The following is a 57671-nucleotide window of genomic DNA, read 5'->3' on the forward strand; positions in this document are numbered from 1 at the left end:
GACCTGTACAAATTACTGTTACACGAAAGACAAGCGATGCCATGTGTTTTCAACATTTCTGAAAAATGTACGAGAAATTAATCTTCTTTCTCAGGAACAACTTTGTTTAGAACTTAGAAAGCATAGCAGTATGTTTTATAATTTAGATTCTATTACTGTAAGTAGATGGGAACGAGGTGTCAATATTCCCTCTCTTGCAAAACAAGCTGAAATCGTTGAATTATATGACAATGAATTAATTTGTATTTATGCATGTGACCAGCAATTCCTTCAAGAGTCGACTCATTTAATAAAATCTAATTCTAAACAACAAAAGTCAATCCACCCTTACTACAGGAATGATGAATATCATATACAAACTATCGATGTTAAAGATGATAGTTTCTATCTCGTATTGAAAATGATCCTACGATATGAGGGAAATCCTACTTTAATGTTAAACCCACCATTAGAGGAATTTGACAGCCTAAACGATTTAAAAATTTCAGTGGCAACTGCGTTTAATGGCCAAATTGTTGGGCATAGCCTTTTTCTTACAACAACTGAAAATGTGCTAACGGAGATAATAGATACAAGTAGAGACTTAAGAACAGTTATAAGTAGTAGTAATAATAATGAGCATGATGCAATGCTGGTGTTTTCATCTTCAGGTGCAACCAAACAAGTTGAGAATAGCATAATGTCGACCTACCTTAATCATTTCTCACAGCAGAGGAAAATGCGTTACCTATGCTTTTATACATGCGATAGCAATTTAGTAAAGACGTTAAATTCTGCAAAATTAAAGACATACAGACTTACAAAGGTAAAGTGTCAGGAAAAAGTCGTCAACATAAGATCGTATTTATTAAAGAGATCAGAGTTAATGGCTAATCGATTTTTATTAAAGTTGGCAATAATCACACCAAAGCAACTAGGTTGCCTATTAGGAGCAAACACAAAGGAACAGGTTCATGAATGTACTCATAGTCGATAACTGCAAATACGCGAGGAGAACAACAAGAGCAAAGTTCTCTGAAGTTTTTAGGGAATTAGACGTAGAGTTTGAAAACGCTGAAAACAGCAAATCAGCTATTAGTTCGCTAGATAATACAAAAAGAATAGGTTTATCCAAAGTAAACCTGCTAATTATAGATGTGAACATCATTATCGAAGATAAGTTTACTCTGATGAACTATATGGTTAGGGTTGAGGACTATTTTACGCCATTCATTATTATTGGCTCTGCTGATAATTGGTTTTTTGAGTTTGTTGGAGATGTCGCTTCAAACCTAAAATTGAATCTTGTAGGAACAATCAAAAGCCCTTTAACGTATGTCGAAATTTATAATGTTGTCACAAATGAATTTTGTAAACTTAGTACAAATAAACCAGTTCCATTTCTAGAGTCTATTTACGGCACTACATGTATAAAAGAAAATCTTAACATGAAAAAACTATGCCTCTACTACCAACCGAAAGTCGATATTAAGACAAAAAAAATCGTCGGTTTCGAAGTTCTTTCCAGAATTAATACAAATAACAATCAAACCCTATATCCTGATGACTTCATCCCTTTCTTAGAGAAAGAAAAGCAAAGCTATAAGCTAACAAAATGCGTTTTTGAAAAAGCACTAGAACACTGGGAAAGTGAACCTGTTCTGAAAGATTACAATCTATCTATTAACATAAGTGCAGATGATCTACGCCGAGAAGATTTTATTATGGATATCGTTAATCAGTTTGAAAAGCATAGAGATATTGATATCACATTTGAACTAACAGAGTATGCTCCAATAGAAAATGAATTTCTAACCGATGAATCAATCAAGAAAGTTATTGCTTCTGGGATTCGATTTTCTCTAGATGATTTTGGTAAAAGTTACTCGAGTTTAAAGCGGTTAGATTCCATTCCCTTTGATGAAATTAAAATAGATAAAACGTTCGTTTCCGACATGGATGTGAATCATCAACATCAAGTAATTGTGGAAGCTATAATCGAACTTGGAAGTAAATTGAATATAAAGGTTACTGCAGAGGGAGTCGAAACTTATCTTATTTTAGATATGTTATATAATATGAACTGCCAGTATGTGCAAGGGTACTATTATAGTGCACCATTATCAGCATCAGAATTATTAGATTGGATTGAAAATTACAATAAAAACTTCCAATAAAATGCTACAACATTACTGCTAATTAAACGTGAATATAGTGAGTACAATCCAAAATCAAGGGGACAGCTTTATCCGTACACTCACCATCAGCTAGCAATAGACAGCCCGTCATGTTTGAAATTATACGTTGTTAATAATTCACCTATCTTTGAGGATCCACGACTCTACTCACTTTGAAATTTCGACCATTCTACTATGGTAAATAGTATGTGCTCCTGTAAACTCATAACATACTGACTTGTAGGATAAGTTCATGAGCCAACGCACTCTTCATACCCTCTTCAAACCTAAATCAGTTGCCATTATTGGCGCCTCAAATAAACCCAAACGAGCCGGTAATGTCTTGATGAAGAACTTGCTATCTGGTGGTTTCTCGGGGCCTATCATGCCGGTGACCCCAAAATATGAAGCGGTAATGGGGGTGTTAGCTTATCCCAACATTCAGGCTCTACCACTTACTCCCGATCTTGCCATTATCTGCACCGCCGCTAATAGCGTACCCTCAATTATTGAAACCTTGGCCCAGTTTGGCTGTAAGGTCGCCATCGTCATGGCCTCAGGTATGGCCGATGAATTTAACGAGGAAGGTGTCAGCCTGTTAAGTCAGATGCAGCAATTTGCCGATAGGTATGGCATGCGGATTTTGGGCCCCAATAGTTTGGGGATGATATTGCCAAACCTAGGCTTAAACGCCAGCCTTGCTCACACCAGTGCCCTGCCAGGCAAGATTGCATTCGTATCGCAATCAGCGGCTATTTGCACCACGGTACTAGACTGGGCAAATAACAAAGGCATTGGTTTCTCCTCTTTTATCTCTCTCGGTGATGCCAACGATATTAACTTTGATGAGCTTTTGGATTATTTAGGTAGAGATTCCAAAACCGATGCTATTTTGCTCTATATCGACTCGATTAACGAAAAGCGCCACTTCCTGTCTGCGGCGCGGGCGGCGTCACGTAATAAACCCATATTAGTGATTAAGTCTGGTCGAAGTATTGAGGGCGGTAACGCAGCTCAGCTACACACTGGTGGCGTGTCTGGAAACGATGCTGTTTATGAAGCCGCCTTCAGACGTGCTGGTATGCTTAGGGTTAACGATCTTATCGAGCTCTTTGCCGCAGTAGAAACCTTAGCCCACTCACGGCCTTTGCAAGGCGAGCGTCTTGGGATCATCAGTAATGGTGGTGGCCCTGCAGTTTTGGCATTGGATGAACTTATTTTAGGCGGAGGCAAATTACCATCACTGTCCCCCGAGATCTACCAGCGTATGGATGCATTACTTCCTAAAAGCTGGTCTCGCCAGAACCCGATTGATATCGGAGGTGATTCAGATGCAAACCGTTATGCCAAATCTCTTGAGATCTTAATGGACAGTGACGATCTCGATGCGATCTTAATCTTGCACTCACCCTCAGCGTTAGGTGAAAGTGTCGGGGTAGCCGAAGCCATTGCCGATACTATTGCTAAGCACCCCAATCGGCACAAAATCAATATTCTTACCAACTGGAGCGGCGAAGACTCAGCCTATGAGGCGCGTAAGCATTTCTCAAAGTCTCGTATTCCGACCTATCGCACACCAGAGGGTGCCGTGGGTGCATTTATGCATATGGTTGAATACCGTCGTAACCAAAAATTACTGCAAGAGGTACCGCAATCTATTCCAGTTAATATTCCAGCCGATTCCGCATTGGCCCGAGAAAAGTTACAACAGGCTTTAGCTCAGGGTAAAACTGTTTTAGAAACCCATGAATCACGCGCTATTTTAAATGCCTATGGGCTCAACACTATCGATACCTGGTTTGCCACCACGGCTAAGCAAGCCGTTGAGCTTGCCAAGCACGCTGGTTACCCTATAGCGTTAAAGCTGCAGTCTCCTGATATTCACTACAAATCTGATATACAAGGCGTAATGCTTAATTTGACGTCTGACTTAGAAGTAGAACATGCCGCAAAAGCCATGATTGAAAGAGTGATGTCGGTTAATCCTGATGCACGAATTGAAGGGCTAATTGTTCAAAAAATGGCGCTCACCGCTGGGGCTCAGGAGATACGTGTCGCTGTGGCTAACGATCCTGTGTTTGGTCCGGCAATTTTGCTAGGTGAAGGCGGCTCTGAATGGGAACCGACTAAAGATGCGGTTGTTGCGCTTCCCCCTCTTAATATGACGCTGGCACGTTATATGGTGATCCAAGCGCTAAAAACTCAAAAACTCAGAGATAGGCATTTGCCACTTGGGTTAAATATGCATGCCCTATGTGTCATGCTTACCCAGATCTCACACTTGATTATTGACTGCCCAGAAATCGCCAGCCTCGACTTAAACCCCGTGCTCTGCGCTGGCGAACAGATCACGCTACTCGATGTCAATATTGGTCTGCACCAAGAGCCCGTTGATAATGCGTCAAGGTTAGCAATCTCCCCTTACCCGAAAGAACTCGAGGAGGTTGTTACCCTTAAGAATGGCAATAAGGTTATGCTTCGCCCCATTTTGCCTGAAGATGAACCTAAGCATCTGGCCTTTGACAATTCTCTTTCAGATGAAGATAGGTATAAGCGCTATTTTGGGGTCCGCTCTAAGATGACCCATGAGGAAATGGCGGTATTGACTCAAATTGATTACGCCAGAGAAATGGCCTTTATCGCAACTGCAATTGATGAGGACGGGGAAGAAACGACTTTAGGAGCCATACGAGCCTCTATCGATCCTGATAATACTGAGGCTGAATTTGCCATGGCTGTACGTAGTAATTACCAAGGCCAAGGTTTAGGAAAGCTGTTACTTGAAAAACTCGTTAAGTATTACAAACAAAACGATACCTTAGTACTGACTGGCTTCACCATGTTTGAAAATCGCAATATGGCAAGCCTAGCAAAGCGTTTGGGCTTTAGCGTGACCTTTGATATGGAAGATCGGCTGATTAACATGCATATGGACTTAAAAGCCGATTAACCTTATTAAAGCGAATATACAAGCCATTATCATATGCTGTTAATGGCTTTTTTACGTTTTTGAGCAACTAAAATTGTTTAGCTATGGTCGCTCTATATCTGCGTTTCAGCGGTTCTTTCACCAATAACACAATTACGCCCTGATGACTTAGCTCGATATAGGGCTTCATCTGCACGAATAAAGTAACTGTCCTTATCATCAGTAGGCTTTAATGAGGCCACGCCTACCGACACAGTGACATTTCCAAGGGGTAATTTCTTCTCTTTGCCTATGGTTAAATTACGACCGGCTATCTTGGCTCTAATATTCTCGGCAACTTTATGGGCATCTTGATGAGAAGTATTAGGTAGCAAGATCACAAATTCTTCTCCGCCATATCGAGCCACAAAATCATCCCCCTTCACGGCACTTTTAAGTGCCTGAGCCACATAGGCGAGCACCTTATCACCGATTAAATGGCCGTGAACATCATTAAATTTTTTAAAGTAATCGATATCAACAACCAACAAACTACTTTCAATGTTCGAAAGATTGAAACTATCGATGTGGCTTATCACTTCTTTGTCAAATGCTCGGCGATTATTCAGTGACGTGAGCTGGTCTGTCATCACTACAGAACGAAGTTCGACCATCTCTGTTTTTAGCGCATCTACCTCTTCACTCATGCTGGTAAGGCTCTTGTCCATCTCACTATTCGCGCTAATGATCTCATCGAGCTCAGAGGTGATACCGTTGACTAAATCCTGTAATACAGCAGGTTCTGGCTCGCCCTTAAGAGCCGAGTCAAATTCCGTTAGTGACTCAGAAAAGCGCGATGTCCCCTTACTTATGCTCGCTATCTTTGCCAATAAACTATTGATAAGGACTTGAGTTTCTATTTGTACATTTTCGATAACTTCAGGAGAGTGGACTTGGATATAATTCTTATGGAGGTCTTCACTGATAGTTGGAGTGAAGGCAAGATTATTAGCTAATAAGCCATCTATCGCACGCTTTAGATCGAGATTGATCCCCTTATAGTATTCATACCAAACGGCGTAATTCTCAGGGGTGACAGGAATATTTAATTCTGACATTTTAGGTACAGCGTGGCGCAGTATTTTTGCCGACAGCTCTGTTTCAGACAAATGTTGTGCCATATCCATAAATTGAAGCCTCTCGTTCGATATCCATAACTATCAATACATTAAACAAAAAAAAGGGTCTTGCCACCCTCTTTTTCAAAAAAATTACATATTCATAACCATTTATGTTCTACACCCCAAAAATATGTCTGTACTAGAACGATAAATATTGGTTTTCACATTCATTAAGCCAAGCAAGCTATCGAACAGGTTATCATGAGAAAAACCGCCTTTAGCGGCTTCTTGATTTAAGCAAGTTAAATCCAGGCGGTTTTGCTTAGCAAAACCTTTAGAAATCCAAGCTAACAAAGGCACCTTAGTTTGCTCACCTGGCGCAAATGAATACGGCGTACCATGGAGGTACATACCGCTTTCTCCTAATGACTCGCCGTGATCTGAAATATAAAGCATTGCGGTATCAAATTGCTCACTCTCGCCCTCTAACTCTTTCACCACCTGAGACACAATATAATCTGTGTACAAAATCGTATTGTCATAAGTGTTAACTAGCTGCTGATGAGTACAGTTTTGGATATCACTTCTTTGGCAGTCAGGCACAAAGCGGCGGTGTTGCTCAGGGTAACGTAGATAATATGTAGGTCCATGGGAGCCAATGATATGCAGTACTATCAGGGTATCTTTAGCTTCGATAGTTTTAAGCCGTTTATCCAGCTCATTTATCAAGACCTGATCATAACAAAATTCACCATTGCATAGCTTGGCATCGCTATTATGGTCGATAACCACATGCTCTATGTTCTGACAAACCCCTTTACAGCCACTGTCATTATCGAGCCATTGAAGTTGAATGCCCGCATGATCTAATACATCGATAATATTATCTTGTGCCAGTGCTCTATGAGGATCGTAATTTTTATGATCCATTCTTGAAAACATACACGGTAGAGAGACTGCGGTTGCAGTGCCACATGAATGTGTATCTTGAAACGCAATTAAACCTTGATTTTTAGTATGCTCGTTAGTCGCTCTATCATACCCGTAGTACTGATAATTAGCCGCTCTGGCCGTTTCTCCGACCACTAGCACCACTAAATTCGGTTTAGCTTTAGGCTTATCTTTAAGATTAGCTTTAGCTGTTGTATTTATTGCATCTAACCCCAAATGTTTATATTTAAGCGGCTTTTGCAGGTAGTTCACATCAATATATTTGATAGTAGAACCAATAAAGTAAGTGGGAATAATATAACGCTTAATGATGTCGTTATTACGTCCAAAAGAGACGTAGTTTTGATAATAAAACATGCCTATCAGCACTATGCCCGCGAGCATAGTCAGCATAAACAAGGCCTTATGCAGCATCTCCTTGCTAAAAGCTTTGTACTGGATATTGGCTTTATATATCAGTAAGGAAGGGATAACTCCCGTCACAAGGAAATTGAGGACTGATGCCCAATTAAGGTAGGTCGCCGCTTCTGATTGATTACTCTGAACAGTGTTTTCGATCATGCCGTAGTCAAAAACGACTCCATATTGTAATGCGGCAAAAAACACACTCGATGAAAGCAAAGTCAGTAAGATAAAGAATGGCTTGGTCAGGTACTTGAAACTAAAAACACTGAATAAAAAAGACAACGCAAACAGCAAAAACAGAGGCATAGTCGCAATAAATACCATGTTCACATCGGCTTGTTTATCTACACCCTGCTTGATGATTTGAAAAAGCGGAATATTAAGTACAAATACATAATAAATCGCAAGAATGAATGTGAATTGATTACTCGTTAAGCTTTTAAGACGTGATAACACTGGTTTTCTCACTCAGTTCGGTGCTTATTTTTAGCTCAATAAGCTGACTAACTAGCCGTGGCAATTTAAAGCCTTATCGTTGTATCACAACACAAAGACTAAAATGCTGCTAGGAGGATAGAACATACATTTTCGCAAAAAATGTATCACTTGTAACGTTAAATAAACGGTCCCAAGCAAGAGTGACTAATTAGACAGCGATATTGAAAAGTTACTGATTTTAAAGTTTGAACATCAGGGATTTTACATGGCTAAGAAGGCTGTGCCTCTAGCCATGAAGAACAGTGTTAATAAAATAAATTACGTTATAAGTTAAAGGCATACTTAATCATTAACCTGAAGAAAAGCGGTACTAGAACTCTTGATTAATTCGTTCGAAAAAGTCTAGTAACTGCGTACGTTCCGTTTCGGTAAATTTGGCGGTAAGGTCTTGGGTTAGTTGAATATGTAGCTTATCATGCTCTTCAAACATCAATTGCCCACTCTCGGTAAGCTCCACCAAAATGGAGCGCCTATCACTAGCATGAGGTGTACGAATAACTAATCCAGCATCAACCATTTTATCGACTTGGACCGTCAATGTACCAGTCGTAATTCCAATCTTTTGCGCTAACTCTTTCATTCTCATAGGACCATTTAGCCCCAAAATTTCAACGGTATGCACCAGAGGTAAGCTAAACCCTTTATCTTTTACAACCGCCATTTCCCAAGACGACAACTTCTCGTAAAACTCGATCATCGCATGATGTAAATTATCGTCTTGGTTTGTCATTAAATAAGTTCCTAATTAGTATTAGTTTATTGTGCCTGAGTAACAGGATTAACTTCAATAGTGATATGAGACAAGCGCTCAAAATCTGCTAGTTTCGCCCTAAAATAATCAGCATTGCTAGTGCTTTCAGCACACAGGACCATACTAGCAGCATAGTGATTAGCACTTATCTTCCACACATGGAGATCAAGTAACTGTGCTTCTTCTTTCTCTAATGTCTGCTTTATCTTATCAAGGTAGGCCTGATCGATACTCGCATCCAATAATATTGGCCCTGTTTGTTTGAGTAATCCCCATGCCCATCGACTTATGATCAGCGCTCCGACAATCCCCATAACAGGATCCAGCCAATTAAGACCAAAGTATTTACCCATCAATAAGGCGCCAATGGCTAATAATGATGTTAAGGCGTCAGCCAGCACATGAAAATATGCGGCACGTAAATTATGATCGTGACCATGATGCTGGTTATCTTGGCGACTGTGCTGGTGTTCATGGTTCTGGTGGCTGTGACTATCGGAATGCTGGTTAGTATGATCGTGGCTGTGACTGTGTGAATGATCATGACTGTGTTCGTGACCGTGCGAATGGCTATGATGATCTTTTAATAGAAAAACACTCACCACATTAACCACAAGACCAATAATCGCCACTAGAATGGCCTGATTGAAATAGATCTCATGAGGGTTAAAGATTCTGACACTCGACTCAGCCAACATGATAAGTGCGACTAATCCCAAGGCGATAGCACTGGTATACCCTCCGAGTACGCTCACCTTGCCAGTTCCATACGAAAACTCTGGCGAATTTGCATGTTTTCGTGCATAGCGGTAGGCGAACAAGGTAATCATGAAAGCCGCTGCGTGGGTTCCCATATGCCAGCCATCAGCTAATAATGCCATTGAACCATAAATGGTACCGGCAATGATCTCTGCCAGCATAGTCACTATCGTAAGTACTAAGACGTAGGCGGTATTACGCTCTCCAGCACTATTCTGAGTCGAAAACTTCTGTTTATCTACACAATGAATTGCAGCCTGTTCACCATCGTTCATAAATTACGCCCTTGAATATTTTGTCTTAACATCTAGCCATAATCTCTTAGCTATCGTTCATTTCTGACTTATCGCTTCTATTAAAAGCCTGTCCGAACAGCTCAATTTCGATGACAAACAAGGAAATCAAACTGACCAACAAGGTTTGAGCTACTAATTAATCGTGAAACGAGTATTTTGACAATCAAACTAAGTTTGCGCTTTTAGGAGACGTAAAACAAGAGTTGGGACTATTTATATGATCTTGCACTATACCGTTAAACATAAATGATGCGTTGTTAATAAGCTTAAACCTAGGTAAAGGCGAACTTTATGCAAACCTCGCAGTCATATTTGGATAGCAATCATTGGGGCTGTAACAGCAGGCTGAGTATTTTTTTGTTTTTTTAACCCTTTTTGAAAACGACCCCGTTTATAGAGGTATTGAACACAGACAATACCTTTTTATATTGGAGATTTTATGACTTTATTTAATGCTGGTAACACACGTTTTGCAGCTACACTTTTAACTTCTTCTTTGATTCTTTCTGCCTTTTCATTCAATGCAAGTGCAACTAGCCCTGCTCACCCATCAGGATTAAATCAAAATATGATCAATGCACAAATGTTTACTACGGCAGATTATAGTTCGACCAAAGAGACTAAAATGTACCCAGCGCCAAAGGAAGGCCAAGTACAGCACATCTTAACCTTGCCAAAGCTGGACAATGAAGCCGACTATATGGTTGAGATCCAGATAGGCCAGACAAAGATGGTTGACTGTAACAAGCACGGTTTGTCTGGCGGACTTAAACAGCAAACGGTTAAAGGCTGGGGTTATAACTACTATCAAGTTGACAGCATTAGCGAAGGTCCAAGCACCATGATGGCTTGCTTTGATGAAGCAAAAACAGAGAAGTTCCTGCCTATCCGTGATGATCTGATGCTTAAATACGACAGTCGTTTACCTAAGGTATTTTATCTACCAGAAAACACACAAATACGTTACCGTGTTTGGAAAGTCGAATCTGCATTTAGCTATTCTGGTAATACAACAAAATAGCAGTAAGTAGTTATTTTTAAATAAAAAAAGCTACCTTAAGGTAGCTTTTTTTATGACTATTAGCGGCTTTTATCCATTAAGATTTAAGCGCACCAATCGCTTCTTTACACAGAGCGGTAATACGCTCCCAATCGCCCTGTTCCATCGCATCTGTTGGCGCAATCCAGCTGCCACCAATACAGTCAACATTCTTAAGCGCTAAGTAATCTTTATAGCTACTTGGAGTAATGCCGCCAGTTGGACAGAAACGAATATTAGCAAGTGGGCCAGAAAATGCCTTCAGTGCATTTACGCCACCTGATGCTTCAGCAGGGAAAAACTTAAAATTGGTGTATCCCAGTGCCATGCCTTTCATCACTTCTGAAATGCTCGCAACACCAGGGATCAACGGAGTGTTACCCGCCATTGCAGCTTCAAGCAGCTCAGTTGTAGCACCTGGGGTGATAACAAACTGAGCACCCGCAGAAATCGCCTGCTCTAACTGTGCTTTATTCAAAATAGTACCCGCGCCCACTAAGGCCTCTGGCACTTCTTGAGCAATCTTAGTGATGGCTTCTAAAGCACAATCTGTACGTAGTGTTACCTCTAAAACTGAGATCCCACCAGCGACTAGCGCCTTAGCAAGTGGCACAGCATGTTCAATCTTATTGATCACCATGACAGGAACAATAGGGCTGCGTTTAAAAATATCTTGCGGCTGTATTAACCAGTTATTCTCAAGCATTGCGTTACTCTTCCTTAAACTTTAATAGTGTTCATCAATAGCACTAGTGCTTCGCGCACCAGTTTCTGGACTGCTTAGGCTAGCGCGCAGTGCACCAAAAAGCTCTCGTCCCATTCCATAACTTGTTTTTTGCAAATCGACTTTTTCGGTAACTCTTGAATTGAGTTCAGTTTCATCGACTAGTAGAGACAGTTCACCTGTTGTTGCATTGACTCTGACTAGATCACCATTATGGATCTTAGCGATTAGACCGCCATCTAAAGCCTCTGGCGTTAAATGAATAGCTGCAGGCACTTTACCCGACGCGCCAGACATACGACCATCGGTCAGTAGCGCGACCTTAAAGCCTCTATCTTGTAACGTACCAAGGATTGGTGTGAGCTTATGTAACTCTGGCATGCCAATGGCTTTAGGACCTTGTCCCTTAACCACGACAACACAGTCTTTATCGAGATCGCCCGCTTTAAAGATAGCTTCAAGCTTATTCTGATCGTCAATCACTACCGCTGGAGCTTCAACAACTCGATGTTGCTCAGCCACCGCCGACACTTTAATCACCGCGCGGCCCAGATTACCTTTCAGCAATTTAAGTCCACCGTTACTTTGGAACGGCGTATTAAGTCCTGTTAGCACTTCAGAGTCTAAGCTGGTCTTTGGACCATCAACCCAAGTTAATTCGCCATTGCGAATTTGTGGCTCTTGGGTATAACGCTTAAGACCAAAACCTGCCACTGTATCGACATCTTCGTGAAGTAAACCACCATCTAGCAGTTCTTTTATCAAGTACGCCATACCACCAGCAGCGTGGAAGTGGTTAATATCTGCATGGCCATTTGGATACACACGTGCAAGTAGCGGCACTGCATCTGAAAGTTCAGAGAAATCATCCCAGTTCACGATAATGCCTGCAGCGCGAGCAGCAGCAACAATATGCATAGTCAGGTTAGTTGAACCACCTGTTGCCAATAGCGCAACAATGCCGTTAACCACTGACTTTTCAGATACCACTTTACCGATTGGCGTGTATTGAGTGCCCATTTCGGTTAAACGGCAAACCTGCTTAGCGGCAGTCTTGCTCAATACATCACGTAGCGGATCATCTGGGTTGACAAAAGATGATCCAGGTAGCTGAAGTCCCATCACCTCAAGCATCAACTGGTTACTGTTAGCTGTACCGTAGAAAGTACAGGTTCCCGCACTATGATAAGACTTAGACTCAGCATCTAATAACGCCGCTCTATCGATTTCACCTTGGGCATACTTTTGGCGAATACGTGCCTTTTCCTTATTAGGAATACCCGACTTCATCGGTCCAGCTGGCACAAATAACATAGGTAGGTGACCAAAGCTCAGTGCACCAATCAACAGACCCGGTACAATCTTGTCGCAAATACCTAGCAGTAAAGCACCGTCGAACATGTTATGTGATAAACCAACCGCGGTGCCCATGGCAATGACTTCACGGCTTAATAAGCTAAGCTCCATGCCAGGCTGACCTTGAGTCACGCCATCACACATAGCCGGTACACCACCTGCAACTTGGGCAACGCTACCCACTTCATTACAAGCTTGCTTCAACATATCTGGATACTCACCATATGGTTGATGAGCAGATAACATGTCATTAAAAGAGGTGATAATACCGATATTAGCTTTGTTTAACTGCTTTATGTCGGACTTGTCACTTGGGTTACAAGCTGCAAATCCGTGAGCTAAGTTACCGCAACTCAGTGCGCTACGGTGAACACCTTTATTTTTAGCATCATCGAGCGCCGCTAAATACTTAGCGCGAGAATCTTTGCTTCGTTCAATAATTCTGTCAGTAACAGATTGTACAACGCTGTGCATAATTACTCCTTAAGCGCTCCAGTAAACATCAACAGGTGTTTTGTGCTGTTCGAGTACTGCTCGAATTGGCATTTCACGCGTGTCTTCGCTTGCTAGTGCTTGTCGGTAAACATCAAGTTTTTGTTCACCAACGATATGTAGATAGATTTGGCGACTGGCTAATATTGCTGACTTTGACAAAGAAATCCGTGAATGCGGTGCATTACCGGGTGTAACAGCAACACACAGATCAGACGTCGTTAATGCATTATCAAGTTCAGCTTCTGCAGCGCAAGGGAACCATGAACAAGTATGTCCATCATTTCCCATACCTAATACGACAACGTCGAAAGGCTTAGGAAAGCTTGCTAACTGCTCAGTTGCCATGGCGCAGCCTTCTTTTGGCGAAGAATACATATTCTTCAAGCCACGAAATTTTGCACTGGCAGCTCTATTTTTAAGTAGGTTGTTTCTTACCAAACGCTCATTGGAATCGCCGTGTTCAGGACTGACCCAACGCTCATCGGCAAGAGTGATAAATACATCACTCCAGTCGATAGCTTTCTTGCTAAGTAACTCAAACAATTTAAGCGGAGTTGAGCCACCAGAAACAATCAGACTTGCCTTACCACGTGCATCAACAGCTTCTTGCAGTTGATTAGCAATACGCTCGGCAAGTTGCGCTTCTAACGCCTCTTTGTTATCGAATGATTTGAAAACAGTTTCTTTAATCATTATCTCCCCTTACTCGTCCCAAGAACGACCATCTTTAGTAATAAGTGCAACAGAGGCGACTGGGCCCCACGTGCCTGCTGGATAAGGTTTTGGCTTTTCGTCTGTTTCTTCCCACGCTTGAATAATGCCATCAACCCAGCTCCAGGCTTGCTCAACTTCATCTCGGCGTACAAACAATGCCTGGTTACCTAGCATGGCTTCGAGCAATAAACGCTCATATGCATCGGCAATACGCTCGTTCTTAAAGGTCTCAGAGAAACTTAAATCGAGCTTAGTGGTTTGTAGACGCTGCTTTTCACCCAGACCTGGCACCTTATTCAACATCTGAATTTCAACCCCTTCATGAGGCTGCAATCTAATTGTCAGTTTATTTGGTGGCAGGTTACGGTAATTAGAGCTGTATAAGTTATGTGGTGGGTTCTTAAAGTAAACCACAATTTCAGAGCTCTTAAACGGCATACGCTTGCCACTACGTAAGTAGAATGGCACGCCAGCCCAGCGCCAGTTATCGATGTCGACTCTTAGTGCAACAAAGGTCTCAGCATTTGACTGAACATTTGCGCCCTCTTCTTCTAGGTAGCCAGGAACCGGGGCACCTTTTAAGAAACCAGAGCTATATTGACCACGAACCGTGTTCTCATAGATGTTGTCGGCATTAATAGGTCGCAGTGACTTAAGTACTTTAACTTTTTCGTCGCGAATATTGTCTGCATCTAAGTTAACAGGAGGATCCATTGCTACAAGCGTTAACACCTGTAGTAAATGGTTTTGGATCATGTCGCGCATCTGGCCCGCTTTGTCGAAATAGCCCCAACGGCCTTCGATACCCACTTCTTCAGCAACTGTTAGCTGTACATGGTCGATCGTTCGGTTATCCCATTTGGATGCAAATAACGAGTTAGCAAAACGCAGCGCAAGCAGGTTTTGTACTGTCTCTTTACCTAAGTAATGGTCGATACGATAAACTTGGTTTTCTTCGAAGTAGGCTGAGACTTGGTCGTTAATGATGCGAGAGCTTGCGAGATCGGAACCAATTGGCTTTTCTAGAACGACGCGAGAGTCAGGGAAAATAAGGTTTTGTTCGTGTAGACAACGACAGATGTCGCCGAAAATAGCGGGAGGAGTGGCGAAATAACTCACCATGACGCGTTTTTCGGGTTCGAGAATATCGTGGAAAGCTTGATAGCCATCAGACTCTGTGAAGTTAGTGCCAACATAATGACAACGGTCTAAGAAACGGTTCACCGTGTCTTCACAAAGATCGTCTTTTACAAAGGTCGTTAAGGCGTTTACCACCAGCTCGCGGTATTCTTCTTGACTGAATTCATCCTTTGCGACGCCGAGAATTTTAGTATCGACATTCAGCAAATTGGCTTTATCGAGTTGGTATAAAGAAGGAAGTAACTTACGCTTTGCAAGATCTCCCTTGGTACCAAATAGAACAAAATCACAAGCTTTGGCTTTAGGTGTCGTAATGCCCATCGCTTCAAAATCTCCTTTTGACACTGTGCCTCATCATTTTTGATGAGAATTCACACGTTTGTTGTAATATAACAACAGAAATAGCTAATTGCATCTAAATTTTATAATAAACTTCAAGTTAGCTTATTAGGTATGTTACGCCATAATCTGGTATGCTTTCGTGATAAAATTACTAAAAATTATCGCGTTTGTAACTGTTGTCATTATAAATTAATGTTGGCCTTAGCGCTCTGTAATTAACGGTAACTAGACGTCAAATAATAAGCTTCAACTAAATATAATAAAACTACATTACTATTGAGTGGACGTACGCATATGAATACCCTCGAAAAGGTGCAGAAAAGCCTTACACATTTTAGTAAATCTGAACGTAAAGTTGCAGAAGTTATTTTGTCTTCGCCGCAAACCGCGATTCACTCAAGTATCGCAACATTGGCGAAAATGGCTGATGTGAGTGAACCCACAGTTAATCGTTTCTGTCGGCGCCTTGATACCAAGGGCTTTCCCGACTTTAAGCTCCACTTGGCGCAAAGCCTAGCCAATGGTACGCCATACGTTAGCCGTCACGTGGAAGAAGATGATAGTCCGGATTCATATACTACAAAGATTTTTGAATCTTCTATGGCATCTCTCGATACCGCTAGACAAAGTATCGACACTGCTGCCATCAACAAGGCTGTAGACATTTTAACTCAAGCTAAGAAAATCTCTTTCTTTGGCTTAGGTGCCTCTGCTTCTGTTGCACACGATGCTCAGAATAAATTCTTCCGCTTTAATGTGCCAGTCATCAGTTTCGATGATGTGCTTATGCAGCGCATGAGCTGTATCAACAGCAATGAAGGTGATGTTGTCGTGCTGATTTCTCATACAGGCCGCACTAAATCACTTATCGATATCGCAAAACTTGCCCGTGAAAATGGCGCAGCAGTTATTGGTATTACTGCCAGACATTCACCACTATCAACGGTTTGTACACTTCCAGTCACAATGGAAGTACCTGAAGATACCGATATGTATTTACCTATGGCTTCACGTTTAGCACAATTAGTTATAATTGATGTGCTAGCCACAGGATTTACCCTCAGACGAGGTCCTCGTTTCCGCGAGAATTTGAAGCGAGTGAAGGAAGTGTTAAAAGAATCAAGAATAGACAAAGATCCAGTTCTGTAACTGACTTTCGACATGATTTTAGGCAGTTCAGCCTAAGCTGAATTGCCCACTTTCAATGATATGTTGGAATAGGTCACAAAATTAAAAACTTGAGTTAGATCATTTTGTTCGTAATTTTACTACAAGTATGGGTATTGTCTGTTAATATAGGGTCAGAATTATTTAAAACTTAACGGAGTATGTCATGTTCCGCAGAACCAAAATTGTAACAACTTTGGGTCCAGCCACAGACCGTGATGACAACTTACGCCGCATTATTGCTGCCGGTGCTAACGTTGTTCGCTTAAACTTCTCTCACGGTGCACCAGAAGATCATAAGAAACGCGCAGACGATACACGAGCGATTGCAAAAGAGCTCGGTGTTCATGTTGCCGTTTTAGGCGATCTACAGGGTCCTAAAATCCGTATTTCAACTTTTAAAGACAACAGAAAGGTTATGTTAGTGCTTGGTCAAGCCTATACCCTTGATGGCGATCTAGCGAAAGGTGAAGGCGATGAGAACCAAGTCGGTATCGATTATAAAGAGTTACCTCAAGACGTGAGTCTTGGTGATATCTTAATGCTCGATGACGGCCGCGTTCAACTTCGTGTTGAGAGCGTTGAAGGTAACAAGGTACATACCATAGTTACTGTTGCCGGTCCTTTATCAAACAATAAAGGCATCAACAAGCAAGGCGGTGGACTGTCTGCGGCTGCTCTAACAGAAAAAGACAAGCAAGACATCATCACCGCAGCTGCGATTAAAGTTGATTACCTTGCAGTCTCTTTCCCTAGAAGCGGTGCCGATCTTAACTACGCTCGCGATTTAGCACGTCAAGCTGGTAGTAATGCGTTAATCGTATCTAAAGTTGAGCGCGCTGAAGCCGTTGCAACTGACGAAGCGATGGACGATGTCATTATGGCATCTGATGCAGTTATGGTTGCTCGTGGTGATCTCGGTGTTGAAATTGGCGATCCAGCTCTTGTTGCAGTGCAAAAGAGACTGATTAGCCGTTCACGTCAATTGAATAAGCCTGTTATTACAGCTACTCAAATGATGGAATCGATGATCTCTAGCCCAATGCCAACTCGTGCAGAGGTTATGGACGTTGCAAACGCTGTACTTGATGGTACTGATGCAGTAATGCTAAGCGCCGAAACAGCAGCGGGTGACTTCCCAGAAGAAACCGTTAAGGCAATGGCTGAAGTTTGTTTAGGTGCCGAGTCTCATCCAAGTGTGCAAGTTTCTAAGCACAGATTGGATCAGCAGTTCACCACTATTGAAGAAACTATTGCATTATCGACCATGTACGCAGCAAACCACCTAGAAGGTATCAAGGCTATTATCGCCCTTACTGAATCAGGTGCTACGCCGCAGATGATGTCTCGTATCAGCTCTGCACTGCCAATTTTTGCCTTATCACGTCATGAGTCAACTCTGGCTAAAATGGCACTTTACCGCGGTGTTCAGCCTGTTTACTTTGACTCAACTGCACATGCTCCAGAAGCGGTTGCTCAAAGAGCACTAGAAACCCTATCTCAAGCTGGCTACCTTGAAAAAGGCGACATGGCGATGATGACTAAGGGTGATGCAATGGAAACCGTTGGCGGTACTAACACCAGCAAGGTTGTTGTTGTAGGGTAAGTTCCCTTCTCTATTCTGGCATACCACTCTAAGGTATGACTGCAATAAATAAAAAGCTACTATTTGTTAATAGTAGCTTTTTTTATACTCATCATATGAAAGCGCTACATTTCGATACGTTTATTAGATAGATCTATGGCGCTATTGCTTATATCTTAGTCACATAGAAAACACTACGTCATAGATATAATAGCAACAAGGAAATGTTGAACAATGAAACGGAAGTTACTGGTTATCTCATGCGTCGCGATAAGCATCCTCGGTGGCTATTATGTTTATAGCAATGATAAAAATGAGAAAAACCAGCTAAAAGGTGTCACGCACAACAGTAACTCTTCTACTATCAGTAATCAAATAACGGCCCAACAACAAACAATCAAATCGCCAGCTATTAATAAAAACTTTCAGAAAACTAGATTACAGCAACTTACTTTTGCGCACGCTCAATGCCAACAAAGGAGCTATGACTTCAACGAATATGTTGATGAAGTCCACATCGGAGTTAATGCCGCACTAGAGAAAGAGCTGAAGCAAGGTAAAACAGATCGCGAACTACTGGCTTATGAGGCGCAATATCAAACATTCTACGATAGTTACCAAGACTTGCTGATTGAAGCGAAAATCAATATCGAGAAACATAAATATTCAATTACCCAATCAGTGTCGATTTTAAATGAGTGGAGTGGTATGTCGGTCATTGAAGGGTTTAGTGCTGACACACTGAATGAACTGGTCTCAGCGCTTCAACCACTAGAAAATGAAAATCACGGATTTGGTGTGAATATATCCTTAGCGCAAGATATAAATAAAGAAGATATCTATGCCCTACTTGATAATAATGACAACTTTTCTACTTATTTAGAATCTCCGCTTGCTATAGGCAGCAGTCTCATTTTATCACCATCAATTCTATTCATATTAAGTGCAGAGAACCTTAATATCGAAGAATACGAGCAAGCAGTTGCCTTACGCACATTTACCGTCAATGACGTGGCAATCGCGCTCAACAACAATATGGAAACTGAGTATTTAATTCCCTTGCTCAAACAAACAAAATCTTTAGGGGATATGCCTATCTTGGCACAGGAACGTTTTAAGCGTTACAACAATCTTGCCGATATTGCAGCCGCTAATTTTAATGTTGATGCCTTAGAGTTCCTAAACAAATATGGTGTAAACCCTATTAATGAGCCAGGTATATTAACAGCAATGGACATAGCCATATTGAATTTGCCACGTAACGATGCCGAGTACAATAAACTCAACCCCGATACCAATAAGATCCTCGACACACCGAGCTACCTAAAAGCTGAAGGTTATAAAGCCCACGGGAAAATTGAACAGCTTAACAATTTGACGGTCACTTATTTTAAAGCCCCAAAAAATGCACGCACTAATAGCCACAGTATTTCTAACCCTAAGTTTAAATCACTTCTTAAAAGCATCCCGCTTATGGATAACAGCTTTAATGTTAAACAGCGTAAAGCCGATGATTCCGTTATCTCACTTGCCATTACTGATTCAAAAAACAAGCAAATAGCATTGAAACGAAAGTCTGAGCAATGCGCATCAGTAAAGCAGCAATTACTTGCCGAGCAAAGCTTTGAAGGAAGAGATAAGGCCTACGACATCATTGATGAGATAAAACAAAATCCAATTGATGTTAAGCAGCGATTGCATCAAATAGACCCGGTTCTTGTTGGTCTTTGGCAAGAGCTTGAGTTTAGCTATAACCGAGCACCATTGGAGTCGGACCCGAGTGATAAATTCGACCGCTTATTAGCAGAAGGAAACGCTGCACAAGCGGTAGAATATTGTGCGCAAATTCCACTAACACAGACACAAACAGATGCCCTTTTTCATTATATGCTTCACAGCAATATTGAATTTCTGTCAGCATGGAGTGTAAGAGTTTCTCCTCAAATGCCATCAAACTTACTTTCACTTAAAGGGCTACCTGTAGATAAGTGGCAAGACTTATTACATCAAGGTTTTGATTTTTCGATAATCGATCTGGTGGGAAATGATACTTACATCGCAGCGGCTTTAAATTCTCCACAAGCTATCCAGTTTTTAGTCGAAAATAATTTTAAACTTGACACGGATAAATATGGATTAGACGCTCTTGATACACTGCTAGAGCTTAGCTATGAAAACGGCCAGTTACATGAGAGTTTACCAAAACTAATCTCGCTTTATCCCAAGTTCCGTTCCAGTCATTACGCGAGAGTGACAAGAATAAAGAAATTCTACCCTGAAGAATATCAACATCTCATCTCGATAAATAAAGCCCTTACCCCCATGGCAGGAACAGAGCTGAACAAGTTTAGAAGACGATACTTTTAAAAACCTTTAACCTGATCAGCAATTGCAAAATGCTGTATATAGCGAATAAATAGACGAGTCGATTAGCCGCCAATTGCAATCAATATAAAGGGTAGCATCTTTAAATGACAAAAAAGCCGCCTTACTCTGTACTCATTGAAGTACAACATAAGGCGGCATTTTGTTAAATACTCATCAATATTGATTGAAACGCACGGGGTCTATTCGATCTGTTACAGCGTTTCAAACTCATCAACATTAATCGCTGCAAGCCTCAACGCATCAGCCTTGACTAATTGTTGGTGCTCTTGCTCAGAGATTAATGAGATCTCCAGTGCAGCGTCAAACAATGCCACTGCTGGCAACTTCTTCGGTAAGCAGCCCTCTTTCTGCGCTTGCTTAAGCTTCTTATACAGCCCTTTGCATTCATGTTTAGCTATGAAGGCATTTTCAACTTCAGCTATACCACTTGGATCACCGTCAAAACTTGGACACAAGAAGGTTAACCGTTCGCGGGCAGGACCAGGCTTATTCATCGAATTTGCCAAATCAATTGATAGCTTATCACTAGCATCTTTGAATCGATTCCCAAGCGGGAAGATTAATGCACGTAACAGCAATGCAACTGGGCGATTAGGGAAATTTCGAATCGCTTCATCTAACGCTTTAGCCGCTAAGTGTAAACGGGTAGCCATAACGTGGCGTACCGCTGGTAAATCATCAAACTGACGACCATTATCTTCAAAAAGCTTTAAGGTTGCAGAACCAAGATAAAGCTGACTTAGCACATCACCCATACGTGCGCTTAGCATCTCTTTACGCTTTAAATCGCCGCCTAGAATAAGCATTGAAACGTCTGTCATTAAGGCCAAACCTGCAGATAAGCGCGTCATATCTTTGTAATATTGCTTAGTTTCACCGCTTACTGGTGATTGAGCAAAACGGCTACCAGTCAAAGCATTGCCCAGCGCACTAAAGGCATTACGAGTCGCGTAGCCAATATGGCCAAGCAGCAAATCGTCAAATCGCTCAAGACCTTCACTGGTGTCTTCCATTCCAGCCGCTTCCATCTCAGCCAGCACATAAGGATGACAACGTGTTGCCCCTTGACCAAAGATCATCAAGCTTCTGGTCAGAATGTTTGCCCCCTCCACCGTAATAGAGATTGGCAGCGCCATATAACCATGGCCTAAATAGTTTTTAGGCCCCAGCTGAATACCTTTACCGGACTGGATATCCATCGCATCATCAATCACCTTACGACCAAGTTCAGTCATGTGATATTTAGCAATCGCAGTCACAACAGACGGCTTAACCTTTAAGTCGATACCAGTGGTCGTCAAACGTCTTGCTGCTTCAAGTTGATAGGTATTAGCAATCACACGGGCTAGCGCTTCTTGTACCCCTTCGAATTGACCAATATCCAAACCAAACTGCTGACGCACAGCGCTGTACGCAGTGGTTGTTTTAGTGGCCATATGTCCAGAGGCTGTTGATAAAGCGGGTAGTGAAATGCCACGACCTGCCGACAAACACTCAACTAACATTCTCCAGCCACGACCCGCATATTGAGGGCCGCCGATGATCCAATCCAATGGAATAAACACATCTTTACCACGAGTAGTACCATTCATGAATGCGAGGTTCAGCGGATTGTGGCGACTGCCAATCTCGACTCCCTTATGATCCGTTGGTATGAGTGCACAGGTAATGCCGATATGTTTAGTGTCACCTAACAAGCCGTCTGGATCGGACATCTGGAATGCAAGACCCAATACATTAGCTACAGGGGCAAGTGTAATATATCGCTTATCCCAATTAAGTTTTAGACCAAGAACTTCCTCACCATTCACTTCCTGACGGCATACAATACCAGTATCAGGAATGGCACCAGCATCACTTCCCGCTTCAGGTCCTGTCAATGCAAAACACGGAATAGCACGGCCATCGGCAAGTTGAGGTAACCAGTAATCTTTCTGCTCGCTAGTACCATAATGAGTCAATAGCTCACCTGGGCCGAGAGAGTTTGGCACCATAACCGTTACTGCCGCGCTAACGCTACGGCTAGCAATCTTACTGACGATAGTCGAGTTAGCGTAAGCTGAAAACGCCTTACCACCATATTTCTTAGGAATGATTAACGCGAAGAAGCCTTCTTTTTTGAAGTATTCCCAAAGCTCTGGCGGCAAGTCTTTTCTGTTATTCACTATGTCGTAATCATCGATCATAGTTAATGCCGTCATAACTTGATTATCAATAAAGTCTTGCTCTTCTGATGTCAGGGTTGGTTTACCGTAGCTGTGCAGCAACTGCCAGTTAGGTTTGCCTTTGAATAGCTCCCCTTCCCACCAAACGTCGCCCGCTTCCATCGCTTCTTTTTCAGTAACTGAAAGGGGTGGCAATACTTTTTTGAAAAAACTAAATACAGGACGCGTAATTAACTGCATCCTGATATTTTTAACGCTGAATACAACGACTATTGCGATAAGCAACAGCACTAATAATGTCGTAGCCATAATTTTTACATTACATCCTTAGTAAGTGGAACGGACACTCCGGCAGATAAATACGGAATGACTTTTCTGATGACAGCTTCAATATCATTTTGCTCGCCAAAATCTGCTTCTGCAATTTCGGTTAGTGCATCAGCCGACGCCATGGTGAAAACAATAGTGCCTAGGGTAAAGTGTAAACGCCAAAACATCTCTGCAGGAGGAATATGTGGTGCACTTTCTGCTACAGCTTTAACAAATAAGCCTAAGTATTCTCCATAGTGTGTGGTGATAAACCAGCGCAGATGGCCTTGGCTTTCAATGTAACCACGTCCTAATAATTGTAAGAAGGTCGTAGTCCCTTCCGTTCTCAAACTATTAAGATCGAGTAAAGGAGCCACCAAGGTTGAAAATATATCGTCTAATGATGCGTTCGCATTACTAGTACGCACTGCAACAATTGCCTCTGCGGCTGCAGGCATAAATACATCGAGGTAACGTGCAAGTACTGCTCGGATCAGCTCCTTTTTAGAACCAAAATGGTAATTTACAGATGCAAGGTTTACTTCAGCTTTACTTGTAATTAGTCTTAGTGAGGTTTCTGAAAAACCTCTCTCTGCAAATAATTTTTCCGCAGCATCCAGTATTCTTGTTTTTGTATCGGAGCGATTTGCCATTCCGTTGCCTTTTATATCTATTTAAAACACTCGTTTAAATTAAACATTCGCTTGCCTATTGTCAAACTAATTCCCGAGATAGGCTAAAACTGCAGCGTTATCTGCATGTCCGTTTTAATCCACTATTAATCAGCAACAAAACAAGTAAAATAAGCAACACAAAAATAACAAGGGATATAAAGGATGAATAAAAGCCTAGTTAACGTTTCTAAACTATCTGCAATGATTGCACTAACACTTGGAGTGTCAGCATGCAGTAAAACAGAGGCTGAGAGTAAGCCTGCCATGGTTGATAAAACTATAGAAGCGAAGCAATTTATCGAGAATGCTGAATCTAAAATGGCCGACCTCTCGATTGAGATAAATCGCTCAGAGTGGATTTACAGTAATTTCATCACCCAAGATACTGCAGCATTAGCTGCCAGTGTTTCTGAAAAATATACCGCGGCATCGGTCGAGCTCGCGACTCAATCAGCGCAATACGCCAACCTCCCCTTAAGCGAGGCTGAAAAACGTAAACTCAATATACTACGCAGCTCTATCGTACTCCCTGCTCCTCTCGATCCCGTTAAAAATGCCGAGCTTGCCAATATCAGCGCCGAGCTAAACGGTCTATACGGTAAAGGAAAATATTGCTTCGAAGATGGTCGCTGTCTAACTCAGCCAGAACTATCAGCGATTATGGGAACATCGACTAACCCAGATGAACTGTTAGAGGTATGGCAAGGCTGGCGTGAAATAGCCCAACCTATGCGGCCACTTTTTGAAAGAGAAGTCGAGCTTGCCAATGAAGGCGCCAAAGATCTGGGTTATGCTAATCTCTCTGAGCTTTGGCGTAGCAACTACGATATGAAGCCTGATGAGTTTGCTACAGAGCTTGACCGACTATGGGGCCAAGTTAAGCCTCTGTATGACTCACTACACTGTTACGTTCGTGGTGAACTTAATGAACAATATGGTGATGAGGTTGCTCCGGCTTCAGGTGCTATCCCTGCACACTTGCTTGGTAATATGTGGGCTCAAAGCTGGGGCAATATATACAATCAAGTCGCACCTGAAGATGCCGATCCCGGCTATGATGTCACTGACCTGTTAGCCAAACATAATTATGACGAGATAAAAATGGTTGAGCAGGCCGAGACCTTTTTTACTTCTCTTGGCTTCGAACCGCTACCTGACACATTCTGGGAGCGTTCTTTATTCGTGCAGCCAGAGGATCGCGATGTGGTTTGTCACGCATCAGCCTGGGATCTAGATAATCGCGACGATATCCGCATCAAAATGTGTATCCAGAAGACTGCTGAAGACTTTACCGTAATTCATCATGAACTCGGTCATAACTTCTATCAACGTGCTTACAAAGACCAACCGTTTATCTTTAAAAATAGCGCCAACGATGGTTTCCACGAAGCAATTGGCGATACTGTTGCCCTATCGATTACACCAGACTACTTAAAACAGATTGGATTACTCGATGAAGTGCCTGATGCTTCAAAAGACATTGGCCTACTACTAAAGCAAGCATTAGATAAAGTGGCATTTTTACCTTTTGGCTTGATGATTGACCAATGGCGCTGGAAGGTGTTCAGTGGTGAAATTACCCCTGAGCAATATAATGCAGCTTGGTGGGAACTACGTGAAAAATACCAAGGTGTTAAGGCACCAATCGCACGTAGCGAAGCCGATTTTGATCCAGGGGCTAAATATCACGTACCGGGCAATGTTCCTTATACCCGCTATTTCTTAGCACACATTCTACAGTTCCAGTTCCACAAATCGTTATGTGACATCGCTGGCGATACAGGACCTGTGCATAGATGCAGTATCTATGGCAATAAAGAAGCCGGCGCTAAGCTCAATACCATGTTAGAAATGGGTCAAAGCCAGCCATGGCCTGAGGCGTTAGCGGCAGTAACAGGCACTAAGGAAATGGATGCTAAAGCCGTATTGGATTATTTTGCGCCACTGCAAACTTGGCTAGATGAGCAAAACTCAAATGCTAATCGTCAATGTGGCTGGTAACTTAACCTAGCTTAGCCAAACTTAGCGATACGCTATGTTTGGTAATATCAATAAAAAAGCCATTTTATACCAATCAGTATAAGAAGTTGATCTACTCAGAGCGTTTTTGGCAAACTAATTCAAGGCGAATAGCTGAAAGAATGGTTGCTCCATTGTGAAGTTGTTCAACGCAGAAGTAGGCAGCCAAAAACGCTCCAGAATGGCGAGTTTTAGCGGCTCTGATACTGCGACTCTTAATAAACAAAGAGGGAGCTTAAACCTAGTTTAACTATGCTCTTCACTTGTTGCGAGCAACATGGATGCTGCAAATGTCATTAAAGCAGGAGCACTTAATGACCTTGCCTCAGAACCGCTAAACTCTCGCTGAGCGACCAAATCTTTATACTGATTGGTATTACTTTTAAGTAAACTGGCCTTTTTAATTTTAGAAAGGTCAGCGGACATTCACGCCTTTGTGATTGGTCTCTCTCGCTTCAATGCGTTTTTGTTCAGACTTTGTCAGCATGACATAAAGCGCTCCACAGCCACCATGGTGGGTTTGTGCACTGTGAAAAGCCAAAACTTCATCTATCTGTTCCAGCCAGGTAACAACAAAGGATTTCATTAATGCAGGGATTGGCTTTGTGTTAGCGCCTTTACCGTGAATGACTAAAATGCTTCTCTCGCCCTTTTCACGACTCTTTTGGATTTCGTTGTATAGCACTTCTCTTGCCTGAGCGATTTTTAACTGGTGCAACAGCACTTCATGTTTAACGGGGTAACCTCCTCGGCTTAAACGATGAAATACCGCCTCTTGTACCCCGTCCCGCTTAAACTCAACCACATCCTCCGGCGCAACAGGCTTAACCTCTTGAACCTGTGTTGTAAGTCTAGACAACTGCTCATTCATCTCTAGCTGAGCTCGACGAGCAGCTTGCGCCTGCGTCGACACATTTTGCTCCCCGAGCGTACAGGAGGTATTATTTTTCAATGGCGTTACACTTGCCATCTCCTCGAAAAAAAGAGTCATATCCTCTTCGCCCATAAGTGCTCCCATAGGGTTAACGCCACAAACAATATAAAAGGCTAATCATTCGCCAATAATTGCCTTTAAAGATGGTTTCTACACATCTTGTAAAGATCTAGTACTTTAGTTCAGCTTAACCATCTATTATAGTGATAATTAATATAATCTCGGTCTATCCTAATTACATGCTCAAAAAACTTGCTACATCGCTTACCTTAATAAGCGCACTCTATCTCAGCTTCATTCAAGTCGCATCCGCTGATGATAACGACTCGCTAAATGACGTTTATAGCCATTTTAGCGAAGCCTTTAAGGAGCTTGATGCTAGCATCATGAAGTCTATCTACTCCGAAGACGCTTGTTATATTCCTGAAGGGCAAGATGAAGAGATCACCTTAGGGCGAGATAAAATTGTCGCGTTGTACGACGCTTTCTTTGGCAAGATAAAACATAAAAATGCCAAAATAGAAGTCGATTTCAGAGTGATAGAGCGCAATATCGTTGGCAAAAGCGCAACCGATATTGGCTATTACCTCATTCGTTTCCATCCACCTGTAGATAATGGTGAGCCAAGTAGTGAATTTGCTGGTAAATTTGTAGGTGTTTCCAAAAAGAAGAGTGATGGTAAATGGTATTTAACCGTCGATACCAACAATCGTGCTGAAGCATCTTTTTATTATAATGCCAAACCTAGCCCAAACCTTTATTATGGCCGCCAATTTCCAGCATTAAGCCAAAGCTCACAACCCAATAACCATGACAAACCTTAACATTGAAGCCGATTCTTTATGCCCTTGTTGCTCAGGGCAAACTTATCAGTCCTGTTGTCAACCACTGCACCTTCAAGAACAAATAGCACAAACCCCGGAGCAGTTAATGCGCTCTCGATTCAGTGCATTTTATCTCAACAAGTTTAATTATCTAATTCAAACTCATCATAAAGACTACTTAAATGGCCTCACAGAGCAAAACCTTGCTCAAGAACCTCTGCCCCATTGGTTAGGGCTTGAAGTCAAGTCCGCAAGTGAAGACGGCAATCGAGGGCGAGTGACATTTCAAGCTTGGTATCAACTAGATAACGAGCTAGATGCTATACATGAATGTTCAGATTTCATTAAGCTTGGAGGTAAATGGTTTTACACTCTGGGGGAGCAAAAAGCTGCAGTCTTTCCTAAACGAAATGACAAATGTGTTTGTAACAGTGGTAAGAAATTTAAGCAGTGTTGCGGTCAGTAAATAAAGTGCTGTGGATTCGCCCTCTAATTCTCAGCTCTGGTGCCATCAAATTATTGAGTCCCAACAGATAAAGCCGATACGTCGGCTATATCGACCTCAAATATCAATTTCAACATCCATTTCAATATCTACAATCAACATCAATATCAACAATCATTAAGCTAATGGTCTAAAGGCCTAATGGACAGCTGAAGATTTCTCTAGAAACTGGCTGAACTCGGATACTCTAAGAGCTGGGCTGTATAGGAAGCCTTGCGCTTGGTGACACAAGTGTTTGGCAAGGAATTGCTCCTGCTCTTTTGTTTCAACCCCCTCTGCGGTCAACGAGATATTCAGCGCCGATGCCATAGCAATAATTGCACTAACAATTTCACGGCTTTCGTGACTCACAGAAAGATCAGAGATAAAAGAACGATCAATTTTCAACTTACTAATTGGGAACTGTTTTAAGTATCTCATCGAACTATAACCAGTACCAAAATCATCAATGGCAAGTCCTACACCGAGCGCAGCTAACTCGTGACACAAATTAGTAGCAGATCGAATATCTTCCATTAACTCTGTTTCTGTTATTTCGAGGATTAAACTATTTGGTTTTAAACGATAACGGGTTACAAGCTCCCAAACCTGCTCAAACAAGTTACTACTAAAAAACTGTCTCGCAGAAACGTTGACGTGCATAGAAATATCAATTTGATGGCGCTGCCAAAGGTTTAACTGCTTGCATGCAGCTTCAAGTACCCAGGAGCCAATATCATTAATCAATCCAGTTTGTTCGGCAATATCGATAAACGCCCCAGGGTAAAGCACACCTTTTTTCGGATGATGCCAACGCAGTAACGCTTCAGCACCAATGTAAGATTGGCTGCCTAAATCTTTGAGTGGTTGGTAATAAAGTTCAAATTGACGCCCTTTTATCGCTACGCCTAGGTCTCTTTCAATTTGCGTATCTTCTTTAAATGCATTGAGTAAAGCCGAGTTAAACAACTGTATCGCATTACCCTGCTGGTTTTTTGCGTACTGTAAAGCGATGTCAGCACAGGTTAAAGGCGAAAACTTCTGTTCAATAGAGGATAGATCGACTATTGCAATTGCGGGCCGGGGATCAAGCTGCTCTATTCCGATGGTAACAGGGGCTATTAACTGATGATACAATCGCTCTGTAACCTGCAGTACCCAGTGTTCACTATGTTCGCTTGTAATTAAAATCCCAAACTCATCACTTCCTATCCTTGCAACCTCTGCAATTTTATTGATTTCGGCAAAGTGGCGAATTCGCCTAGCAATTTCAATTAGGATAATATCGCCATTAGCATGACCATATGTATCGTTAAAGCGTTTAAAACCTTGAAGATCGATCATGACTAAATGACCAGAATGTGAACCTTCAAGGACTCTACTAAAGTGTGTGCGGTTATATAAGCCAGTTAAACCACAGCGCCATGCTAGCCGAAATAACTCATTTTGATGATAATGCTCTTCAGTACAGTTTTCAGCATTAACTAAAGCAAAGTGGTTGCCCCTTTCAGAGATAAAACGCTTAACTGAAAAACGCATCCAATAGGAACTGCCATCATCACGAACCAAATAAACCTCTTCATCTGAGGCTTCGCCCTTTCGGGCTTTTTCCAGTACTTCATCAGATAAAGTGGGATATTGTTTGAAAAAGTCTAATATCTGTACTTTTCGACCTAACACTTTATCTTTGGGTACTTTGGTTAAGTTAAAATGAGCCTTATTGACATATTCAATGAGATCAGTGGCTAAATTAACCACCATCATTATCTGATCTGATTGCTCAGCAGCGGATAAGAACAGTTTTAAGCGCTCATCTTTATCATATCCGTATTGCGTTGCTAGAGTTAATGCGAGCTGATCTGCAACTTGTGAACAGAGCTGTACCTCTACTTCACTCCAAGGTTCCGTCGGCTCTTTGCATTCAAGGCTTAAAATCCCCTCTAGATGGCCGTTAATACGAATTGCCACCTCTAATACTGACAAGATCCCTTGCTGTTGATAATAAGGTTGCAGTTCGACTAGTCGACTGTCATTACAGCAGAGCTCTGCCGTAATGTGTCGTTCATCTTTTAATTGACGGATAAAGTTGGGGCAAGATGAAGGGGTTGGACGTGTGGAACTCAACCCTGGAGAATGAGGAGAAGTATCGAGGCGCGTGATTTGTGTCAATGTGTCTGCGTCGGCTGACAAAGCAGAAACAACGACACTCGAAACACTAAGCTGTTGAGAAAGTAATTCAGCTGCAATTTGGGCTGTAGACTTAAAATCGCCTAGCAACTTTGCTTCTGAATTAACAATGTACTCCAACAATTGCTGAAATTTATGCTTCTTCACTCGTGATCCTAAATAGGGGTAAGCAAAGAGCCTACCAAATAGCTTTAACAATTAAAGCTAATATATTATTTTTTATAGGGTACAAGATTACACGAGTTAACGTATTTCCAGCAAGTTATACTATGATTTTTTACAAACCATTTTCTAGCTGAAATATCATTTTTTCGGCGCTAAAAGAGAAAGTTAGGCTAACTTTTGCACTTTGGCCTTCAAGTTGGGTCTGTGCAGTCACACCTTCAAAACGTTTTTGAGCCTTTGCAATGACAGAGTTTGCTAACTCTTCACAATTATCACCCTGTAACTCTAAATCTAATACCGTGTCATATTCATCAATAACGGCACCAACATCCACAAAACTACCACAGTCATTACAAGTATCATTAACTAAATCGGACTGTGCTTTTTGAATATTTTTCATCTTTAACTTATCTCTATTAAGATCATTCGAATGTTTGATTATATATCAGCAAATCTAAATAGAGCAGCATCATCATCAAGCTTGGGCTATTAATTCACTCATTTGACGCTGCATGAGTAATTGATCAGCAAAATGCATCAATTCTACCTTTGCTTTTGTCGACACCTGGTTATAACGCTGGCGAGTAGAGAGCGCACAGTTAGCTAGCACCTCTTGCATGCCTAGTGGTTCATTGTGACGGATCACTAGCGCCTCCTCATTTAGCGCATTAGCCAAACGAAAAGCTGTAGTTCCATTTAATTGATATGTTTGACTGTTATCTGTCACTGTTTGGTCTGTATCGAGGAGGCCAAGTAACTTCTGAGGTACAGGAAGCTCAAACTTTGTTCTCAAATCATCACAAAGATGTCCCGGAGTCTGAAATTGAGCCATATCACGTGCATCTTCCGAGAGCATAGAAAGCAGTAACCCAAACTCACCCCGTCGGTTTGAACCGACTGCGTGATTGAGTCTCGAACCCAACTGGGATTCGTTAACTAATGAACTTTCTAACGGGAAAACACTCATTTTGAATAAAAATAAACCAATAAAACATACTGTTAAAACTTTATCGACTCAATAAGGGATTACTTTAGGCTTTATTTCGTTTTCAATCAGATTGAATTAGAGCAGTGGAAAAACATCTGTTTTTGCTCCGCCTACTTGCCCATAGGACTTATTTAATGATTTACCCATACAGCGACATGACTCCCCTGTTCTACGTTCAATGACTGATATGTATTTAAACATAAAGGGATTGTTTAAGTTCCAAGCTAATTAATGACCATATTGAGCAAGAATACATCTGAAAAACAACTCGTTGTCAGTTAATTAACCAAACAGTCAGTTCTTTAGGGTTTATTTCATATTTTGTCTTTACAGGAGAAATATTTCTGACTACTATTGCCGCCGCAATTGAGGAGGGGTTCCCGAGTGGCCAAAGGGATCAGACTGTAAATCTGACGGCTCAGCCTTCGAAGGTTCGAATCCTTCTCCCTCCACCATTTGCGCACAATTTGTAGAAATATATTCGTGGAGGGGTTCCCGAGTGGCCAAAGGGATCAGACTGTAAATCTGACGGCTCAGCCTTCGAAGGTTCGAATCCTTCTCCCTCCACCATTTCTATCTAATTGAAGTTAAGATGTACCAAGCAACAAACACGATAGGCCAATATTGTGTGTAAGACCAAGCAAGACCGAAGTTAAGAAAATGTGGAGGGGTTCCCGAGTGGCCAAAGGGATCAGACTGTAAATCTGACGGCTCAGCCTTCGAAGGTTCGAATCCTTCTCCCTCCACCACTTCTTAAATTATTCATCTCTTAGCTATTCAGCGTTAATTCTTATTTCTCACAATAAACATCACCGCAAATAATCATTCTCTCCCATATAGAGCAAGTACAATTCTATATACAGCATCAATAAATAATTATTAATCAAACATTTATATCTGCATTACAAACCATATCAAATTACATTATTACTACCCTTGAACCCATATATTCACTATGATTTAAATTAAATGTATAAATCAGAGGCTATATAGTGACTAATACTTGGGTAAATCAAGCAATTGGAAAAATTGAAGCTGACTTTCAAAGAAGTGCAGATACGCATCTAATTAAGCTAGATACGCTTAGCTTAAATGGTATTGATATTTACTTAAAAGATGAAAGTACCCACCCAACTGGAAGTTTAAAACACCGCCTCGCCCGCTCCTTGTTTCTCTATGCCCTATGTAATGGTTGGATAAAAGAAGGTACGCCGGTAATTGAATCATCTTCTGGTAGTACCGCAGTATCCGAAGCCTATTTCGCTCGATTGCTAGGTTTGCCATTTATCGCCGTCATGCCAAGCACCACGGCTAAGAAAAAAATCCAGCAAATTGAGTTTTATGGCGGTCAATGCCATTTTGTCGACCATTCAAGTAAGATTTATGCAGAGTCTGAACGTCTAGCGGCAGAACTTGACGGTCATTATATGGACCAGTTCACCTATGCCGAGCGCGCAACTGATTGGCGAGGAAATAATAATATCGCTGACTCTATTTTTAACCAGATGAAAAATGAGCAATATTCTATTCCAACATGGATTGTGATGAGTCCGGGGACTGGTGGAACATCAGCGACTATCGGCCGCTATATCCGTTATCAAAGATTAACCACCAAACTTTGTGTCGTTGATCCTGAAAACTCAGTTTTCTTTGATTATTTCCACACAGGTGATAAAAATGTTAGCTGCGCGAATGGTAGTAAAATTGAAGGCATTGGCAGACCACGCGCCGAACCATCATTTATTCCAGGAGTAGTTGATGAAATGCGTAAGATCCCTGATCCGGCATCGGTCGCCACCATCAATTGGCTTGAGAAGATTATTGGCCGCAAGACGGGTGCATCTACTGGCACAAATCTATACGGAGCCCTACAGCTCGCGAGTGAAATGGCAGCTAAAGGTGAGACGGGCTCAATCGTCACGCTGATTTGTGATTCAGGTGAACGTTATCTAGACACCTATTACAACAAGGATTGGATCAAACAAAATATTGGCGACCTCAGTACTTATGAAGAAGCTTTAGCGAAATTTAGTGCGACATGCGTATTAAATTGTCCAAGTTTGAAGCAATTCTAATCGGATTTTAAAAGCACTGCTATTTCATCGCTATATAGCCAAGCCAGCTGAAGATAAAGAGTTCAGTGGGAATTTAATACTCTTTAGCAAAGCCGTGAATGCTGCTTGAGTGCAGCTAATGCTTGTCCCTTAGCTAGATTAATAACGCAGCAGAAAGTACATTAAGCCCATCTCGAAGAAGGCTTTGCCCAAGGCCGCTGAAATGAGTATGTTTAAGTTGTTTAGCTCTTAAGATAAAAAGCCCTTAGATCATCGGATCTAAGGGCTTTTTATTTAAAACTTCGTCAGCTAAATCGAGCTAATTAATTTTTGTTAAAGTCATATCGCTCGAGTTGACTTTATCTAGTCAATATTTAAGTACTTATGGGTTTGCACCGATAAGCGCCAGTTACGCTCAATACAGGTCTTCATCGCCAACTCAGTTGCTCTCGGCTTTTGGCTGATAGGTTGTAGACAGACGGTTTTACCCGTTAAGTCAATGTCTTCAAGCAGTGTATCTAACTCATCAATATGTTTTTGGGTGGCGATGGGGTGCTTAATCTCATTGGCTCGATTAAGTGCCTGGGCTAATACAGCATAGCCGCCCTTCATATTCACTTTGGGTGATACGGTTACCCAAGTATCTGAGTGACAAAGTACATCGAAGGTGCCACTGGTCTCAATCTGTGTTTGATAACCTTGATCATGAAGATATTGCGTTAACTCGCTTAAGTCATATAAACAAGGTTCACCGCCTGTGATCACCACAAGTTTGGCAGAAAACCCTTTATCTTCAAATGCACTAACTAACTGCTGGGCGCTGAGTTCGGCCCAACGACCTATTGTACCGTCAACCTGTATAACCAAGTCAGGCGCAACACGATTATCTTCTAGCAATTCCCAAGTCTGTTTAGTATCACACCAAGAACAACCAACAGGACAGCCTTGAAGTCTAACAAAGATAGCCGGCACTCCAGTATGAGTCCCCTCGCCTTGTATTGTTTCAAACACTTCATTAACTGGATATTTCATTATCTGACCTCTTGATTAACTGGGTCGCATTTATAGTGGATTTTACTCTTAGTCGCAAGTAGTTTAAAACCATTCACAGCTGAGCTAAACTACTCAGTCTTATTTATTGAAAGATTAAAGCTTAATTATGTCAAAAGCCGTTGTAGTTTTTAGTGGTGGTCAAGATTCGACAACCTGTCTCATTCAAGCCCTTCAACAATTCGATGAGGTCCACGGGATCACCTTCGATTATGGACAAAGACATAAAGAAGAAATTGAGATCGCCAAAACACTGGCTAGCAAGTTGAAATTGGCTAGTCACAAGGTTATGGACGTGACGCTACTTAATGAGTTGGCTATCTCAGCCCTTACCCGTGACTCTATTCCAGTCTCTAATGAATTGATGGATAACGGCTTACCCAATACTTTTGTCCCAGGACGAAATATCCTATTTCTTACTCTTGCCGGGATCTATGCCTATCAAGTAGGTGCCGATGTGGTGATTACCGGTGTATGCGAAACGGACTTTTCTGGCTATCCAGATTGTCGTAATGACTTTGTACAAGCCATGCAGGCAGCACTTGAGCAGGGTATGGACAAAAAACTCACCATTCAAACTCCTTTAATGTGGTTAGATAAGGCCGAAACTTGGGCTTTAGCAGATAAATACCAAAGCTTAGAACTAATCCGTGATGAGACGCTCACTTGTTATAACGGAATTAAGGGTGATGGTTGTGGTACCTGCCCTGCCTGCCTATTAAGAAAGCGCGGGCTTGAAGAGTACCTCAGCAATAAAGAAGCGATACAAGCCAGACTTGCGGCTAAATGCTAAAACTCAACTTAGGGGCTAATCGCCCCTATGGGGTTGCGCTGCTGATCACTCTAGTGTGTGTTAGCCTGTTTTATTTACAGCTTGACGCCGAGTTGGCCTATCAAAGAAATCTTATCATTGATGGCCAATGGTGGAGATTAGTCAGCGGTAATTTACTGCACACCAATGCTTGGCACCTATATATGAACCTAGCAGGTTTATGGGTGATATTAGCGCTGCATGAGCAACACTACCAAGCCAAAGGCCTCAGCCTAGTCTTTTTCATACTCTGCCTGATGCAGGGGCTCGGCTTACTGGTTTTCTTCCCAAGCCTTATTGGTTATGTAGGCTTAAGCGGGATGCTGCATGGTCTGTTTACCTATGGAGCCGTGTTGGATATTCGCCGTGGATTAAAATCCGGTTACCTACTGCTATTGGGAGTGTTCTTAAAGGTTGCCTATGAGCAATATTTTGGTGCAAGCCTTGAGATGACTCAACTCATCGACGCCAGAGTGGCAACTGAAGCCCACTTAGTGGGACTCCTCAGTGGGCTTATCTGTGTTGGCGTATTTATCGCTTACAAACGTTTGGGACGTGAGCACCTGTAAATGCATTATGAACTAAAAAGGAGAGCTCAGTTTAACTGGCTCTCCTTTTTAGTTCATAGAGGACTATTTAGCGCTAGGCTTTTATAAACTGCTCTCTGAGCCGACTAACTTGATCGCGAATAGCGGCGGCTTCTTCGAACTCTAGGTTTTTAGCATGTTCATGCATCTGCTTTTCGAGCCTATCAATGTCATGGCTAATATCAGCAGGTTTAGCCACATGGTAACCGCCTTCTTTTTCCGCGACCCCACGCTCGCTATCGACATAATGGTGATCTCCCACATCCATTACATCAGTTATGCGTTTAACCACACCTTTAGGTGTAATGCCATTTTCTAAATTATATTGATGCTGTTTTTCACGACGGCGATTGGTTTCGGTTATCGCTTTATCCATCGACTTAGTAATGCGATCACCGTAAAGGATCACCTTACCATTTACGTTTCGCGCCGCACGACCGATAGTCTGGATCAGTGAGCGCTCAGAACGTAAAAAACCTTCTTTATCGGCATCGAGAATACAGACTAAAGACACCTCTGGCATATCTAAGCCTTCTCGAAGCAAGTTAATACCGATAAGCACATCAAATTTGCCTAGTCTTAAGTCACGAATAATTTCAACTCGCTCAACGGTATCGATATCTGAATGCAAGTACCTAACTTTAACACCGTGCTCATCAAGATACTCACTGAGATCTTCAGACATACGTTTAGTTAAGGTAGTGACCAACACCCGCTCATTCACTGCCACTCGCTTGCCGATTTCGGAGAGCAAGTCGTCGACTTGAATGCCGACAGGCCGAACTTCAATTTCAGGATCAAGTAGACCTGTGGGTCTGACAACCTGCTCGGCAATTTCACCATCGGATTTATCAATTTCATAATCACTAGGTGTTGCAGACACAAAAATACTTTGTGGCATTAGCGCTTCAAACTCTTCAAACTTTAACGGCCGGTTATCAAGCGCCGAAGGTAAGCGGAAACCATATTCCACTAGATTCATTTTTCTCGAACGATCACCTTTATACATAGCACCAATTTGCGGAACTGTTACGTGGGACTCGTCGATGATCAATAAACCATCTTCAGGCAGATAATCTAATAAAGTTGGCGGTCCATCACCAGGTGCTCGCCCAGACAGGTAACGAGAGTAGTTTTCAATACCAGAGCAGTAGCCAAGCTCCGTCATCATCTCAACATCATATTGGACCCGCTCGGTAATACGCTGCTCTTCTATCAGTTTATTTAGATCAAGTAGCTGCTTCTTACGATCTCTGAGCTCTTCTTTGATCTCTTCTGTTGCCGCTAAGATTGACTCTCTAGGTGTTACATAATGACTCTTTGGATAAACGGTGATCCGAGCGATACGTTTAACCACATGGCCAGTGAGTGGGTCAAACAAGCTTAAGCGTTCAATTTCATCATCAAACAGCTCGATACGAATGGCATGTTTATCTGAATCAGCAGGAAAGATATCAATCACTTCCCCTCTCACACGATAAGTGCCGCGCTGTAACTCGATATCGTTACGTGTATATTGCAGCTCACTGAGGCGTTTTAGGATCTCGCGCTGTTCTATGATGCCACCTTCACGCAGGTGTAATAGCATCTTCATATACGACTTAGGATCACCCAAGCCATAAATTGCCGACACAGAGGCAATCAGAACGACATCTTTTCGTTCTAACAAAGCCTTAGTAGCCGATAAACGCATCTGTTCAATATGTGCATTGACCGATGCATCTTTTTCAATAAAAGTCCCTGTAGAAGGAACATAAGCTTCTGGTTGATAATAATCGTAATAAGAAACGAAGTATTCGACGGCGTTATGGGGGAAGAACTCTTTCATCTCCCCATAGAGCTGAGCAGCAAGCGTCTTATTGGGCGCCATAATAATCGTCGGGCGCGACATTTTGGCGATAACATTGGCTACCGTAAAAGTCTTACCCGATCCAGTAACACCTAATAATGTCTGGCAAGCGACGCCTGACTCGAGTCCCTCAACAAGTTTATTGATGGCCGTAGGCTGATCGCCGGCAGGCTGATACATGGACTCTAATTGAAATACAGATTCTGACACTCAGATGCTTCCCTAGAAAGATGAGCGATTATTTTAACCTAATTAGGTCAAAAATGGCGCGTAATCGTGAAATTATCAACTGACTTATGTTCGCAGGTTAGAGCCAGATAACCACGGCCAGCTTAAACATTAGTAAAAGTAACGCAAATGCCCTATAAGAGCAGCGCTTAACATAAATTAAGATCATCACTTAGTTTAGCTAAACATTAAAACAGACTTCTGTTAGAGCATGTTTTAACTATCACACCTTGAAGCTCTTCGAGTTGGGACACTAGTCATGTCAGGGTTAATTGCAAAATCGACGTTCAGTTACTAAATGAAACTTTATAACATCGAATAAAGTGCATACACATTGATTATTTTAGCGTCAAAGCCAGTAGAATGGGCATTTTAATTCACAAGAAACACCGACAACAAAGTTACACTTTAGCAACATTTCTGAAATTACCACAATTAACTGTTGCTTTTTCCATCACACTGTTTTTACTAGCTAAAAAAAACAATCAATAAATTCGCTCAATTTAAGCTCAATGCCCAATCCATCGGCATTTGCCGATGATTTTTCCACTTAACCCACAGGCTTATCCACAGAATCAGTGGATAACTCTCACAAAGCTTATCTACAGGGGCTTTTAAGGCTAAGCACGACTAAAGTATGACGCGATGTGTTTTTGAAAGTTTCTTACATTTGTAATTATCGCTGCAGGATTAACTAAGGTATAAACCATTAAACAATAGAAAACTGCGATTAACTCATGCACTTGCATTTGCTACTGCTCATATATTAACAAAAGCGCTGCATTCATCATCATTATGTGTATTAGGTGAGCACTTGAGCGTATAAATTCATTTTTTTCCCCTTATCGAGTTGACTCAATTGTAAGAGCGATTTAATATGCGCTCCGTCTTCAACGAGACGTAACTTAAACGCTTCCCCTGTAGTTCAGTTGGTAGAACGGCGGACTGTTAATCCGTATGTCACTGGTTCGAGTCCAGTCTGGGGAGCCAACCTTTCTAAGCATTATCTCTTCTATTTCCCTTTCGTTTCTTAGCAATAAATCCCTAAATTATTTTATTTAAAAGCCGCTGCATTATATTTACGCTGCAATAAAATCATAAACCTGTTTATAATACTTCCAATTAACCAGTGTTACTCGAATTAATACGAGTTATGTCTCGCGTTGAACGGACTCTTTTATGACAACCTCCAAACTTTTCCAGTTGTTTTTAGTACTACTTTTTTCTGGGCTCACCTTTTTAAGCTACCTAGATGAAAAGCAAAAATTAACAGCCCAAGCTCAGCAGGAACTTGAACAATACGCCAACAACATCAAGCAACAGAAAAATTGGCAAGGAAAAGGTGAGTCGCTTTACGATATCCTCAAGCAGCAATATAACTTTCAATTTTTCCAATATATCGATACATCAGATAGCAATAATAATTTCACCCAAGGCCAATTAGTCCCCACAGAGAAAGCCTATTTAACGAAGTTATTCTCCATTCAGTCACCACATACTCAGGCTTTAAATGCTGGTAGATTACAAGTAAAGCTATCTAATCTATCTAAAGTTGATAGCACTGTTGCCCGATTTCAAAATGCCCTGGCCATCATATGGGCAATTTTCCTGTTAATAAGCGTTACTTACTTACTTTTAACCATCCGACAAAAAAGCAAAATTCGCTATATTTCAATGTGTGTTGAGAATTTAGCTAAACTCTCTTTCGCTACAATTGATAAATCTCGCATAAAAGGTGAATTTAGCAGCGTAGGCATCAGTCTCGATAACAGTAAACAGCTTTTAAAAGCCAAAATTGATGAATTCCAACAGGCTCATGAAAAACTAAGTAAAACAGCTTTTCACGATCCTATTACTGGCTTTGGAACTCGGGCTCTATTTACTGAAAAACTAAATGAAATAGGAAAGCCGGAACGTAAAGACACCGGTATTTTAGTGGTTATCAGAGCGACGGAACTTGGCTCTATCAACCAAATGCATGGTAGAGAAGCCGGTGATGATTACCTTACTCGTATTGCTAATGATATTCGCAGTGCATTTAATCAGTACCCTAAAGCGCAGTTTTATAGGATCTCAACCGCCGACTTTGCCATTGTTATTGCCGATATCGCTATCAAGCAAGCTACCGAAATTGCCGATACAATAAAGACCGCATTTAATGAGTATCAACAACAAGTTGGCACTCCTACTATTGGTCATACAGGCATAGTTCCCTACCAGCAAGAGAGCGACCCTGTCTCTTTAATGACCCTAGCCGATACCGCCGTCAGTATTGCCCAAACACTAGGTCCCAACTGTTACCATATTCAAGAGAAACTCACCGGTGCAGAACTTTTTGGGGAAAGTCGTTGGAAAGTAGCGATTAACGACCTTTTAAGGCGAAAAGCGATAAAATTCTATATTCAACCAATTCGCCCATGTCGACATAATGTTGAGTTCTATCGCGAGCTATTATCGCGTTTCTACAATAGCCAAGGAAAATTATTACCCACGGCGACTGTCATCGCGATGGCTGAACGTCACGGCATGAGCGAAGAACTCGATAAGCTTATCGTCTTAAATACACTTCGCATGCTTATTCAATCACCAAACCTAGACGGACTTATAGGGATCAACATCAGTGCAGCCTCTGCAACCAATAAGTCGTTTGTTTCATGGTTAAAAAACATCCTTAGCAGACAGCGGCAGATTGCGGCTAGGTTAGTTTTTGAGGTGAGTGAGTCTGGTATGCAGGCAAATCTCAGTGCCACCTACCATTTTATCAATGAACTCCATAGTGTCGGCTCACGGATCTCTATCGAACGCTTTGGTCTAGGCTTTACTTCATTTAAACTTTTTAAAGAAGTTCGCCCTGACTATATTAAATTAGACCCAAGTTACACTCAGGAAATCACCCAAGACCCACACAATAAATTCTTCGTTAAAATGATCATAGATATTGCCCGCAAATTGGGGATCAAAGTGATTGCAACTGGGGTTGAAAAACAGCAAGACAAGCTGGCGATGGAGCAACTACTCATTGACGGTTTACAAGGCTACTATATTGCTGAGCCTAGCCCAATAAAACAGGAAGAAAAGTCGCTAAATACGGCTTAGTACTGACTATTTATAAAGCAAACTTTTTATCCTTGCTTTCTATGTGTTGTTAATGGCTTAGGAAAAGCCGATAATAGAGTCAATTCTGTCTAAAAAATTTGATTAGAGATGAGTGAATATCTCCTGTTATTGATTGGCACAGTGCTAGTCAACAACTTCGTATTAGTAAAATTTCTTGGCCTTTGCCCTTTTATGGGGGTATCTAGCAAACTTGAGTCGGCTATCGGCATGTCGATGGCGACGACTTTCGTGCTAACGCTAGCCTCAATATTGAGTTACCTGGTCAATCAGTACCTGTTGCTACCTTTTGATCTCGGGTACCTACGCACCATGAGTTTTATTCTTGTGATTGCTGTTGTGGTGCAGTTTACCGAGATGCTGGTTCAAAAAACCAGTGCATCGCTACATCGTGCTTTAGGTATTTACCTGCCTTTGATTACCACTAACTGTGCCGTTCTCGGTGTCGCCCTGCTTAATATCAATGAAAAACATGGCTTTATTGAATCTGCCATCTTTGGATTTGCTGCTGCGGTCGGTTTCTCATTAGTGTTAATTCTTTTCTCTGCCATGAGAGAACGTCTTGCAGCCGCCGATGTCCCTACCCCTTTTAAAGGTGGGGCCATTGCTATGGTCACCGCAGGACTGATGTCACTTGCCTTTATGGGATTCACAGGGTTGGTTAAATAAACATGTCCGCTATTGTCATCGCTATTGCTGTACTTACAATACTCGCGCTCGTATTCGGTGTATTACTGGGCTTTGCCGCTGAGAAATTTAAGGTTGAAGGCAACCCTTTAACCGATCAAATTGAAGCACTATTACCACAAACTCAATGTGGCCAATGTGGTTACCCAGGTTGTCGACCTTATGCTGAAGCCATTGCCAATGGAGACAAGGTCAACAAGTGTCCTCCCGGTGGCGCCGCCACGATGGAAAAACTCGCAGACCTAATGGGCGTTGAACCAGAGCCACTTAATGCCACCGAAGCAGTCCAAATTAAAAAAGTCGCATACATTCGTGAAGATGAGTGTATTGGCTGTACAAAGTGCATACAGGCCTGCCCGGTTGATGCCATTTTAGGCTCCGGAAAATTAATGCATACCGTCATAACCGACTATTGCACCGGCTGTGACCTATGTGTTGCGCCTTGCCCTGTTGATTGTATCGATATGCTACCAGTAGAACAGACCACTAAGACCTGGAATTGGCAACTGAACGCCATTCCCGTCAAGCAGTTGCAAGAGGATAAGCCGTGTTAACTTTATTAGAGCAAATTGATAAAGGGACGCTTTGGCGCTCACATGGTGGTGTTCACCCTCCAGAATTAAAAAATCTATCAAATAAAACAACAATTTGTGAGTTATCACTTGCAAGTCAATACGTTTTGCCTCTCACCCAGGTTGGAGAAAGTGCTCTTCTCACGGTGAAAGTTGGCGATAGAGTACTGAAAGGTCAGAGTCTGACATCGGGCACTAGCTTTGCTTATAGCCCTGTGCATGCACCTACGTCCGGTGTTATCAGCCAAATTCAACCTATGCCAAGTAATCATGCTTCTGGCATTGCAGTATTAAGCTGCGTAATTGATGCTGATGGCTTAGATGAATCGTGCGAGATCCAAAGCTCAGATGTAGCATCTTTAAGTAACCAAGAGATCTTAAGCAAGATTCAACAGGCAGGTATTGCAGGACTAGGCGGCGCAGCTTTTCCTACTCATATTAAATTGAGTCCAGCCAGTGACATTGAACTGGTTATTATTAACGGTATTGAGTGCGAGCCTTACATTACCTCTGACGATCGTCTCATGCGCGAACACAGCGATGAGATCCTGTCAGGTATTGCAATCATCCAAAAGCTACTCAAGCCAAAGCGCATCATTATCGCCATCGAGGATAATAAGCCCGAAGCAATTGAAGCGATGCAACATGCGCTTAATCGCAGCGAGTTAGTGACAGATAGCGCCAGGATCACCGCAGTTCCAACCAAGTATCCATCTGGTGGTGAGAAACAGCTAATACAGATTTTAACTGGCCAAGAAGTGCCATCTGGCTCCATTCCGGCACAGCTAGGCATGTTAGTACAAAACGTAGGTACAGCTTATGCCATTTATGACGCCGTTACTAATGGCCATGCTCTAACGCGCCGTGTTGTCACCGTGACAGGCTTAAATAGCCAAACACCAGGTAACTACTGGGTACCCATTGGCACGCCAATCAAACATATTCTCAAACAGCTTGGTTTTAATGGCGATTTAGCCACTGATAAAGTCATTATCGGTGGCCCGATGATGGGTCACTCACTACCTGATATTTCTGCCCCGGTATTAAAGGGGACAAACTGCATTTTGTTACCTAGCAGCGAAGAGATAGCGCCTGAACAAGATGAGAAACCTTGTATTCGCTGCGGTGAATGTGCGGTTGTCTGCCCTAGCCTACTCTTACCTCAGCAACTGTTTTGGCATGCAAAAGCAGAAGAATACGACAAAGCCACAAGCTTTAACTTACACGACTGCATCGAATGCGGTTGCTGTAGCTTTGTCTGCCCGAGTGATATTCCACTGGTTGAGTATTACCGTATCGCTAAATCAGCAATACGTACTCAAACCGAAGAGAAGAAGCAAGCTGATTTTGCTAAGCAACGTTTTGAAGCAAGACTTCAGCGTTTAGAAGAGGAAAAGCTTGCTCGCGAAGCCAAAGCTAAAGAAGCTGCAGATCGCCGTAAGGGCAATATGTCTAGCGGTGACAGAGATGCCGTTGCCGAAGCGATGGCCCGCATTAAAGCTAAGAAAGCGGCCGATAGTCAGCAGAGTGAAGTCACAACAGCTGCCGAGACGACAACAGACAAGAAAGCGCAAGTTGCAGCAGCTATTGCTCGTGCTAAAGCCAAAAAATCAAATGTCAATGCAGACGTTAATACAGTAGATGCTTCAACTGAGTCTCCAGCAACTGACAAGAAAGCGCAAATTGCTGCCGCTGTTGCACGTGCTAAAGCTAAAAAATCAAATGTCACTGCAGATGTTAATACAGTAGATGCTTCAACTGAGTCTCCAGTAACTGACAAGAAAGCACAAATTGTTGCAGCTATTGCACGTGCAAAGGCCAAAAAAGCGGCGCAGGCAGATAAAGCTCTACCTTGCGATAGCTCAGAAACTAAAGCTACAGAAGCTGAAACCTCTAGTGCTGAAGTTTCTGAAACACTGTCAGCCGAGGATGCAAAAAAAGCACGCATAGCTGCTGCAGTTGCAAAGGCTAAGGCCAAGAAAGCCTCTTTATCGCCTGAAGGCCAAGCTTTAGAGCTCCATGCTGCAGAAGCTCATGCTGTAGTGGAGCAAAATTCAGAAGCAGAGAACGTTGAGGTTCAAACTAACGAACTGTTAGATACTGAAACAGCACAACCTCTGTCAGCTGAGGATGCTAAAAAGGCTCGCATTGCCGCAGCAGTTGCCAAAGCTAAGGCCAAGAAAGCATCTTTACCGACTGATGCTCAAGCTATAGAAGCTCAAGCTGTAGAGATTGAAGTTTCAGAAATTGAAGCTATTGAAGCTCAACCTAGCAAGCCGGTAGACACTGAAATAGCACAACCTCTGTCAGCTGAAGATGCTAAGAAGGCTCGCATTGCCGCAGCAGTTGCTAAAGCTAAAGCGAAAAAGATGCAACAAAAATTGCAGGATAAGGAATAAACCATGGCGTTTAAATTAGCCTCGTCACCTCATTTAAAGGTGCATCTACAAACCCAAAGTGTGATGCGCCGGGTTATTTTATGTGCCCTACCAGGCATTGCCGCTCAGTGTTATTTTTTCGGCTTTGGCGTACTCATACAAGTTTTGCTGGCAATTATTGTCGCATTAACTGCTGAAGCAGCAGTTCTTGCCTTAAGAAAACGCGCAGTGCTTTCTACCATTAGCGATAACAGCGCCGTGTTAACGGCTATATTAATTGGCGTTGCCATACCGCCAATCGCCCCTTGGTGGTTAGTGGTGATTGGCACCTTGTTTGCTATTGTGCTTGTTAAGCAGTTATACGGGGGGCTTGGGCAGAATATCTTCAATCCCGCAATGGCCGCATACGTCATGCTGCTTATTTCGTTCCCAGTACAGATGACTAGCTGGTCTATTCCAACTGCGATTGCTCAAAATCCAATGGATACTGGCTTAACGCTGCAGGCTATATTTGGCTCAATGAGCGCCGAGCAGTTAAGTCTTTATAAACTCGGTTTTGATGGCGTGGCAATGGCGACCCCGCTCGATACTGTTAAGACTGACCTATCTTTAGGCTTAACGACTTCTGAGAGCTTAAGTAAAGCCATTTTCAGTGATGGTTATGGCGTTGGTTGGTTCTGGGTCAACATGGCTTACCTTGCAGGTGGCCTGATTATGTTAAAACTAAAAGTGATCCGCTGGCACATCAGTTTCGCCATTCTAGGTTCACTTTTTGTCTGTAGCAGTTTCGGTTATCTGTTAAGTCCAGATACCCATGTAGGCCCTTTACTGCAGCTGTTTTCTGGCGCCACCATGATTGCGGCATTTTTTATCGCTACCGATCCTGTAACAGCCGCAACCAGTGTTAAAGGACGACTGTTGTTCGGTACGCTTATTGGTGTGCTGGTTTATGTTATTCGTACCTATGGTGGCTACCCAGACGCTTTCGCTTTTGCCGTTTTACTGGCTAACCTGTGTGCTCCATTTATTGATTACTACGTTAAACCGCGTACTTATGGCCACCGCACGGGCAACTGAGCATAAAGAGAATTTATTTTGAAAAAATCAATGTTAAAGAATGGTTCACTTCTAGGTCTATTTGCACTCTTGTGCACGGGTCTAGTGGCTGCGGTAAACCTATTTACTTACGATAAAATCAAGCAACAAGAGAAAGTTGAACTCGCGCGTGTACTGCATCAGATCATTCCCGATGAAATCCACGATAACGAACTCACTGCGCACTGTATTGTGCTTAACTCTATGGAGTTTTTAGGCACTGATAACTCACTGCCTGCCTATATCGCGACTAAAAACGATAAGGGTGTGGCTATTGCCATTGAGGCGATTGCACCTGATGGCTATAACGGTAATATCCGTATTATTGTTGGCATCAGCGATAAAGGTGAAGTGTTAGGCGTACGTACACTATCGCATCAAGAAACACCTGGGCTGGGTGATAAAATAGAACTGAGAAAATCCGATTGGGTGCGCTCATTTGATGGATTATTTTTATTATCAGATAATGATAAACGCTGGAATGTAAAAAAGGATGGCGGTGAAATCGATCAATTTACTGGTGCTACCATCACACCGCGTGCCTATGTGAAAGCCGTTAAAAATGCTGTTAGCTATTTTAATGCCAATAAGGCACAGCTGTTATCGACACCTGCCAATTGCGAGGTTGCAAAATGAGTGATTATAAAGAGCTAACCAAACAGGGACTTTGGAAGAACAATCCTGGTCTAGTGCAACTTTTAGGGCTGTGCCCTCTTCTGGCTGTGACCGCGACCTTAACCAATGCTCTAGGTTTAGGCCTTGCGACCATGCTGGTATTAATCGGCTCAAACATCTTAGTCTCTCTGGTGCGTGATTTTGTACCAAAAGAGATCCGTATTCCTGTGTTTGTAATGATCATCGCAGCACTAGTAACAACCGTGCAACTATTAATTAATGCATACGCTTACGGCTTGTATTTATCACTTGGGATCTTCTTACCACTCATCGTCACTAACTGCGTTATTATCGGTCGCGCCGAGGCTTTTGCATCGCGTAATAATGTTGCTAAATCGGCTTTTGACGGACTAATGATGGGTTTAGGTTTTACCTTAGTCCTGTGTATTTTGGGTGCAGCTCGTGAAATATTAGGTCAAGGCACACTATTTTACGGTGCCGATCAATTGTTAGGCGAATGGGCTAAGTCACTGACTATTCATATCTGGCAAGTTGAAACTAGCTTCTTATTGGCCATGTTACCACCTGGCGCCTTTATTGGTATGGGCTTACTCATCGCACTTAAAAATGTCATCGATCAATATCTTGCAACTAAACAGCCTAAAGTCGAGCAAGAAGCGCCTACTCGAGCGCGTATTACTAAGGTCAATTAAGCCGCGATAAATAACAAAAATACACGATACGGATATAGAGATAATGAATACTGAGAAGCGCCGCCAGATCCTTGAAAGACTTAGAGAGAATAATCCTCACCCTGAAACTGAGCTTAATTTTTCAAGCCCTTTTGAGCTACTGGTTGCCGTTACATTATCAGCGCAAGCTACAGATGTTAGTGTTAATAAAGCTACCGATAAACTATTTCCGGTAGCCAATACAGCGCAGTCTATTGCAGCGCTTGGTGTTGAAGGCCTTAAGCAATATATTAAAACTATTGGCCTATACAACAATAAAGCCATTAATGTGGTAAAAGCTTGTGAAATCTTAGTCGAAAAGTACAACGGTGAGGTACCAGAGGATCGTGAGGCACTCGAAGCCCTTCCCGGCGTAGGTAGAAAGACCGCAAATGTGGTACTCAACACCGCTTTTGGTTGGCCAACCATCGCGGTCGACACTCACATAGACAGGGTCTCAAATCGCACCAAATTTGCGATGGGTAAAAACGTCGTTGAAGTGGAGAACAAGCTGCTAAAAGTCGTTCCTGCTGAGTTTAAGGTCGATGTGCACCATTGGCTTATCTTGCACGGTCGCTACACCTGTATTGCCCGTAAACCTCGCTGTGGTAGCTGTATTATCGAGGACCTCTGTGAGTTCAAAGACAAGGTTTATCCAGAGGATTGATCTCTTTACCAGCTAGATTGATTCATCAGATACAACAAAGCCGCTATTAGCGGCTTTTTTGTATCTCTATGTATATTAAGTTAAAGCAATCTATCGTATCGCCAAAACTAAATAGTGATTAGTACATACAGATAAAGAAAACAGTTAAAAACGCAGCAATAACAGCTGTAAGAGCTAGTGACATCTTTAGTTCGGTTTGCATGGTGTTCTCCTTAAGTAACTGAGTCAATAATATAAGAAATATGCGCCTTTCTCAGACTAATTTAGGCATTTTGTGATCTAGGTACTGCCTAAAGAAATTGATCTGGCTCAATTTTTACAAACTGTATCTATCATCATTATTTTAGATATACTTCTGCACATCTATTACCCTATCACTTGGATATATATCATGGCACAACTACTACACACCATGCTCCGTGTTGGCAACCTTGAACGCAGTATCGAGTTTTACACCAAAGTTTTAGGCATGAAATTGCTAAGACAGAGCGAGAACAGCGAATATAAATACACTTTGGCTTTTGTCGGATATGACGAAGAGTCAACGGGTAGCGCAGTTATAGAACTGACTTATAACTGGGGAACAGAGTCTTATGATCACGGCAATGCTTTTGGTCATATCGCAATCGGTGAAGAAGATATTTATGCCCGCTGTGAAGCAATTAAAGCGGCCGGTGGTAAGGTTATCCGCCCTGCTGGACCCGTTGCTGGCGGCACAACTGAAATCGCTTTTGTAGAAGATCCTGATGGCTATAAAATTGAATTTATTCAAATGAGTTCTGCTGAAAACGGTTTAGGTTAGTTTTTAAAGCAATAAAAAAGCGCCCTAGGGCGCTTTTTCTTTAAGTTCTCAACCGTTTAGATTTTGAAACTTGCTTGAAGGTAGAAATAACGTCCAAGTGTGTCATACGTGTACGGATCGGTGTTAGCGTCGTTATTACCTGAGTAATATGGCGGTTCTTTATCAAATAGGTTGTTAACACCTAATGACAATTGAAGTCCATTATTGAAGTAATATGAGCCAGAAATATCGTGGTAAACAACACTTCCAACTGTTGGAGCTAAACAGCTTGCATCTGCTGCTTGACAGTCATAGCTATCCATACCTGAGATATAACGAGCCTGATAGTTAGCAGACCAATCTGCACCTTGTACGCCTAAGTCAAAGTTACTCTTAACCTTGGCAAAGCTACCCATACCCGATGTGATATAGCCAGCATAATCGATAGATTGACCAGATATTTCAGACACGTTCTCAAGCAGAATAGTCGTATCTAGACCGGTTCTCCAATCTAAGCCCAACACTTCAAATGTATAGGCTAGGTTCACGTCAATACCTGAAGTATCTTCTGCACCGATGTTTTGTAGCTGATTATTAAATTTAATTTTGCCGCTTAATGGATCATACGTAATATTAGCCGATTGACAAAGCGCTGTGTCTTTATTGATTTGTTCACCAGAACTATTCATACACTGCTCTGCGATATAGTTTGAATCAACTAACGCAATAGAGTTAGTGATTGAAATATCGTAGTAATCAGCTGTTACAGAGAATCCATCTAAATAACTAGGTGAATATACAAAACCTACAGTGAAGGTTTCAGCTTCTTCTGGAGTAAGGTTTTCGTTACCACCACGAGTCACTTCAGCTTGGTAGCTCTTCTCACCAGTTACAGGGTGAGTGATCTTATCAAATGAAGTCGCGCTTCCTGAATACAATTCATCAACTGATGGTGCTCTAAAGGCTGTAGATGCGACACTTCGTAGCATCAAGTCATCAGTCATTTTCCAAGTTAAACCAAGCTTCCATGTACTGTCACTACCAAATGTACTGTAATCGAAGTAACGTACTGCCGCACTTAAGTCAACTTGCTGAGCAAGAGGAAGATCTGCTAGCAATGGAATAGCTAATTCTAAGTAAGCTTCATTTACATCGTACTCACCTTCAGTTGGGTCAACTTTAGGATCGTTTGCTAGACCTTGAGCGGTTAGCGAATCAGGAATGAACCAAGCTTTCTCTTTACGGTGCTCGATACCCGATGCAAAGCCTAAGTAGCCAGCAGGCAACTCCATCACCTCACCAGAAAGGTTACCCGATAGAATTAGCATTTCACTACCACCAGTGTTTTGCTCGGTGTAAGTGTAGCCTTCCATGTTATCGCTTGCCCATGATGTTTGGTCTAATGGATTGAAGGTACCTTCTGTAATATCTTCATTTAGCGAGCCCATGTTAACCAAGTTAGCAAGACGGTCTACTGAATCATTACGGCCGTAGTTCACAGATGTGTCCCATGTCCAACCGTTATCTAGCATACCTTCTAGGCCAACAACAACACGCGCTGTATCGACAACTTGGCTGAATTCACGTGGTCCCACTTCAGTCAAACGACGAGCATAACCAAGATCGTCTCCATAATTGATACCATGCTCTAGTAAGCTATCACCCATAGCTTCAGTATACTTAAACTCTGTATAGATAGGTTGCGGTGCCATTTGCTGTTCTGACCAACGCTTTGAATACATAGTTTCAGTAAACAAAGTTGTATCGTCAGTTAAGTCAAAGTTCGCCAGTGCGGTGAAGTTTAAACGCTCCATAGGCGTGTATAAGAAGCTATCCGCAGAATAGTTATATGCATCTTCTACATGATTATATTCGTCCCAGCTGCCATCAGGGTTGCCTTGGTAGTCTCCATCTGGTCCATAAAGGTGACCATTCTCTGAGTAAACACTACCCGCACAAACCAACTCGCCGCCACTTTCTGTTAAAGGACATTCGGAAAAACCACGGTCCGCTTGGCTTGCTGAGCCACGCTTCATGTATTGAATGCCCATGACAACGTTACCGCCATCAAAGTTGCCGCCAGTGGTTAAATCAAAGCTCGTCTCTTCAGCATCACCTTGACCAGAGATACCGCTTTGAACATTTAGCTCTAAACCTTCAAAATCATCTTTAAGAATAATGTTTACTACACCAGCAACAGCATCTGAACCGTAAACAGATGATGCACCATCTTTTAGTACTTCAACACGCTTAATCATTGATACTGGGATGGTATTTAAATCTACCGTAGAAGCTGCGCCGGTACCTGAGTTAACCATACGGCGGTTGTTAACTAGAACGAGTGTTCTTTGTGAGCCTAAACCACGTAAGTTAATTGACGCTCCACCTTGTGAGCCGTTGTTAACGCCTGGGTTTGTCATGGCACCGCCAGTTGCGGTCATTTTTTGTAACACTTCATCAATAGAAGTCGCGCCAGAAGCCTTAATTGCGCTAGCATCGATTACAGTCACTGGAGAAGCAGTTTCCATATCGGTACGCTGAATGCGGGAGCCAGTAACAGCAATGCGTTCTACATCGGCGCCGACTTCTTCTGCGAAAGCTGTATTTGACACGGTAAAGGCTGTCGTAGAAACCGAAGCGATTAAACCGAACTTGATCGCTGTGGCCAATTTAGATGGTCTGTTCATTATGTAGTACTCCCTAACCTTTTATTTTTATATACACGCCATTTGTTATTTTTGGCGTTGGTATGGATACTGCAATTTCACGTTTATGCCGTCAATCGAGCAATTCATTAACTATTCACACTATTTTGTTAAATAAAATCGAACTAAAAGTAACGACAGTTAAATCGAAAACAGAATCATAATGCGCCCAACCGAACCAAGAAGTTAAATGCTCTGTAAAAACCTCCAAGCAAAGATAAAACAACCAAAAAGACTGCAACCTTTCATTAACCAGACCAAAGCGACAAAGTGTGACACGCATCACACTTTCTCACTATGGACTTTAGTAAGTCACAGTGTTTTAGAGCGTTTTTTTAGATATTGCTCATACTTTTTCGCATATAATCGAGCTAGTACTCAGTTGCTGTTCAGGAAGGCTTCGCTCTAGATTGACCAGATGTGAGCAAATGTAACAACTCGACAGAGTAACAATTCACAACTACGTACAAAGACATCACAACCTATATCTCAGTCTTGTGTTTCACTCCCGCAAGTCGATCTAGTCATTTAATCGAGCCTATAACTTGTAATGGCAATGGCACTAAGGACATCTTAATTAACAATGAGTTATTAACGATTGCACCTTATCAGTTAAGGCCATACTAATGTTCACAATTGAAGCTTTTAGACACAGGCAACCCATATTGCTGCACAATATTGAAGGCTAGAGAAAACGGCTGAGTAGGTATTGAGGAGCATTGCTGCCTTGCTCCTCTAATATTTGATGAATTTACTGAATTGGATAAGTAGAAGGTTTGGAACTGAATTTAGCGCTGCAGGACAGTGAAGTCCCTAACAAGGTTAAGACTCAGGCTGAATAATATTAAAGTGGTTATAGGCTCTTGGTGTGGCAATACGCCCTCTAGGAGTTCGCTGTATAAAGCCTTGCTGGATTAAAAACGGCTCTAATACATCTTCAATTGTTTCTCGTTCTTCACCAATTGCTGCTGCTAAGTTATCTAAACCAACCGGGCCACCCATAAACTTATCAATAATCGCAAGCAACAGCTTTCTATCCATATAGTCGAAGCCTTCAGCGTCAACATCTAACATATCTAATGCTTGTTCAGCGACAACTTTAGTAACATCTCCGCTATGTTTTACTTCGGCAAAGTCACGCACACGTCTGAGTAATCGGTTCGCTATACGAGGTGTACCACGAGAGCGACGAGCAATTTCAACTGCGCCTTCGTCATCAATTTCAAGATCCATTACTTTAGCTGAGCGAGTCACAATGCTTGATAAGTCTTTAACATTATAGAACTCGAGTCTAAGTGGGATACCGAAACGGGCTCTTAGAGGCGAAGTTAATGCTCCAGCACGGGTTGTTGCACCGACAAGCGTGAATGGTGGTAGATCTAGCTTAATTGAACGAGCCGCTGGCCCCTCTCCAATCATAATATCTAACTGATAATCTTCCATTGCTGGATATAAGATCTCTTCAACCACGGGGCTTAAACGATGGATTTCATCGATAAATAACACATCGTTTGGCTCTAGATTCGTCAGCAGCGCGGCCAAGTCACCCGCTTTTTCCAACACGGGTCCCGATGTTGACTTAATATTCACGCCCATCTCATTAGCTACAATCATTGCTAATGTGGTCTTACCTAGGCCGGGAGGACCATAAATCAGCATATGGTCTAGTGCTTCACCGCGGTTTTGAGCAGCTTGAATAAAGATCTTAAGCTGTGCGCGAGTATCATCCTGACCAGTATATTCATCCAGCAGTTTAGGTCGCATGGCGCGATCAACGGCTTCGATTTCATCACGCTCAATTATATTAGGGTGTATGAGTCGATCTGCTTCAATCATTTAATTTCCTTAAAGCATCGATTTGAGTGCTGATTTAATCAGGGTTTCAGATGTCATGCCATCTGTATATACCGCCGAAACGGCTTTGCTAGCCTGCGCTGGCTTGTAACCTAGAGAAAGCAATGCGGCAATTGCATCTTCTTCAGCAGTATTCACCGCCTCAGGAACTTTATAATTAGACTGCAGCATAAACTCGCGTTCAGAGCCGACAGAAGCTTCCATCAAACTCTTGAGCTTGTCGCGCATTTCAACTAATAAACGTTCAGCAGTTTTCTTACCCACACCTGGCAATTTCACCAATGTAGCGATATCGTCACGCTCAACACAAGCCACAAATTCACCCGCGGTCATGCCTGATAAAATCGTTAACCCCAGCTTAGGCCCAACACCATTAGCCTTGATTAGTAGCCTAAATAAGCTTCTTTCTTGCTTTGAAACAAAGCCATATAGCAGCTGTGCATCTTCTCTGACAACAAAATGCGTATAGATCACCGCTTCTTGGCCAAGTTCTGGTAACTCGTAAAAGCTGGTAAGTGGCATTTGGATCTCATAACCAACGCCAGCAACGTCGACCAGTACTTCTGGTGCCTGTTTTTCAATAAGTATTCCGCGAATACGACCTATCATTTATATCGTCCATATGTTCTTACATTTGCTCTGCCGCCCAAGGCAACTAAGCTCTGGCTAGTGTGATAATGACACACCGCCACACCAAGCGCATCAGCTGCGTCGGCTTGCGGCGCGCTTGGGAGTTTAAGTAGTTGTTGGATCATGTGCTGAACTTGTGATTTCTGCGCTCGGCCAGTTCCGACCACAGCACTTTTAATCTGAGTTGCACTATATTCGGCTACAGGCAAATTCGCCGCTGTGGCTGCAACGATAGCTGCGCCTCTTGCTTGACCAAGTTTCAATGCGGAATCCGCATTCTTAGCCATAAACACACGCTCAATGGCAAACTCATCCGGTTGATACTGTCTTATGATTTCGGACAAACCATCGAAAATTTGCTTTAAGCGTAGAGGTAACTCATCAGAGCTAGTACGAATACAGCCACTGCCTACATAAACTTGCTGCCGGCCGACACATTTAATCACACCGTACCCAGTGATCCTAGATCCAGGATCGACCCCCAAAATAATGGCCATATTTTACTTATTCCAGACCTTCCATCACTTCGTCAGAAATTTCTGCATTGTGATACACCTCTTGAACATCGTCATGATCTTCAAGATTATCAATTAAGCGCAAAAACTTAGGTGCTGTATTAGCATCCAAGTCAGCTTTGGTTGAAGGGATCATGGTTACTTCAGCATTGACCGATTCAAGCCCTGCATGATCCAATGCATCTTTAACGCTACCGAAATCTTCAGGCGATGTCAGCACGTCGATAGAACCATCTTCGTTAGTCACCACATCTTCAGCGCCCGCTTCTAACGCCGCATCCATAACCGTATCTTCATCGACACCTTCATATGAAATGATGCCTTTCTTTTCGAACAGATAGGCAACTGAACCATCTGTACCTAAGTTACCACCAGATTTGCTAAATGCATTACGCACACCCGATACGGTACGATTTTTATTATCAGTCATGGTTTCAACCAGCACTGCTGTGCCGCCGGGGCCATAGCCTTCATAGATAATGGTTTCTAATACTTGGCCATCGAGCTCACCTGCGCCACGCTTAATCGCACGTTCGACCGTATCTCGGGTCATATTGTTTGATAGAGACTTATCAATTGCTGCACGTAACCGTGGATTCGAATCTGGATCTGAGCCGCCTTCTCTGGCAGCAACGGTTAATTCACGAATAAACTTGGTAAACAACTTACCACGCTTTGCATCTTGCGCAGCCTTGCGGTGTTTTATGTTGGCCCATTTACTATGTCCTGCCATATCCATCCCCTTTGCTTATACCCAAAAGACCTACAATGACTAAACTGCAATTAACTACAGCAAGTTAGACCTGTACCTTGTGGCTTTTATTGAAAGTCGCTTGGGTATATTTTATCGAAAAAAAAGCCGAGTCTTAACTCGGCTCTTATAACGCTTTATTATTCAGCGTCTTTAGTTTCTTCTTTGGACTCAGTCTCTAAAACACCAATACCAAGTTCAGTTAATTGAGCAGGATTAGCAAATCCTGGCGCGTTGGTTAACGGGCAAGCTGCGGTGGTTGTTTTAGGGAACGCCATCACGTCACGAATTGAGCTAGCACCTGTCATCAACATAATGATACGGTCAAGACCGAACGCTAGACCTGCATGTGGTGGTGTGCCATAACGCAATGCTTCAAGTAAGAAGCCAAACTTCTCACTCGCTTCTTCGTCGTTAATACCTAGAATTCTAAATACTGCAGACTGCATCTTGCTGTCATGAATACGTACAGAACCACCGCCTAATTCACAGCCGTTTAGTACCATGTCATACGCATCAGAAATAGCCGCAATAGGGTTTGCTTCAAGCTCTTCTGGCGTCATGTTACTTGGCGCAGTGAATGGGTGGTGCATTGCATGCAAGCCGCCATCAGAAGTGCGTTCAAACATTGGGAAGTCAACAACCCAAAGTGGCTTCCACTCGCCTTGTAGCAAGTCAAAATCTTCACCCGCTTTAAGACGTAGCGCGCCCATTGCTTCAGCAACGATGTTAGCTTTATCAGCACCAAATAGGATTAGATCGCCAGTTTGCGCGCCAGTGCGCTCAAGTAGAGCCTTAACCACATCTTCGCTTAGGAACTTAAGTACTGGAGACTGAATGCCTTCCATACCTTGGCTAAGGTCATTCACCTTCATCCAAGCTAGGCCTTTCGCACCGTAAATAGTCACGTACTTAGCGTATTCGTCTAACTGTTTACGTGAAAGCTTAGCGCCACCAGGAATGCTTAATACCGCAACGCGACCTTCAGGATCGTTTGCAGGGCCGTTAAATACTGCGAACTCAACTTCTTTAACGATGTCTGCAACATCAATCAACTCTAGAGGGTTACGTAAATCTGGCTTATCAGAACCGAAACGACGCATCGCTTCTTCAAATGTCATTTTAGGGAACTCACCTAAATCAACATTTAACAGCTCTTTAAATAGTCCACGTACCATCTCTTCAGTCTTATCCATCACCTGCGTAGAGGTCATGAATGACGTTTCGATATCGATTTGAGTAAATTCAGGCTGACGGTCAGCACGTAAGTCTTCATCACGGAAGCACTTAACGATTTGGTAGTAACGGTCAAAACCAGACATCATCAACAACTGCTTAAACAATTGTGGAGATTGTGGCAATGCGAAGAACTGGCCTTTATAAGTACGGCTTGGTACTAAATAATCACGCGCACCTTCTGGTGTCGCTTTAGTGAGAATTGGCGTTTCAATATCTAAGAAACCGTTACCATCTAAGAAACGTCTTACTGCACTGGTCACTTTTGAGCGAAATACAATGCGGTCAGCCATTTCTGGACGACGTAGGTCTAAATAACGGTACTTTAAACGCTGCTCTTCAGTGTTGTGCTGATTTTTGTCCATATTGATTGGTAGTGGTGCTGAGCTATTCAAAATAGTTAGCTCTAGACCCAAAATCTCAATCTCACCAGTACGCATATCGGCGTTAATCTGGCTATCTGGTCTTGCTCTTACAAGGCCTTTAATCTGAACACAAAATTCGCTGCGTAGTGTGCTTGCAACATCAAAAACTTCAGGAAGGTCTGGATCATAAACAACCTGAACGATACCTTCTCTATCACGAAGATCGAGAAAAACTACGCCGCCCAAATCTCGGCTGCGATTAACCCAACCCACTAGGGTCACTTCTTGACCTACGTGAGACTTATTGACGTCTCCACAATAATGACTGCGCATTTAACTCTTTCCTTTATTCCGCAAAGCGATGCTTGAGGATCTGGTTCAAAACAAGACAAAAGCGGCATTATAGAGAAATATTGCCGTTTTCCAAATAACTTCTCGACTAGTCGGCTAACTATCAATCAATTTGGATTAATAATTGAATAGTTTTGCTTATTTTAGCAAATCTAAGTGCTCCTATATGCCCGACCACCCGCATTTTTAGCACGATACATCTGTTTATCTGCTGTTTTCAATAGTGCATCGATACAATCGCCATCTTTAGGATAAATTGCGATCCCTATACTGGCCGACACTGATATAGCTTGCTGGTTAATAACAAAAGGCTGGTAGAGACTCACTAACAAACTTTCAGTGACATCATTAACCGACTTTAAATCTTTTATATCATTTAAAATAATCACAAATTCATCACCACCTAGACGCCCTACGGTATCTGATCGGCGGATGCCATTTGTCAGTACTTCGCTTACATGGACAAGTAACTTATCACCGACTTGATGCCCATAGCTATCA

Annotated in this window: 45 protein-coding genes and 4 tRNA genes (1 of these 49 running past the window's edge); 26 read left to right on the forward strand and 23 right to left on the reverse strand. The window is 42.3% G+C overall.

Annotated features, from left to right (window positions below; all coding sequences use genetic code 11):
- The 3 genes from K5Q73_RS10605 to K5Q73_RS10615 form a co-directional block, all read left to right on the forward strand.
- On the forward strand, positions 1 to 976 hold a 976-nt coding region (locus K5Q73_RS10605; RefSeq protein WP_220766144.1), incomplete at its 5' end, for a helix-turn-helix transcriptional regulator.
- The gene (locus tag K5Q73_RS10610; RefSeq protein ID WP_220763051.1) at positions 954 to 2156 is read left to right on the forward strand and encodes an EAL domain-containing protein; all 1203 of its coding nucleotides are present in this window, start codon (positions 954 to 956) and stop codon (positions 2154 to 2156) included. The genes K5Q73_RS10605 and K5Q73_RS10610, both read left to right, overlap by 23 nt.
- Before the next feature lie 253 nt (positions 2157 to 2409).
- Positions 2410 to 5106, forward strand: a complete 2697-nt coding sequence (locus K5Q73_RS10615; RefSeq protein ID WP_220763049.1) for an acetate--CoA ligase family protein — start codon at positions 2410 to 2412, stop codon at positions 5104 to 5106.
- Between the two features lie 92 nt (positions 5107 to 5198).
- Here the strand turns inward: K5Q73_RS10615 and K5Q73_RS10620 are convergent, their stop codons facing one another.
- The 4 genes from K5Q73_RS10620 to dmeF all read right to left on the reverse strand — a co-directional run bounded on the left by K5Q73_RS10620 (position 5199) and on the right by dmeF (position 9824).
- Complete coding sequence (locus tag K5Q73_RS10620) at positions 5199 to 6251, reverse strand: GGDEF domain-containing protein (RefSeq protein ID WP_220763047.1); 1053 nt, start codon at positions 6249 to 6251, stop codon at positions 5199 to 5201.
- Between the two features lie 102 nt (positions 6252 to 6353).
- The gene (locus K5Q73_RS10625) at positions 6354 to 7997 is read right to left on the reverse strand and encodes a phosphoethanolamine transferase (protein WP_220763045.1); all 1644 of its coding nucleotides are present in this window, start codon (positions 7995 to 7997) and stop codon (positions 6354 to 6356) included.
- 352 nt (positions 7998 to 8349) lie between these two features.
- Complete coding sequence (locus K5Q73_RS10630) at positions 8350 to 8769, reverse strand: MarR family winged helix-turn-helix transcriptional regulator (RefSeq protein ID WP_220763043.1); 420 nt, start codon at positions 8767 to 8769, stop codon at positions 8350 to 8352.
- A gap of 26 nt (positions 8770 to 8795) precedes the next feature.
- Entirely contained in the window at positions 8796 to 9824 is a 1029-nt protein-coding gene (dmeF, locus tag K5Q73_RS10635) for a CDF family Co(II)/Ni(II) efflux transporter DmeF (protein ID WP_220763041.1), read from the reverse strand.
- A gap of 460 nt (positions 9825 to 10284) precedes the next feature.
- Between dmeF and eco the strand changes: the two genes are divergently transcribed.
- On the forward strand, positions 10285 to 10866 hold the full coding sequence (gene eco, locus K5Q73_RS10640) for a serine protease inhibitor ecotin (RefSeq protein WP_220763039.1): 582 nt from the start codon (positions 10285 to 10287) through the stop codon (positions 10864 to 10866).
- A 76-nt stretch (positions 10867 to 10942) separates the two neighbouring features.
- On the opposite strand, the gene K5Q73_RS10645 is transcribed toward eco, so the two are convergent.
- Genes K5Q73_RS10645 through zwf form a run of 4 tightly spaced genes read right to left on the reverse strand, consistent with a single transcriptional unit; the run spans position 10943 to position 15634 of the window.
- Complete coding sequence (locus K5Q73_RS10645) at positions 10943 to 11590, reverse strand: bifunctional 4-hydroxy-2-oxoglutarate aldolase/2-dehydro-3-deoxy-phosphogluconate aldolase (RefSeq protein ID WP_220763037.1); 648 nt, start codon at positions 11588 to 11590, stop codon at positions 10943 to 10945.
- Between the two features lie 21 nt (positions 11591 to 11611).
- On the reverse strand, positions 11612 to 13438 hold the full coding sequence (edd, locus tag K5Q73_RS10650; protein ID WP_220763036.1) for a phosphogluconate dehydratase: 1827 nt from the start codon (positions 13436 to 13438) through the stop codon (positions 11612 to 11614).
- 9 nt (positions 13439 to 13447) lie between these two features.
- Positions 13448 to 14152: a 6-phosphogluconolactonase gene (gene pgl, locus K5Q73_RS10655; protein WP_220763034.1), complete on the reverse strand. Its 705-nt coding sequence runs from the start codon at positions 14150 to 14152 to the stop codon at positions 13448 to 13450.
- A gap of 9 nt (positions 14153 to 14161) precedes the next feature.
- Positions 14162 to 15634: a glucose-6-phosphate dehydrogenase gene (gene zwf / locus K5Q73_RS10660; RefSeq protein ID WP_220763185.1), complete on the reverse strand. Its 1473-nt coding sequence runs from the start codon at positions 15632 to 15634 to the stop codon at positions 14162 to 14164.
- A gap of 315 nt (positions 15635 to 15949) precedes the next feature.
- On the opposite strand from zwf, the gene K5Q73_RS10665 reads away from it, so the two are divergent.
- From K5Q73_RS10665 to K5Q73_RS10675, 3 genes are all read left to right on the forward strand, one after another.
- Positions 15950 to 16804 carry a MurR/RpiR family transcriptional regulator gene (locus K5Q73_RS10665; RefSeq protein ID WP_012155570.1) on the forward strand — a complete coding sequence of 285 codons (855 nt, stop codon included), beginning with the start codon at positions 15950 to 15952 and terminating at the stop codon, positions 16802 to 16804.
- A 184-nt stretch (positions 16805 to 16988) separates the two neighbouring features.
- Positions 16989 to 18428 carry a pyruvate kinase gene (pyk, locus tag K5Q73_RS10670; protein ID WP_220763032.1) on the forward strand — a complete coding sequence of 480 codons (1440 nt, stop codon included), beginning with the start codon at positions 16989 to 16991 and terminating at the stop codon, positions 18426 to 18428.
- Positions 18429 to 18641: 213 nt separating this feature from the next.
- Complete coding sequence (locus K5Q73_RS10675) at positions 18642 to 20774, forward strand: hypothetical protein (protein WP_220763030.1); 2133 nt, start codon at positions 18642 to 18644, stop codon at positions 20772 to 20774.
- Between the two features lie 212 nt (positions 20775 to 20986).
- On the opposite strand, the gene K5Q73_RS10680 is transcribed toward K5Q73_RS10675, so the two are convergent.
- Together K5Q73_RS10680 and K5Q73_RS10685 are read right to left on the reverse strand one after the other, a co-directional pair.
- Complete coding sequence (locus K5Q73_RS10680; RefSeq protein WP_220763028.1) at positions 20987 to 23269, reverse strand: acyl-CoA dehydrogenase; 2283 nt, start codon at positions 23267 to 23269, stop codon at positions 20987 to 20989.
- A gap of 5 nt (positions 23270 to 23274) precedes the next feature.
- The gene (locus K5Q73_RS10685; protein WP_220763026.1) at positions 23275 to 23922 is read right to left on the reverse strand and encodes a TetR/AcrR family transcriptional regulator; all 648 of its coding nucleotides are present in this window, start codon (positions 23920 to 23922) and stop codon (positions 23275 to 23277) included.
- A gap of 183 nt (positions 23923 to 24105) precedes the next feature.
- Here K5Q73_RS10685 and K5Q73_RS10690 point away from each other — a divergent pair, with 183 nt between their 5' ends.
- Entirely contained in the window at positions 24106 to 25944 is a 1839-nt protein-coding gene (locus K5Q73_RS10690) for a M2 family metallopeptidase (protein WP_220763024.1), read from the forward strand.
- Positions 25945 to 26377: 433 nt separating this feature from the next.
- Here K5Q73_RS10690 and smrA read toward each other — a convergent pair whose 3' ends face one another.
- On the reverse strand, positions 26378 to 26980 hold the full coding sequence (smrA, locus tag K5Q73_RS10695) for a DNA endonuclease SmrA (RefSeq protein WP_259650788.1): 603 nt from the start codon (positions 26978 to 26980) through the stop codon (positions 26378 to 26380).
- 155 nt (positions 26981 to 27135) lie between these two features.
- Here smrA and K5Q73_RS10700 point away from each other — a divergent pair, with 155 nt between their 5' ends.
- Together K5Q73_RS10700 and K5Q73_RS10705 are read left to right on the forward strand one after the other, a co-directional pair.
- Positions 27136 to 27720: a nuclear transport factor 2 family protein gene (locus K5Q73_RS10700; RefSeq protein WP_220763022.1), complete on the forward strand. Its 585-nt coding sequence runs from the start codon at positions 27136 to 27138 to the stop codon at positions 27718 to 27720.
- The gene (locus K5Q73_RS10705) at positions 27707 to 28186 is read left to right on the forward strand and encodes a YchJ family protein (protein ID WP_220763020.1); all 480 of its coding nucleotides are present in this window, start codon (positions 27707 to 27709) and stop codon (positions 28184 to 28186) included. The genes K5Q73_RS10700 and K5Q73_RS10705 overlap by 14 nt, the downstream gene beginning before the upstream one ends.
- 177 nt (positions 28187 to 28363) lie before the next feature.
- Here the strand turns inward: K5Q73_RS10705 and K5Q73_RS10710 are convergent, their stop codons facing one another.
- The 3 genes from K5Q73_RS10710 to K5Q73_RS10720 form a co-directional block, all read right to left on the reverse strand.
- Positions 28364 to 30538, reverse strand: a complete 2175-nt coding sequence (locus K5Q73_RS10710; RefSeq protein WP_220763018.1) for an EAL domain-containing protein — start codon at positions 30536 to 30538, stop codon at positions 28364 to 28366.
- Positions 30539 to 30668: 130 nt separating this feature from the next.
- The gene (locus K5Q73_RS10715) at positions 30669 to 30956 is read right to left on the reverse strand and encodes a DUF406 family protein (RefSeq protein WP_220763017.1); all 288 of its coding nucleotides are present in this window, start codon (positions 30954 to 30956) and stop codon (positions 30669 to 30671) included.
- A 75-nt stretch (positions 30957 to 31031) separates the two neighbouring features.
- Positions 31032 to 31523 carry a VC2046/SO_2500 family protein gene (locus K5Q73_RS10720; protein WP_220763016.1) on the reverse strand — a complete coding sequence of 164 codons (492 nt, stop codon included), beginning with the start codon at positions 31521 to 31523 and terminating at the stop codon, positions 31032 to 31034.
- A gap of 391 nt (positions 31524 to 31914) precedes the next feature.
- On the opposite strand from K5Q73_RS10720, the gene K5Q73_RS10725 reads away from it, so the two are divergent.
- The 4 genes from K5Q73_RS10725 (at position 31915) to K5Q73_RS10740 (ending at position 33619) form a co-directional block, all read left to right on the forward strand.
- Positions 31915 to 31999, forward strand: a tRNA-Tyr gene (locus tag K5Q73_RS10725).
- 30 nt (positions 32000 to 32029) lie between these two features.
- Positions 32030 to 32114: transfer RNA gene (locus K5Q73_RS10730), tRNA-Tyr, on the forward strand.
- A 94-nt stretch (positions 32115 to 32208) separates the two neighbouring features.
- A tRNA-Tyr gene (locus tag K5Q73_RS10735) sits at positions 32209 to 32293 on the forward strand.
- A 243-nt stretch (positions 32294 to 32536) separates the two neighbouring features.
- Complete coding sequence (locus K5Q73_RS10740) at positions 32537 to 33619, forward strand: PLP-dependent cysteine synthase family protein (protein ID WP_308443284.1); 1083 nt, start codon at positions 32537 to 32539, stop codon at positions 33617 to 33619.
- Between the two features lie 342 nt (positions 33620 to 33961).
- Here the strand turns inward: K5Q73_RS10740 and queE are convergent, their stop codons facing one another.
- Positions 33962 to 34630 carry a 7-carboxy-7-deazaguanine synthase QueE gene (gene queE, locus K5Q73_RS10745; RefSeq protein ID WP_220763015.1) on the reverse strand — a complete coding sequence of 223 codons (669 nt, stop codon included), beginning with the start codon at positions 34628 to 34630 and terminating at the stop codon, positions 33962 to 33964.
- Positions 34631 to 34757: 127 nt separating this feature from the next.
- On the opposite strand from queE, the gene queC reads away from it, so the two are divergent.
- Together queC and rrtA are read left to right on the forward strand one after the other, a co-directional pair.
- Entirely contained in the window at positions 34758 to 35441 is a 684-nt protein-coding gene (queC, locus tag K5Q73_RS10750; RefSeq protein ID WP_220763006.1) for a 7-cyano-7-deazaguanine synthase QueC, read from the forward strand.
- Positions 35435 to 36028 (forward strand): rhombosortase, encoded by a 594-nt coding sequence (gene rrtA / locus K5Q73_RS10755; RefSeq protein ID WP_220763004.1) that lies wholly within the window; start codon positions 35435 to 35437, stop codon positions 36026 to 36028. The genes queC and rrtA overlap by 7 nt, the downstream gene beginning before the upstream one ends.
- Positions 36029 to 36101: 73 nt before the next feature.
- Here the strand turns inward: rrtA and uvrB are convergent, their stop codons facing one another.
- Positions 36102 to 38105 carry an excinuclease ABC subunit UvrB gene (gene uvrB, locus K5Q73_RS10760; RefSeq protein WP_220763002.1) on the reverse strand — a complete coding sequence of 668 codons (2004 nt, stop codon included), beginning with the start codon at positions 38103 to 38105 and terminating at the stop codon, positions 36102 to 36104.
- Positions 38106 to 39037: 932 nt separating this feature from the next.
- Between uvrB and K5Q73_RS10765 the strand changes: the two genes are divergently transcribed.
- From K5Q73_RS10765 to gloA, 10 genes are all read left to right on the forward strand, one after another.
- Positions 39038 to 39113, forward strand: a tRNA-Asn gene (locus K5Q73_RS10765).
- A gap of 189 nt (positions 39114 to 39302) precedes the next feature.
- The gene (locus K5Q73_RS10770) at positions 39303 to 41219 is read left to right on the forward strand and encodes an EAL domain-containing protein (protein ID WP_220763374.1); all 1917 of its coding nucleotides are present in this window, start codon (positions 39303 to 39305) and stop codon (positions 41217 to 41219) included.
- Between the two features lie 108 nt (positions 41220 to 41327).
- Entirely contained in the window at positions 41328 to 41906 is a 579-nt protein-coding gene (gene rsxA, locus K5Q73_RS10775) for an electron transport complex subunit RsxA (protein ID WP_220763372.1), read from the forward strand.
- A gap of 2 nt (positions 41907 to 41908) precedes the next feature.
- Positions 41909 to 42478 carry an electron transport complex subunit RsxB gene (gene rsxB / locus K5Q73_RS10780; protein ID WP_220763370.1) on the forward strand — a complete coding sequence of 190 codons (570 nt, stop codon included), beginning with the start codon at positions 41909 to 41911 and terminating at the stop codon, positions 42476 to 42478.
- A complete protein-coding gene (rsxC, locus tag K5Q73_RS10785; protein WP_220766145.1) occupies positions 42472 to 44895 on the forward strand; it encodes an electron transport complex subunit RsxC in 2424 nt (807 codons plus the stop codon). The genes rsxB and rsxC overlap by 7 nt, the downstream gene beginning before the upstream one ends.
- A gap of 3 nt (positions 44896 to 44898) precedes the next feature.
- Entirely contained in the window at positions 44899 to 45951 is a 1053-nt protein-coding gene (gene rsxD, locus K5Q73_RS10790) for an electron transport complex subunit RsxD (RefSeq protein ID WP_220763366.1), read from the forward strand.
- An 18-nt stretch (positions 45952 to 45969) separates the two neighbouring features.
- Positions 45970 to 46605, forward strand: a complete 636-nt coding sequence (rsxG, locus tag K5Q73_RS10795; RefSeq protein ID WP_220763364.1) for an electron transport complex subunit RsxG — start codon at positions 45970 to 45972, stop codon at positions 46603 to 46605.
- Positions 46602 to 47297, forward strand: a complete 696-nt coding sequence (locus K5Q73_RS10800) for an electron transport complex subunit E (protein WP_220763362.1) — start codon at positions 46602 to 46604, stop codon at positions 47295 to 47297. The genes rsxG and K5Q73_RS10800 overlap by 4 nt, the downstream gene beginning before the upstream one ends.
- A 43-nt stretch (positions 47298 to 47340) precedes the next feature.
- A complete protein-coding gene (nth, locus tag K5Q73_RS10805) occupies positions 47341 to 47982 on the forward strand; it encodes an endonuclease III (protein WP_220763360.1) in 642 nt (213 codons plus the stop codon).
- A gap of 391 nt (positions 47983 to 48373) precedes the next feature.
- On the forward strand, positions 48374 to 48784 hold the full coding sequence (gene gloA / locus K5Q73_RS10810; protein WP_220763358.1) for a lactoylglutathione lyase: 411 nt from the start codon (positions 48374 to 48376) through the stop codon (positions 48782 to 48784).
- Positions 48785 to 48840: 56 nt separating this feature from the next.
- On the opposite strand, the gene K5Q73_RS10815 is transcribed toward gloA, so the two are convergent.
- The 7 genes from K5Q73_RS10815 to K5Q73_RS10845 all read right to left on the reverse strand — a co-directional run.
- The gene (locus K5Q73_RS10815; RefSeq protein ID WP_220763356.1) at positions 48841 to 51450 is read right to left on the reverse strand and encodes a TonB-dependent receptor; all 2610 of its coding nucleotides are present in this window, start codon (positions 51448 to 51450) and stop codon (positions 48841 to 48843) included.
- 840 nt (positions 51451 to 52290) lie between these two features.
- Positions 52291 to 53304 (reverse strand): Holliday junction branch migration DNA helicase RuvB, encoded by a 1014-nt coding sequence (gene ruvB / locus K5Q73_RS10820; protein WP_220763354.1) that lies wholly within the window; start codon positions 53302 to 53304, stop codon positions 52291 to 52293.
- 9 nt (positions 53305 to 53313) lie between these two features.
- Positions 53314 to 53931, reverse strand: coding sequence for a Holliday junction branch migration protein RuvA (gene ruvA / locus K5Q73_RS10825; RefSeq protein WP_220763352.1), 618 nt, complete (start codon positions 53929 to 53931; stop codon positions 53314 to 53316).
- Entirely contained in the window at positions 53928 to 54449 is a 522-nt protein-coding gene (gene ruvC, locus K5Q73_RS10830; protein ID WP_220763350.1) for a crossover junction endodeoxyribonuclease RuvC, read from the reverse strand. The genes ruvA and ruvC overlap by 4 nt, the downstream gene beginning before the upstream one ends.
- Positions 54450 to 54456: 7 nt before the next feature.
- Positions 54457 to 55200 (reverse strand): YebC/PmpR family DNA-binding transcriptional regulator, encoded by a 744-nt coding sequence (locus tag K5Q73_RS10835; protein ID WP_220763348.1) that lies wholly within the window; start codon positions 55198 to 55200, stop codon positions 54457 to 54459.
- Positions 55201 to 55358: 158 nt separating this feature from the next.
- A complete protein-coding gene (gene aspS, locus K5Q73_RS10840; RefSeq protein ID WP_220763346.1) occupies positions 55359 to 57152 on the reverse strand; it encodes an aspartate--tRNA ligase in 1794 nt (597 codons plus the stop codon).
- 170 nt (positions 57153 to 57322) lie between these two features.
- A protein-coding gene (locus K5Q73_RS10845; protein ID WP_259650794.1) for a diguanylate cyclase domain-containing protein crosses the window boundary here: on the reverse strand, positions 57323 to 57671 show its end. Its footprint extends 2462 nt past the window's final position; only the last 349 of its 2811 coding nucleotides appear in the window; its start codon lies beyond the right edge, outside the window; its stop codon occupies positions 57323 to 57325.

This window comes from Shewanella sp. MBTL60-112-B2 (assembly GCF_019655055.1).
Lineage (GTDB): Bacteria > Pseudomonadota > Gammaproteobacteria > Enterobacterales > Shewanellaceae > Shewanella.

Coding starts and splice junctions, on each gene's coding strand:
- K5Q73_RS10620 (WP_220763047.1), bottom strand. CDS start 6,251: ATGGATATGGCACAACATTTGTCTGAAACAGAGCTGTCGGCAAAAATA.
- zwf (WP_220763185.1), bottom strand. CDS start 15,634: ATGGGCATTACGACACCTAAAGCCAAAGCTTGTGATTTTGTTCTATTT.
- K5Q73_RS10630 (WP_220763043.1), bottom strand. CDS start 8,769: ATGACAAACCAAGACGATAATTTACATCATGCGATGATCGAGTTTTAC.
- ruvC (WP_220763350.1), bottom strand. CDS start 54,449: ATGGCCATTATTTTGGGGGTCGATCCTGGATCTAGGATCACTGGGTAC.
- aspS (WP_220763346.1), bottom strand. CDS start 57,152: ATGCGCAGTCATTATTGTGGAGACGTCAATAAGTCTCACGTAGGTCAA.
- K5Q73_RS10645 (WP_220763037.1), bottom strand. CDS start 11,590: ATGCTTGAGAATAACTGGTTAATACAGCCGCAAGATATTTTTAAACGC.
- dmeF (WP_220763041.1), bottom strand. CDS start 9,824: ATGAACGATGGTGAACAGGCTGCAATTCATTGTGTAGATAAACAGAAG.
- rsxB (WP_220763370.1), top strand. CDS start 41,909: ATGTCCGCTATTGTCATCGCTATTGCTGTACTTACAATACTCGCGCTC.
- pgl (WP_220763034.1), bottom strand. CDS start 14,152: ATGATTAAAGAAACTGTTTTCAAATCATTCGATAACAAAGAGGCGTTA.
- K5Q73_RS10675 (WP_220763030.1), top strand. CDS start 18,642: ATGAAACGGAAGTTACTGGTTATCTCATGCGTCGCGATAAGCATCCTC.
- K5Q73_RS10770 (WP_220763374.1), top strand. CDS start 39,303: ATGACAACCTCCAAACTTTTCCAGTTGTTTTTAGTACTACTTTTTTCT.
- ruvA (WP_220763352.1), bottom strand. CDS start 53,931: ATGATAGGTCGTATTCGCGGAATACTTATTGAAAAACAGGCACCAGAA.
- K5Q73_RS10685 (WP_220763026.1), bottom strand. CDS start 23,922: ATGGCAAATCGCTCCGATACAAAAACAAGAATACTGGATGCTGCGGAA.
- K5Q73_RS10815 (WP_220763356.1), bottom strand. CDS start 51,450: ATGAACAGACCATCTAAATTGGCCACAGCGATCAAGTTCGGTTTAATC.
- K5Q73_RS10700 (WP_220763022.1), top strand. CDS start 27,136: ATGCTCAAAAAACTTGCTACATCGCTTACCTTAATAAGCGCACTCTAT.
- K5Q73_RS10665 (WP_012155570.1), top strand. CDS start 15,950: ATGAATACCCTCGAAAAGGTGCAGAAAAGCCTTACACATTTTAGTAAA.
- rsxD (WP_220763366.1), top strand. CDS start 44,899: ATGGCGTTTAAATTAGCCTCGTCACCTCATTTAAAGGTGCATCTACAA.
- K5Q73_RS10800 (WP_220763362.1), top strand. CDS start 46,602: ATGAGTGATTATAAAGAGCTAACCAAACAGGGACTTTGGAAGAACAAT.
- nth (WP_220763360.1), top strand. CDS start 47,341: ATGAATACTGAGAAGCGCCGCCAGATCCTTGAAAGACTTAGAGAGAAT.
- pyk (WP_220763032.1), top strand. CDS start 16,989: ATGTTCCGCAGAACCAAAATTGTAACAACTTTGGGTCCAGCCACAGAC.
- K5Q73_RS10715 (WP_220763017.1), bottom strand. CDS start 30,956: ATGAAAAATATTCAAAAAGCACAGTCCGATTTAGTTAATGATACTTGT.
- eco (WP_220763039.1), top strand. CDS start 10,285: ATGACTTTATTTAATGCTGGTAACACACGTTTTGCAGCTACACTTTTA.
- K5Q73_RS10705 (WP_220763020.1), top strand. CDS start 27,707: ATGACAAACCTTAACATTGAAGCCGATTCTTTATGCCCTTGTTGCTCA.
- queC (WP_220763006.1), top strand. CDS start 34,758: ATGTCAAAAGCCGTTGTAGTTTTTAGTGGTGGTCAAGATTCGACAACC.
- K5Q73_RS10610 (WP_220763051.1), top strand. CDS start 954: ATGAATGTACTCATAGTCGATAACTGCAAATACGCGAGGAGAACAACA.
- K5Q73_RS10835 (WP_220763348.1), bottom strand. CDS start 55,200: ATGGCAGGACATAGTAAATGGGCCAACATAAAACACCGCAAGGCTGCG.
- K5Q73_RS10615 (WP_220763049.1), top strand. CDS start 2,410: ATGAGCCAACGCACTCTTCATACCCTCTTCAAACCTAAATCAGTTGCC.
- K5Q73_RS10720 (WP_220763016.1), bottom strand. CDS start 31,523: ATGAGTGTTTTCCCGTTAGAAAGTTCATTAGTTAACGAATCCCAGTTG.
- gloA (WP_220763358.1), top strand. CDS start 48,374: ATGGCACAACTACTACACACCATGCTCCGTGTTGGCAACCTTGAACGC.
- K5Q73_RS10680 (WP_220763028.1), bottom strand. CDS start 23,269: ATGGCTACGACATTATTAGTGCTGTTGCTTATCGCAATAGTCGTTGTA.
- K5Q73_RS10690 (WP_220763024.1), top strand. CDS start 24,106: ATGAATAAAAGCCTAGTTAACGTTTCTAAACTATCTGCAATGATTGCA.
- ruvB (WP_220763354.1), bottom strand. CDS start 53,304: ATGATTGAAGCAGATCGACTCATACACCCTAATATAATTGAGCGTGAT.
- rsxA (WP_220763372.1), top strand. CDS start 41,328: ATGAGTGAATATCTCCTGTTATTGATTGGCACAGTGCTAGTCAACAAC.
- rrtA (WP_220763004.1), top strand. CDS start 35,435: ATGCTAAAACTCAACTTAGGGGCTAATCGCCCCTATGGGGTTGCGCTG.
- smrA (WP_259650788.1), bottom strand. CDS start 26,980: ATGGGAGCACTTATGGGCGAAGAGGATATGACTCTTTTTTTCGAGGAG.
- edd (WP_220763036.1), bottom strand. CDS start 13,438: ATGCACAGCGTTGTACAATCTGTTACTGACAGAATTATTGAACGAAGC.
- queE (WP_220763015.1), bottom strand. CDS start 34,630: ATGAAATATCCAGTTAATGAAGTGTTTGAAACAATACAAGGCGAGGGG.